This window comes from Promicromonospora sukumoe 327MFSha3.1 (assembly GCF_000385135.1).
Classification (GTDB): Bacteria; Actinomycetota; Actinomycetes; order Actinomycetales; family Cellulomonadaceae; genus Promicromonospora; species Promicromonospora sukumoe_B.
In genome coordinates, this window is sequence record NZ_ARQM01000014.1 from 57,672 (window position 1) to 115,342 (window position 57,671).

The following is a 57,671-nucleotide window of genomic DNA, read 5'->3' on the forward strand; positions in this document are numbered from 1 at the left end:
CTCGGAGTTCACGTACCGCACGCGGATGTGTGGATACAGGTTGTGGACGTAGTGCCCGATGGCGTGCAGCAGGTGGGTCTTGCCCAGTCCCGAGTCGCCGTAGATGAAGAGCGGGTTGTACGCCTTGGCCGGAGCCTCGGCCACGGCGACCGCGGCCGCGTGCGCGAACCGGTTGGACGAGCCGATGACGAACGTCTCGAAGATGTACTTCGGGTTCAGCCGGGTGGGCTCGGCGGAAGGCTTGGGCGCGGGCTGCGGCGCGATCGGCATCTGCGCCTGCTCGGGTTCCGGCGGCTCCTGCTCGAGGGAGAGCGCGGCAGGGCCGGAGATCTGCGACGGGCCGGCGAGCGTGCTGCTGCTCAGCTCGGGGTCCACGGTGATGCCGAAGCGGACGTCCCGGCCGAGCACCGAGGACATGGCGGAGACCAGGTCGTCGCGGACGGCCGTCTCCAGATAGGTACGCGTCTGCTCGTGGGGGACGGCGATGAAGACCATGTCGTCCAGCACGGCCATCGGCTTGGCGAGACGTATGAAGGCGAGCTGCCGGGGGCTCATGTCGGGCCGGGCCTCGAGCGCTGTCAGGGTCTGCGCCCAGACGTCGCCGATGTTCTCGTCCGGGTTGGCCACTGGCTTTCCTTCGTCTCGTGCGTGGGGTGGTGCGCGATGCTGGGGGTGTGTTGGAGTCTGCCATGATGGGGCACCGTCCACACAGTTGTCCACAGGTTGTGGATGGCGGGGATCATGGCTGGGTAAGTGGTACGTAGCCTGCGTGGACGGGTTGGGGACGAGGGCGTCCGGGGCGCGCGGTGTGGCGCGTCCGACACGCATGATCCTGCCGTTCTGGTTTGACCCGGAGGGTCCCGTCGGCGTAACGTCAGACAGCCGTTCCAGGTACTTCTGCGCGCCCACTCACGGATTCGTGCCACGTCCTTCGACGTCGGCCACGTCCGGTGGACCAGGCCCCGGGTCGGCTAGGCCGATCGATGTACTGAGCGGCCACCATTCACTGCATCGTCGAGGACAGACGGTGTGCCTACCCCGACGTTCTTGGAGTACCTCGTGAGCAAGCGGACCTTCCAGCCGAACACCCGCCGTCGTGCGAAGACCCACGGCTTCCGGCTGCGCATGCGCACCCGTGCCGGCCGCGCCATCCTGGCGGCCCGCCGTCGCAAGGGTCGCGCCGAGCTCTCAGCCTGAGCCATGTTGCCCGCGGCGCACCGTCTGCGCCGTTCCGTCGACTTCGAGCGGACGGTGCGCCGCGGCACGCGCGCAGGGCGATCGACCTTGGTGGTTCACCTTCTCGTTCCGGACGAAAGCGTCTCGGATCCGGGATCGGGAACTCCCCAGGTCGGTTTTGTCGTTTCCAAGGCTGTGGGTAACTCCGTGCAGCGCAACCTGGTGAAGCGCCGGCTCCGTGCCGCGGCGCTCGGCCAGCTCTCAGTGCTGCCCGAATCCGCTCGGGCCGTCGTGCGCGCTCTTCCGCCGTCGGCGGGCGCCACCTACGCGGACCTCGATCGTGACCTCGACTCGTGCTTGCGCCGTGCCGTCGCACGCGCGTCCGGAGACGGGAAGAGATGACCACCATCCCCGCACCCGAGGGTGAGGCACCGGTGCGCGAGCCATCGCTCATCGGCCGGCTCCCGGTGACGCTCCTCGTGGGGATGGTCCGGTTCTACCAGGCGTTCATCAGCCCGATGAGCCCTCCGAGCTGCAAGTACTACCCGTCCTGCTCGCAGTACACCGTGATCGCGCTCCGTCGCCATGGTGCGCTGCGCGGGCTCGGTCTCGCGCTGTGGCGCCTGCTGCGGTGCAACCCGTGGAGTCTCGGCGGCGTCGACGACGTGCCGCCGGCGCGCGGCACGCACACTCACACCGAGGGCTGACCTGCCCCGGTCCGTGCCGCCGTACACGACCCCCCTCGCACCTCCCGCAGACTTCGCGTCACCAACACTGGAGCTTCTTGACCGATGGACTTCTTCGCCTTCCTCTACCCCATCGAGTGGGTCGTGGCCTGGATCATGTACGGGTCGCACTGGCTGTTCACGACCCTCGGGATGTCCAGCGGCCCCGGTACCGCGTGGGTCCTCTCGATCGTCGCCCTCGTGATCGTCATCCGCGTGCTGCTCATCCCGCTGTTCTTCAAGCAGATCAAGGCCTCGCGCGGGATGCAGATGATCCAGCCCGAGCTGCAGGCCGTGCAGAAGAAGTACAAGGGCAAGACGGACCCGGCGTCCCGCGAGAACATGACGCGCGAGACCATGGAGCTGTACCGCAAGCACGGCACCAACCCGTTCGCCTCGTGCATGCCGATCCTGCTGCAGTCGCCGATCTTCTTCGCGCTCTTCCGGGTGCTCAACGGCCTGCAGCCGATCTCGACCGGCGCCCAGGACCCGATCGGCCCGATCACCCGTGAGGTCGCCGGCGACATCGAGTCGTCGACGCTGTTCGGTGCCCAGCTGAGCGACGTCTTCCTCCAGACCGACTCGCTGACCTCCCGCATCGTGGTGATCGCCCTGATCGTCGCGATGAGCGTCACGACCTTCACCACGCAGCGCCAGCTCACGATGAAGAACATGCCGCCGTCGGCCCTCGAGGGCCCGATGGCGCAGACGCAGAAGCTGATGCTCTACATGCTGCCGATCGTGTTCGCGATCTCCGGCGTGAACTTCCCGGTCGGTGTCCTGATCTACTGGACCGTCACCAACCTCTGGTCCATGGGCCAGCAGTACTACACGATCAAGCGGATGCCGACGCCTGGTTCTCTCGCGGAGAAGCAGATGAAGGAGCGGCAGGCTGCCAAGGCCGCGCGCAAGGCCGCCCGCAACGGCACGGTCATCGAGGACGAGGTGCCGGTGGTCGAGGAGCCGAAGAGCGGCCAGCGGGTTCAGCCGAAGCGCAAGAACCGGCAGAAGGGTGCGGCTCGTCCCGAGGGCGCGCGCCCGGCGATCGCCGCCCAGGCGGCACCGCAGGATGCGGCTGACGCACCGGCCGATGCACCGGTCGACAAGCAGCAGGTCGCGAAGTCGAAGCAGCCCGGCACGCCGAAGCAGTCCGGTTCGCCCAAGCAGTCCAGCACGCAGCCGGGATCGAAGCCCAAGCAGTCCGGTACCGCGCCGGGGGCGACCTCGTCGTCGTCGGGCAAGCGCAAGCAGAAGAAGTAGGAGGAGACTCGATGAACGCGAGCACAGGTACGGCCGCCCCCGATCCCGCGGCCACGGTCGCCGATCCGGAGGACCGCACCAAGCGCCTCGAGGAGGAGGGCGAGATCGCCGCCGACTACCTCGAGGAGTTCCTCGACATCGCCGACCTCGACGGTGACATCGACCTCGACATCAAGCACGACCGCGCCGCGGTCGAGGTGGTCGCGGACGACCCCTCGTCGCTGTCGCACCTGATCGGGCGCGAGGGCGAGGTGCTCGATGCGATGCAGGAGCTCACCCGCCTGGCCGTGCAGACCCGGACCGGTGACCGGAGCCGGCTGATGCTCGACATCGGTGGTTACCGGGCCGCGCGCCGGGTGGAGCTCACCCGTATCGCGGAGAAAGCCGTCGAGCAGGTGCAGGCCTCGGGCGAAGAGGTCGAGCTCGAGCCGCTGAACGCCTTCGAGCGCAAGGTCGTGCACGACGCAGTCGCCGCGGCCGGCCTGGTCAGCGACTCGCGTGGCGTGGAGCCGGAGCGGTACGTCGTGGTTCAGCCGGCCGAGACGTCGACTGCGGTCACCGACTGAGCAGATGGCTTCGGCCGAGGGCCGGTGCGCGTCCGAGGACGTGCACCGGCCCTCGGTGTGTTTGGCTACTTTTCGACAGCGAGTGGAGGACGGGGACGTGGAAGGATCGGACGTGGCAGGGGAGGCCGGTGCGGCCGACGCCGAGGTGTTCGACGGCGAGACGCTCGGCGCGAGCGACACGGTCAAGGCGTACCTGGGTGGTGCCTACGACGGTGTGGCTCGTTACGCGGAGCTGCTCCGGGACCAGGGCGAGCTGCGTGGGCTGATCGGGCCCCGCGAGGTCCCGCGCATCTGGGAGCGGCACATCCTGAACTCCGCGGCCGTGGTTCCGTACCTGCCCGCGAGCGGTTCGGTCGCGGACATCGGGTCGGGGGCCGGACTGCCGGGCATCGTGATCGCGGTGATGCGGCCCGAGCTCGACGTCATCCTGGTGGAGCCGATGGAACGGCGGACGATCTGGCTGGCCGAGGTGGTCGCCGAGCTCGGACTGACCAATGTCCAGGTGAAGCGGGGCCGGGCCGAGGAGTACCACGACGCCTTCGAGGCCGACGCGGTCACGTCGCGGGCGGTTGCCGCGCTGTCGAAGCTGGTCCGGATGAGCATGCCGCTGGTCCGAGTGGGCGGCGAGCTGGTGATCCTCAAGGGCCGCAACGTGGCGCAGGAGATCGAGCCTGCGCGCAAGGTGCTGCGCAAGTTCGCTGCCGCCGAGCCGGAGATTCTCGAGGGGTCCACGGTCGCGGGCGTCGAGGCGACGACGATCCTTCGGGTGCGGCGCAGCAAGTAGCGATGTTTCACGTGGAACGGGAGCGGTCGCCTGTGTGGCGACCGCTCCCGTTCTGTGTGCTGGTACCTGCTGGTCGTGCGTTGCCGGGTGGTGCGGTGGACTGCCCGAGGTCTCAGCAGCCGCCGCAGTTGTAGTAGAGGATGTCCCAGTGGTTGCCCTCGTCGGTGTACAGGTTTCCGGCGCCGGAGCGGTACTGGTAGCCCCAGCCGGAGATGTACCCGACATACGTGAAGTTGCTGGTGATGTAGTTGTCGATGCAGGTGGTCGGCCGGATGTCGAGCTTGTAGCCGTTCCAGTGGCTGTAGGTGCCGCCCGAGTGGCCGGTCTCGGTGCCACCGGTGATCGTGATGGCGCAGCCGCTGGCGGAGCGCAGCGTCTTGATCCCGTCGATGGTGGTCTGCCGTACCTGCTCGAACGAGGTGCATGTGGCGACGTTGCGGTCGCTGCACCCGCCGCTCGACGTCCAGCTGATGCCGGCGGCGCTGAGCTGACTGGTCGCTTGTGCGTGGGTGAGGAAAGTGGCCGCGCTGGCCGGGGCTGCGAAGCCGAGCACGAGTGCTGCGGTGAACGCGGTGATGAGTGCGGTGGCTCGGGTGCTGAGTCTGGACAAGACGCCTCCCTGCGTGGAGTCAGACGTACCTGGGCGCTTCGAGGATAGGTGGAGCGGTGGTTCGTCGGGGCATACCAGTTCTGCCATAGCGGCTGGCGTGGAAGGTGAAGGCCGCGGTTTCGTCCAGGCCGGGCGCTCGGGTCGCCTCTCGTCTAATGAGTTGTCGCAAGGCGCTTTGCCTCAAGGCGCGTCAGCGAGGAGGTGGCTTCCGACTGTGGTCGGCGCGAACCGAGCGGCTGTCGGGGCAGGCTTTGGAGCGACCATCCCTGGGATCCGTTTCACGTGAAACAGCGCGCGCCGTGCTGCCACTCTCAACTCCACCGCTCGGGGGCTGGTCGAGATGTCAGGTCGGTGATGTTGCCCGACCTCCATCACCCTGCTGGGGCGGGCGCGCGTTTCACGTGAAACAGGCCGATCGCGTCGGCTCGCTCGCCAGGCGCCAACGCGTTGGTGAAGATCGCTCCGCGGGTGACAACTGATCCCCTGCGCGACGGCGTTTCGGCACGCTTGAACAGGGGCGCGACCGTAGCGTTACACGGGTGTGCTTCTTCAGACGAAAGTCCAAGCGAGCGGCGGCGGCTGCGGCTGTAGCGGCGCGCGCAGCGGCAGAAGATACGTCCGAGTCGTCCGCTTCTGGACCCGTCACGCCTGAGCATGACGCCGGGCCTGCCGCGGGTGGCGGAGCAGGCGGCGTCGTCCGTGCTTCGGAGGCAGTCGGATCCGAGACGGGGTCACCGGCACTGCCGGCTTCCGCACCGGGCGTTGCCGTGCCGAGCGGCAACGAGCCGGCAGATGCTGTCTCGGGCTCGGCGACGGCGACGGCGACCGTGGACGACGGCCAGCCCGAGCGAGCTGATGCTCCAGAAGCTGGCGTGGCTGCGGAGGAGGGAAGCACCGCCGAGGCCGCAGCAGTGAGCGGAGCCGGCGAAGGCGGCGACCCGGTCGATGGGGGAGACGAGGCGGCGCCCTCGACGAGCAGCCCCGAACGCGAGCCCGATGTTAAGGCAGTCGGCACTACAGATGGACCGGTGGAGGACTCCGCCGTCCAGCCGGCCAGCGCCTCCGCGGCTGAACCCGCTGGCGACCCACTCGCCGAAGACCCTGCTGGCATCGAACCTGCAGCTCAAGAAGGAGTTCCCTCGTCGGTCGACATGGCACCTCCGGCGGCGGAGATCGTGAGCGGTGTTCCGCGGCACGATGTCTGGGGCCAGGACCGACCAGACCCTGAGGGAAAGAACGTCGCCGTACTCAACAAGCTGATCGAGTCGGTGACCCAAGCGGCGCCGACGGAAGACGACGAGAGCACCCACGTGGCAGAGGTCCTGGAGAACGACACGATGACGGAAGCAGTCCTGGAGGCGGCGGCTGGCGAACGGGCGGGGACCGCGGCGACGAACGGTGTCGCCGTCGACCCGGACCTCATGGAGGAGCTGCCCAACCAGCGGATCCCGGAGGATGCGATCAAGCGCGCAAGTGAAGCGCTCGATGCGGCGGTCAAGGCCGCCCCCGCAGTGATCGGTTCCAGCACCATGGTGCTGGACGACGAGGCGGTGGAGTTCGTGGACGCCGAATTCACACATTTCGACGGAGAAACCGCGTCTGAGTCCGAGCCAGATGTCGGGGGCAGCGATTACAGTGTCCGCGTGACGGATCCGATTCCTGTGCAGAGCCTCTCCGCTCCTGGCGTTTCACGTGAAACGTCCGGGTCCGCGCAGACGCCCAATGGCACTCAGCAGCCCACGGGCGGCCCGCACGGTGGCGATGACGAGCGGCGATCGGCCCTCATCGCAACCGTCCCGGCCGTTGACGATACGACTCCTGTCGCCGCCGAGCTCGCAATGGACGCTCGCCGACGTATCGAACTACAGGGCAGGCGCTTCCCGCGCCCGCCGAAGACCCGCATCATCACGGTGGCGAACCAGAAGGGCGGCGTCGGCAAGACGACGACCACGGTGAACATCGCCGCCGGGCTGGCGCAGTCCGGTCTGAACGTGCTCGTGATCGACAACGACCCGCAGGGCAATGCCTCGACGGCGCTCGGCATCGAGCACCGCGCGGGCACGCCCTCCGTCTACGAGATCCTGGTCGAGGGCGAGCCCTTGGCGAACACGGTGCAGCAGTGCCCGGACATCCCCAACCTCTGGGGCGTGCCTGCGACGATCGACCTGTCGGGTTCCGAGATCGAACTGATCTCGCTTGTTTCACGTGAAACACGACTCCGCAAGGCACTCGACAAGTACCTGGAGGACCGCGTCGCCGCAGGGGAGGAGCGCATCGACTATGTGCTCATCGACTGCCCGCCCAGCCTGGGTCTCCTGACCGTGAACGCCTTTGTCGCCGGCCGTGAGGTCTTCATCCCCGTGCAGTGCGAGTACTACGCGCTCGAGGGGCTGAGCCAGCTGCTCAAGACGATCGACCTCATTCGGTCTCACCTCAACCCGGAGCTTCGGGTCTCGTCGATCCTGCTGACGATGTACGACGGCCGGACCAACCTGGCTCAGCAGGTCGCGGGGGAGGTGCGGTCGCACTTCCCGGCGGAGACCTTCAAGACGACGATCCCGCGCTCGGTCCGCATCTCGGAGGCGCCGAGCTACGGCCAGACCGTGATGACCTACGACCCGACATCCACGGGTGCACTCGCGTATCTTCAGTCCTCCCGGGAGCTCGCCGAGCGCGGGCAGGGTGGGTCGAGCCCGCGCCGCATGAAGGCAGAGACGGTCGGGGCGCAGGACTGATGGTCGGCAGTGACGAACGAGGTGCCTTGCATCCCGTGATGATGGAGACGAAGCCCGTCCGCGCTCGGCGTCGGACCGGAACCGACGAGGAGATTCGATGAGTGCGAAGCGACGCGGGCTCGGGCGGGGCCTGGGCGCCCTGATTCCGACGGGTCCGGAACCCGACGAGCAGGCTTCCGGGACTGGGGAGTCGGACGGCGCGGACGGCGCCCTGGGCGGCTCGGTCGCGACCGTCGTCGAGGAGCGCCCGACTCCCACGCTTGCATCGACGGACGAGGTGCCGGTGAGCAGCGTCTCGGTCGAGACGATCACCGAGCCTGCACCCGAGCCGGCCACGGAGAAGAAGGTCGCCAAGAACACCGGGCCGCGTCCGAGCACGGTGAAGTGGGACTCCGCGATCGCCAGCGGTCGGCTGTCAGTGGCCAACGAGAGCGCGGACGGCACCGGCGCCTCGGCGCTGGACGACGCCTTCTTCAGTCGGGAGGAGAGCGCGGCCGAAGCTGTTTCACGTGAAACGCCGGACCTGGTCCCCGTGCCGGGCGCGCGCTTCGCCGAGCTGCCCGTCACTGCGATCCGGCCGAACACCTGGCAGCCGCGCACGGTCTTCGACGAGGGTGACCTCGACGAGCTGGTCGAGTCGATCAAGGAGATCGGCGTGCTCCAGCCGATCGTCGTCCGGCCGGACAAGGAGCACCCGGGCGAGTACGAGCTCATCATGGGTGAGCGGCGCTGGCGTGCGACGCAGGCCGCCGAGCTGGAGACCATCCCCGCGATCGTCCGGGACACGGACGACGGCGACATGCTCCGGGACGCGCTCCTGGAGAACCTGCATCGGTCGAACCTGAACCCGCTCGAAGAGGCCGCCGCGTACCGCCAGCTGCTCGACGACTTCGACTGCACCCACGAGGAGCTGGCGAACCGGATTGCGCGCAGCCGCCCGCAGATCTCCAACACTCTGCGCCTCCTGCGCCTTCCTCCGCTGGTTCAGCGCCGGGTCGCCGCCGGCGTGCTCTCGGCCGGCCACGCACGTGCCCTGCTCGGGCTGAGCGACGGCGCCGAGATCGAGCGGCTCGCCCAGCGCATCGTGTCGGAGGGGCTCTCGGTCCGTGCGACCGAGGAGATCGTGATGCTCACGGAGTCCGACGGCACCGGCAACAAGGCCCGCAAGGCGCCGCGGGCCGGCACGCGCTTCGAGGCCGTGGACGAGCTGGCGACCCGGCTCTCCGACCGGTTCGAGACACGCGTCAAGGTCGCCCTCGGCAAGAACAAGGGCCGCATGACCGTCGAGTTCGCCTCTGTCGAGGACCTGAACCGCATCCTCAACGTCATGGCTCCCGAGGAGCGCGGACTCCTCCGCCCGCCGTCCGACGACTGACCGTCCGAGGACTGACAGAGAGGCGCGGACAGACGCGCCACGTACGGCTCAGGGCCGGCACCCGCGAGGGATGCCGGCCCTGAGCCGTTTCACGTGAAACCGACGACGGCGAACTAGCGGACCGCGGTCAGCGCCCGGTCGACGACCGCGCGGTAGAGCGCCGGCAGGTCGTGCCCGCTGGCCGCGACCGCCTGCGGCAGCAGCGACATCTCCGTCATGCCCGGTGCGACGTTGACCTCGAGCACGTGGGCGGTGCCGTCCGCGTCCAAGATCAGGTCGGTGCGCGACAGGTGCCGCAGGTTGAGCGCGCGATGCGCGCGCACCGCGACGTCGGCCACGAGGGCCGCCTGGTCGGCGGTGAGTCGCGCGGGTGCGAAGAACTCGGTCTCGCCGGCCACGTAGCGCGCGGCGTAGTCGTACCCGCCGTCGGCCACGATCTCGACAGCGGGGAGAGCCTCCGGACCGTCCGCGCCCTCGATGACGCTCACCGCGAGCTCGATCCCGTCGACCGCGCGCTCGACGAGCGCCGTCTCGCCGTAGGCGAAGCACTCCACCATCGCGCGCGGAAGATCCTCGGCGCGGGTCACGACGGTGACGCCGAGGGCGGAGCCGCCCTCGGTGGGCTTCACGACCAGCGGCAGCCCGATGCGCCGGAGGATCGTGTCGAGCACCGGCTGCGCCCCGAGGTCGCGGAACAGGCTCTGGGGGAGCGTCACGTAGTCGGGCGTGGCGATCCCGGCCCCGAGCAGCGCGGACTTGGCGATCGGCTTGTTCCACACCACGCGACTCGCCCGCGGACCCGTGCCCACGTAGGGCAGGCCGACCATGTCGAGCACGTCGCGGACGGAGCCGTCCTCGCCCGAGGCACCGTGCAGCAGCGGCCAGACGACGTCGGGCCGGGTCTTCTCCAGGAAGGGCAGGAGGTCGGCGTCGACGTCGTGCAGCAGGACCTCCAGGCCGGTGGCGCGAAGCGCCTCGGCGACGCGACGTCCGGAGCGCAGGGAGACGTCACGTTCGTGCGAGAGGCCGCCGGCCAGGACGACCACGAGCGGTGCGCTCCGGACGCCCTCGGACCTGGACGGGGTGGAGGGCGAGCCGGCGGTGGCCGGATCGGCCGGGACGGGTGCGGGACTGGTCATCGAGGACTCACTCGGTCGGGACGGAGAGGGACGGACAGCTGCCATCGTGTCAGACGCGCAGGTCAGCGGCGTGACCGGCGGGTCTGACCGGGACGCGGTACGTCAGGCCAGGTCGGGAGCGGGGCCCTCGACGTCGTCCGTGTCGGGGTCGGGCTGCCCGGCGGTGCCGAAGAGCTGCACCAGCTCGGACTCGCCGTGCACCACCCCCGCCAGCCGGCGCACGCCCTCGCGGATGCGCTCCGGGGTGGGGAAGCAGAACGAGAGGCGCATGTGGTCCGAGCCGCTGCCGTCGTAGTAGAAGGCGGTGCCCGGCACGTACGCGACGCGCGCCGTGACGGCCCGCGGCAACATCGCCCGCGCGTCGAGGCCCTCAGGGAGTCGCACCCAGACGAAGAAGCCGCCCTGCGGCACGTTCCACGACGCGCCGGGCAGGTGTTCGCCGAGCGCGCCCACGAGCGCGTCGCGCCGCTCGCGGTACGTCTCGCGGTAAGCCTTGATCTGCGCCTTCCAGTCGCAGGTCTCCAGGTACGTCGCCACGGCGAGCTGAGACGCGTTCGAGGGTGACAGGACCGCGGACTCGCTGGCGAGGACGAGCTTGTCCCGCACCGCGTGCGGCGCGATGACGAAGCCGACCCGGTAGCCCGGCGCGAACGTCTTCGAGAACGAGCCGAGGTACAGCACGCCGTCGGTGTCGTAGGAGCGGAGCGCGGGCAGCGGCTCGGTGTCGAAGCCGAGCAGCCCGTACGGGTTGTCCTCGACAACGAGGACGCCGTGCCGGCGGCAGATCTCCAGGATCTGCGGGCGCCGCTCGACGGACAGCGAGACGCCGGCGGGGTTCTGGAAGGTCGGCACGGTGTACAGGAACTTCACGCGCCGGCCCGCGGCGGCGAGCCGGGTGAGCGTCGCGTCGAGCTCCGCGGGAACCAGGCCGTCGGCGTCGAGCGGCACCTGGACGACGTCGGCCTGGTAGGAGCGGAAGACCCCCAGCGCGCCGACGTACGACGGCGCCTCAGCGATGACGACGTCGCCCGGGTCCACGAAGATGCGGGTCACGAGGTCCAGCGCGGACTGCGATCCGGTGGTCACCACGACGTCGTCGGGATGGGCGGACACGCCCTCCAGCGCGACGACCTGCGTGATGTGCTCACGTAGCGACTCCTCGCCCTGCCCGGAGCCGTACTGCAGGGCCGTGGTGCCCTTGGTGACGATGAGGCGCTGCATCGCGTCGGCGATGACGTCGAGCGGCAGGCCTTCGAGGTACGGCATCCCGCCCGCCAGCGAGACGACCTCGGGGCGGTTCGCCACCGAGAAGAGCGCCCGGATCTCCGAGGCGCGCATGCCGTGCGCTCGCGCCGCGTACGAACCGAACCACGGGTCGAGGCGGGTACCGGCTGTCTCGGGAAGCTCGTTCACGCACGTCAGTCTCGCACGCACCGTGTGCGAGACACAGTGGTCGTTCGTAGTGAAACGGTGAGACTGCCAGGCAGACCCGCTGGGCGGGACCTGGGAGGGGGCAGCAAAAGAGCGCGTGCCCGGCACCACGTCCGGTCACGAGGACCAGGGGGCCGGGCACGCGCTCCTGACACGCGGTGAGGGGACGGTCAGCCCGCGAGGACCTCGTCGATCTCCTCGGTCAGCGCGCGCTTCGGGCGGGCGCCGATGATCGACTTCACGACCTCGCCGCCCTTGTAGACGTTGAGCGTGGGGATCGAGACGATGCCGTAGTCCATGGCGGTCTGCCGGTTCTCGTCGGTGTCGATCTTGACGATCTTGATCTTGCCCTCGTACTCGTCGGAAAGCTCCTCGAGGATCGGCGCGACCATGCGACACGGGCCGCACCAGGTGGCCCAGAAGTCGACGAAGACAGGAATGTCAGAGTCGAGGACCTCGGCCTTGAAGGTGTCGTCGGTGACCTTGATGGTGCTCATCCAGCATCCTCCTTGTAGATGGCCCCGTGCGGGGCCGAGCGGGGCGGGCCAGCGGGTGCCGGCCGGAGGCTCAGTCGTTCAGCGAGTCCAGGAAAGCCTGGGCGTCGAGCGCAGCGGAGCAGCCCGAGCCGGCGGCCGTGATCGCCTGGCGGTAGGTGTGGTCGACGGCGTCGCCGCAGGCGAAGACGCCGGGAAGGTTGGTCCGGGTGCTGCGGCCCTCGACGAGGATGTAGCCGTTCTCGTCCAGGTCGACCTGACCCTTGACCAGGTCCGTGCGGGGCTCGTGGCCGATCGCGACGAACAGGCCGGTCGCGTCCAGATCGCGCACCTCGCCGGTGACGGTGTCCCGCAGGCTGAGCCCGGAGACCTTGTCGTCACCCGTGATGCCGGCGATCTCGCTGTTCCACGCGAACTCGATCTTCGGGTCCGCGACGGCACGCTCGGCCATGATCTTCGACGCGCGCAGGTCGTCACGGCGGTGCACGACGGTCACCTTCGAGGCGAAGCGCGTGAGGAACGTGGCTTCCTCCATCGCGGAGTCGCCACCGCCGACGACGGCGATGTCCTGGTCGCGGAAGAAGAAGCCGTCACACGTGGCGCACCACGACACGCCGCGCCCGGAGAGACGCTTCTCGTCGGGCAGGCCGAGCTCGCGGTAGGCCGAGCCGGTCGACAGGATCACGGAGCGGGCACGGTACGTGTCGCCGCCGCCCGTCACGATGGTCTTGACGTCGCCGGACAGCTCGACCTGCTCCGCGTCGTCCCAGACGACCTTGGCGCCGAACTTCTCCGCCTGCTCCCGCATGGCCTCCATCAGGTCAGGGCCCTGGATGCCGGCGGGGAAGCCGGGGAAGTTCTCGACCTCGGTGGTGTTCATGAGGGCGCCGCCCGCGGTGACCGAACCCGCGATGACCACGGGCGCGAAGCCGGCACGAGCCGCATAGATGGCCGCGGTATAGCCCGCGGGGCCGGACCCGACGATGACGACGTCGAGCACAGGGGCGTCGGTGGTGCCGGCTGCCGGAGCGGTGGTCTGTTCGGTCAAGGTGTTCTCCTCGAGTTCCATTGGCACACGCAACAACACGCGGGCGGGTCCCAGTGTTCCAGCCCTGGCCACGCCTGGCTCGACCGTGGACGTGAGTCTCGACACACGGTATCGACATCCGTCGACGGATCCGGTAACAGCGCCGGTCCTGTCGCGACAGAACACCGGCGGGAACGAACCAACTGCATGAACGTGGTTCGGACCCGCCGGTGTTCCGTGTTGTTCCGTGATTGCTCTGCGCCGTCGACGACGGCACCTCGGTCAGCTCAGCACGACCTCGTTCAGCTCCAGCCGGAAGCCGTCCGAGACCTGCGGCAGCTCGGTGACCCAGATCGTGAACGAGTCGCTCACGACGGGCTCCGACAGCTCGAAGGTGGTGGTCTCCGAGAAGGTGCCCTCCGCGAGCACCTCACCGCCCTCACCACCCTTGAGGATCTGCACCTTGCCGCCGGGGGTGTTGGTGAGCAGCTCGATCTTGGTGACCGACGCCGGCTCGCGGAGCCGCAGCTCCAGGCCGAGGAAGTCCTTGAACCCGCCGAACGCGGCCCGCTGGTAGGTGGTCGTGAAGTAGAACGTGGCCGGGTCCGTGTCGAAGGCCCGCTCGACCGCCTCGGGGTGGTCGAGCGTGCTGCCCTCCCAGTCGAGCTCGCCGAGCAGCGTCCCGGAGTCGATCACCGGGCGCGCCTCGGTCTCCGTGGGGGCCGACGGCTCGGTGCTGCCCTCGCCGTTCGCCCCGGCCGAGGTGGAGACCGACGGGGAGGGAGAGGCGTCGGCGATCACGTCGGGCGTGGGGGAGAGGACCGCGTTGATGGCCCAGATGAGTCCCGCCACGACGGCGACGCCGACCAGGCCGAGCACGATCGGCGTCGGGTTCACGCCGCCGCGCTTGGGCGCGGGCTGGGTGGCGAAGCCGCCGTCCTGCTCGTAGTAGCCGCCGTTGTCGGGCGGGTAGCCGCCCGGGGCGAAGGACTGCGGCGGGTACTGCTGCGGCTGCTGCGGGGCGTACTGGGCCTGGTCGTAGCCGGGCTGGCCCTGCGCGACCGGCTGGCCGTACTGGTCGTAGCCCGCCGGCGGGTAGCCGGCCGGCGCGCCCTCGGGCGGCGGGGGAGGTACCGGGGCGTGCTGCTGCCCGTACGCCTGCGGCTCGTAGGTGTAGTCGTTCTGCGGTTCGGGATAGCCGGCGGGCGCGTTGCCCGCCCCCATCGCCATGGTCTCGTCGTTTCGTGCGATCCGGCCCGTGGCGGGACGCCGCACGGGCGGGACTCCTTCGCCTCCGAACGCCTCGGCGATGGACTGCCGCCGCGGCTCCTCCGGCTCGGGCTGCACGAATCCAGGCAGCGATGCCACTACGGAAACCTCTCCCCACGGCGCGAGGGCCGTGGTCACGTCGTCGGGGTTCTTCGGTCCGTCGGTGCCGCCGGACGCGTCGAACGTCCGGGCCACCAGGCCGTCGATCTCGGTGTCCACGTGCGGGACCAAGCTGGAAAGGGGCGCCACGGCGCCGGAGTCGTCGACCTGAGCGGGCAGGGGGATCAGGGTGTCCTTCGCGATCCACTCCGCCTCGAGGTCCTGGCCGGGCCAGCGCGCGGTCATCGCGTAGTAGAGGAGGGCCACCAGGCCCTGGGCGTCGAGCTCCGCGGGCTTCACGTTGAGCGTGTCGCCCGAGGCGAGGCCGCCGTCGAGGCCCAGGCCCGTGATCCGCACCTGGTGGCCGTCGACCCGCAGCGCCTCGGGGCGCAGCGCGGCGTGGTGCACGCCGCGGGCGTGCGCCACGGCGAGCGCGCTCGCCGCCTCGCCGATGATCGCCCGGGCCTGCTGCTCGTCCACCAGGCCGCTGGAGATGACCTGGGTCAGCGTGGTGCCCGTGTGCGGTTCCGTGACCACGTACTTGCGGCCCTCGGGGTCGGAGCCGGCGTCGAGCACCCGGACGAGGCGGGGATCCGTCACCAGCGCCGCGCGCCGCGCGGCGTCCAGGGCGTCGCCTGTATAGGGCCCGGTCACGAGGGTCACCCGGACGTCGCGGTCCAGGATCAGGTCGTGCGCTTCCCACGCGGTGGCCGCGGCAAGGTCGGTGGACGCCTGCTGGCGCAGCCGGTATCTCTCGACCAGCACGGTGCCTGGTTCGACAGTGCTCACGCGGACCTCCTCGCTCGGTCGGGGGACAGTAGCAGGTACGTGACCGCCAGGATCACGCACCGTCGCCATGCTACGCGGAACCGCTGCGGGCCCGCCGGAACGTCGTCCGTATGTACGAAAGCGCAGCCCACACGAGTGAGCTGCGCTTCCCGTACGACGGCGGCGCGCGTCAGCGCCGGAAGCGAGCCAGGACGGGGCCGAGCAGGCCGTCGAGCTCCCGGACCCGGAGCAGGCGCAGGAGCAGGACGTAGACGCCCAGCATGACCAGGCCGCAGGCCGCCGTCACCCAGAGGCCGCTGAGCATCGTGAGCACCCAGCCCTGCCCGAACGTCAGCACGCCGAACCCGCCGACCAGCTGGTAGAGGCCCCAGCCGGCGCCGCCGGCGACCGCGGCGGCAAGCACCGTCTTGGCGTGCAGCGCGAAGATGCGCCCGCCGTCGAGACGCCCGCCGAGCTTCCGCTTGAGGCCGCCCGTGCGCAGCAGCACCGTGATCCAGTTCGACAGGGCATAGGCACCACCGGCGGCGACGACCCAGAGCTCGATCGGCAGCCAGAGCTGCGCCGCGACCAGGCCGGCCACCAGGGCGACCGTCGACGGCACGGTGATCCAGAAGACCGAGCGGCCGTCCTCGTAGGCGTAGTAGACCCACTTCATGAGCGCCATGCCGCCGAGCGGGATCAGGCCGAACGAGAGGGCCACCAGGACGGGCGCGATGAGCGCGGTGTCCTTGGCTCCCGCGGTCGGGACGATGAACGCGGTGAGCGGCCCGGCCAGCACCACGAGCGCCGCGGTGGCGAACACGGTGAAGACGCCGATGGTGCGCAGCCCCAGGGACAGGTCGTCGCGCACCTTGTCGGTGTCGCCCTCCTGCGCGGCCTTGCTGATGCCGGTGAACAGCGCCGTCGCGATGGAGACGGTGACCAGCGAGTGGGGGAGCAGGTAGATCAGGAGTGCCTGCGTGTAGGACGCGTTTCCGGCGAACGACTCCGTGGCCGTGCTCGCGGCACCGGCCTCGGACGCGACCTTCGTCAGGTAAAGGACACCGGCCTGCTCCAGGACCACGGCGGCGAACGTCCACATCGCGACGGCACCCGCCGAGCGCAGGCCGATGCCCCGCAGGCCGAGGCGGAGGTTCCAGCGGAAGCCCGAGCGCAGCAGCGGGACGAGCAGCACCAGCGCCTGCGCGACGATGCCGAGCGTGGCCGTGCCGGCCAGCAGGATGGTGCGCGGCGTGTTCCACTCGGCGAGGTCGTTGAGGTCGTTGTCGGCGGCCCCGCCGAACACGGCCAGGAAGATCCCGAAACCGAGCACCGAGACCACGTTGTTGGCCACCGGGGCCCACATGAACGGACCGAACTGCTCGCGGGCGTTCAGCACCTGGCCCAGCAGCGTGTACAGGCCGTAGAAGAAGAGCTGGGGGATGCACCAGTACGCGAAGACGGTGCCCAGCGCGAGCTGCTCGGTCGACCAGCCGTCGGTGTAGAGCATGACGACCCACGCGGCGCCACCGGTCAGCACGGCGGTGATCGCGAGGATGCCGACGGCCGAGATCGTGAGCAGCTTGTCGACACGTTCCTGCGCGTTGTGGGCGCGGAACGCCTTGACGATCTGCGGTACGAGGACGGCGTTCAGCATGCCGCCCGCGAGGATCGCGAACAGCACGTTGGGCAGCTTGTTCGCGACGTCGAACGCGTCGGCGACGGTGCCCGTGGCGCCGATGGCGGCCACCAGCATCAGGTTGCGGACCAGCCCGCCGAGGCGGGAGGCGGCCGTACCGGCCGCCATCACTATCGAGTTGCGTCCCAGGCTGCTGGTCGACGACGCCGCGGCCGTCGGCGTCTCGGGCGCGCCCGGTCCGCTCGCGGCATCGGCGCTCGGGTCCGACGCTGGGTCGGTCGATGCGGTCACGGCGTTCTCCTGGGTCAAGCGACTACTCCCGTGGTCTGGGCCCCTGCCCGGCGCTGTTCGGCCGACGTGTGCGGCGGCCGAAACCTTACTCTGCCCGGACGGCCACGGAGTCCGCCGGCGCCGCCGGAGCGGAACCCGGCGCCTCGGCGGCCGTTCCCGTGGCCTCCTCTACGTCCTTGCTGGTGGCGCGGTACGGCGACCGCCCGCGGCGTACCGTGCGCCAGATCCCGGCCAGGAACAGCAGGGCGACGAGCCCCGCGGCGATCCAGGTGCCGAGCTCCTCCCAGCCCGCGCGGACGCGGACCTGGAACGACGAGTCGTCGTTGATCTTGGCGCCGTTCGGGGTGAGCACGTGAGCGTCCACCCGGACGTCGCCCGAGCCGATGGCCCGCACCGGCACCTGCACGTCCATCTCCCGGCCCGCCGGGATGACCTCGGTGATGCGGTCGTCGACGGTCAGGCGCGGGTGGTCAGGGCGCAGCACCACCGTGACCGTCGCGTCGACGTTGAGCGTGTTGCGCACGCGGACCGGGATGTTGCCCTTGTCCGTGATGAAGTTGACGTCCTGGCGCGGCACCACGCTGACGGACTGCTTCGTGAGCGCGTTCGACGCCTCCAGGGTCTGCTTGACCAGCGTCTCCCGCAGCCCGGTGTCGGCGCGGTGCGCGACGGCGAGCGGCGCGATCAGGTGCGTGACACCTGGCTCCCAGATCTCGCGGGCGCGGTCCTCGGCGACCGACGAGAACGTGACGACGGCGTCGCGCGCCCGCTCCAGGGCCCGGACGCTCGACACGCCCAGCTCGGCCTTGGCCATGCTGCGGTGCGCCAGGGCGGCTCGGGCCACGTCCGGGGCGTCCTGCTTGAAGAGCGTGTCGACGGTCGTGACATCGACCCAGCCCGCCTCGTCGAGCTCGTCCAGGATCTTGCTCGCGCCCTCGGCGTCGGGCGTCCAGGTCCGCGGCGCGACGATCAGCAGCGACGGCGGGGCGACGGGCGTCTGGCTCACGACGGCGGCGGTCTCCGCCAGCAGCCGCTGCGCACCCTCGGTCGGGGTGGCCGCGCTGGTGGCGGCCTTCGTCGAGGCGGAGCTCTCCGCGGACGCCCCGTCCTCCGCGCCCGACAGGTCGGTGGCGGAGAGGAAGGCCCGCGTGAGGGCGCTGTCGGCCACCGCGGCGCGCGCGGTGCCGCCCGGGACGCGGAGGTCCGCACGGCCCGTCACGGTACCGGCGCCCTCGTACGCGAGACCGCCGCTGCCGACGACGACCTGCCGGCGGTCCGCCGCGACGGCCAGGCTGAGGGTCGCGACGTCGGGCACGACGCCGTCGGCCGGCCAGGCCAGGTTGGTCTGCCACGCCTCCGGGACCTCCCAGTTCCCCTCGCGAGGTGCCTGGAGGAAGCTGCGCGTGCCCGTGGTGCGCACGTTCGCGTGGGCGAGCGCGGCGAGGTCGGGGTCGTGGCTGGGGAGGGCGTACGTGGTGGTGTCCGCGGCGGCCGCGGTCATGCGCTGGGACCAGTCGATCAGCGCCGGGTCGTCCGACGCCGCGGCCACGCCGATGGTGTCGGGGTCGATCGCCAGCGACACCTTCGCGTTCTCCGCGACCTGCAGGACCCCGTCGAGGCGCTGGCCGGACGCCGTCTGCTGGGCCAGCTCGATCTCGGCGGAGGTCGGGTCGGCCGGGTCGATCGCCGGGCTCGTGACGGCGGCCAGGACGCTGAGCTGCATCGGTGCGCGCTCGAGGCCGTCGGCGTCGTACACGAGGAAGGAGCGCGCGATGCCCAGGCGCCCCGAGGCGTCGCCGGCGGCGACGGCGAGCTTGCGCGCGCCGAAGCCCTCGAACGCCTGGGCACCCGGGTCGTAGGTGAACGACACGCTCTTGGACGCGCCCGGCTTGAGGTCCCCGACCGACTTCGACGCGGGCCTGCCCCGGACCGGGTCGAGCAGGCCGGCCGTGGCCCACTCCTCGATCGCCAGGCGCGAGGTGATCGCGACGTAGTCGATGGTCAGCTGGGCCACGGCGTCGGACACCGTGGCGTCGCTCGTGTTGGTCACCTCCGCGCGGATGGTCACCTTGTCCCCGGGGTGTGCGACGGGGTGCGAGATGTCGGTGACGGCGACGTCGAGCGCCCCGGCCTCGGCAGAGGTGGTCGTGGCGAGCGGCTCGGTGACCGCGGCGTCCGCGGTGGCGCGCGCCGGCGTCGGACCGGTGGCGGCCGCCGGGGGCAGGGCGGACCCGACGAGCACCGCGCCCGCCAGGAGCACGGCGCCGAACGTGCCGGTACGGCGGGCCGCCCGGCTGCGGGCGGGACTGCGGGAGGGGTCGGGCTGCTGCTTCATGGCAGGTCGGGGCGCTCCGTGGGGAAGGCGTCGGCGCGCAGCGCGTCCCGGAGGTTCCTCGAGGAGACGAGGAGATCCAGGGCGGCCGCGGCCAGTCGCTGCTCGTTCGGGTACGACAGGCGCTCGGCGAGCTCGTCCACCCTGACCCAGAGAGCGTCCTCGGCTTCGCCGTCCGGATCGTTCTCCACGGTCAGGTGACCGCCCTCCGCGCGCAAGAGGTAATGGTGCACCACCTTGTGCACCCGCCGGTCCTCACCGGTGAACCAGTAGTCGATCACGCCGAGCTCCGCCTGGATGGAGCCGCGGATGCCGGTCTCCTCGCGGATCTCGCGGATCGCGGCCTCCTGCGGGGTCTCGCGACCCTCGAGGTGACCCTTGGGCAGGCACCACTCCAGGCGGCCGGTGCGGTTGCGGCGCAGCAGCACTGCCGCGCTGAACTCCTCGGGGCGCTCGGACTCGGCCCGCAGGACGAGTCCGCCGGCCGAGGTCTCGTCCACGATGGGCAGGTGCACGGGGGCGGTCGCGGCGGCGGCACGCCGGGCAGGGTTCACCCGCAACGGGGCCCCGCCGGGCGGCGGGGGCACCTCCGGGCGACCGTCTGGACCGTCGCTCGCCGGAACAGGGGTGGACATGCCCCAACACTACCGACTGACCACCCTTGATCTGGTCAGGTGAGGGGGTGCGGGCGGTTTCGGGCACCGGGTCGCCCCGGCACGTCCGCACCACGTCCTTACCTCCGCACCACGTCCGCACGACGGCGGCGTGAGCGCACTCGCCCGCCCGCCGGGTGGACCTCGGTGAGTGGTGCCGCGCCGGGTCTGGGACAATCTTGGGCTGTGTCTACCCCTGAGCAGGATCTGCTGCGCCGCGCGCTCGGCGTGCTGACCGAGATGGCGCCCGCCGCGCTGGAGCTGGGCGAGCAGTTCCGCGCTGCCGGTCACGAGCTGTCGCTCGTCGGCGGCCCGGTCCGCGACGCCTTCCTCGGCCGCGCGAGCAACGACCTCGACTTCGCGACGTCGGCCTCGCCGGACCAGACGCAGCGGCTCCTCGCGCGCTGGGGCGACGCCCACTGGGACATCGGCAAGGAGTTCGGCACCATCGGCGCACGCCGGGGCGACGTCGTGGTCGAGGTGACGACGTACCGCACGGACAAGTACGACCCGGCGTCCCGCAAGCCGCTCGTCGAGTTCGGGGACACGCTCGACGGCGACCTCTCGCGCCGCGACTTCACCGTGAACGCCATGGCCGTGCGCGTGCCCGACCTGACCTTCGTGGACCCCTTCAGCGGGCTCACCGACCTCGCAGCCGGCGTGCTGCGCACCCCCATCGCGCCCGAGCGCTCGTTCGACGACGACCCGCTCCGCATGATGCGCGCCGCGCGGTTCGCGGCCCAGCTCTCGTTTCACGTGGAACCGGGGACGCTCGCCGCGCTGGTCGCGATGGCCGAGCGGATCGAGATCGTGTCGGCCGAGCGCGTGCAGGCGGAGATCACCAAGCTGATCCTGAGCGACAACCCGCGGGCCGGGCTCGAGGTGCTCGTGGACACCGGCCTCGCCGAGCAGGTGCTGCCGGAGCTGCCGGCGCTCCAGCTCGAGATCGACGAGCACCACCGGCACAAGGACGTCTACCAGCACTCGCTCACCGTGCTGGACCAGGCGATCGCGCAGGAGACCGGCGCCGACGGCGCGGTGCCCGCCCCCGACCTGGTGCTCCGCCTCGCCGCGCTGCTGCACGACATCGGCAAGCCCGCGACGCGCCGCTTCGAGTCCGGCGGCGGCGTCAGCTTCCACCACCACGAGGTGGTCGGCGCCAAGCTGACCGCCAAGCGGCTCCGGGCGCTCAAGTACGAGAAGCAGGTGGTCAAGGACGTGTCGCGCCTCGTCGAGCTGCACCTGCGGTTCCACGGGTACGGCGACGGCGCCTGGACCGATTCCGCCGTCCGGCGCTACGTGACCGACGCCGGCCCGCTGCTGGAGCGGCTGCACCGGCTCACCCGTGCCGACTCGACCACGCGCAACAAGCGCAAGGCCAAGCGGCTGTCCGACGCGTACACCGACCTGGAGGACCGCATCTCCGCGTTGCGCGAGCAGGAGGAGATCGACGCGATCCGGCCCGACCTCGACGGCACGCAGATCATGGCGATCCTCGGCATCTCGCCGTCGCGCGAGGTCGGCGAGGCCTACAAGTACCTGCTGGGCCTGCGCATGGAGCGCGGCCCGCTGGGCGAGGAGGCGGCCACGGAGGAGCTCAGGAAGTGGTGGGCCGAGCGGGGGTAGGCGTCGCCGCTCGACCGCTGTGCGGGGTCAGACGTGCGTCGGGTCGAAGAGGGCGCTGACCGACTCGCCGCTGTGGATGCGGCGGACCGCCTCCGCGAACGCAGGGGCCACGCTGATCACCGTCAGCTTGTCGTGGTTCAGCAGGCCGGTCGACGGCACCGTGTTGGTGGTGACGATCTCGACCACGTCGGGGTCGGCCGCGATGCGGTGCGCGGCATCGTTGGCGAAGATGCCGTGCGTGCAGGCGATCCGGACGCTGCGCGCGCCGTGCTCCCGGAGCAGGTCGAGGATCGCCAGGATCGTGGAGCCGTTGGCGATCTCGTCGTCGAGCACGATGATGTCGCGGCCGGTCACGTCCCCGATCAGGGAGGTGATCTCGACCCGGTCGCCGTCGAACCGCTCCTTCGCGGCCGCCGCCACCGGGATGCCGAGCATCTTCGCGAACGCCGACGCGCTCTTCGCGTTGCCCAGGTCGGGGGAGACCACCGTGGCCTTCGAGAGGTCGCTCGGCAGGAAGTGCGCCGCCAGCTCACGCAGCGCGTTGAGCTGGTCCGTCGGTACCCGGAAGAACGCGTGCACCTGCGGCGCGTGGAGCGTCATCGTGAGGATGCGGTTCACGCCCGCCGTCTCCAGCAGGTCCGCCACGAGACGACCGCCGACCGAGATGCGCGGGGCGTCCTTCTTGTCCGAGCGTGCGTACGCGAAGTGCGGCATGACGGCGGTGATCCGCGCGGCCGAGGCGCCCTTCGCGGCGTCGACCATCAGCAGGAGCTCCATCAGGCTCTCCTGCGCGGGACGCACCACGGGCTGCACGAGATAGACGTCGCGCTCGCGGCAGTTCTCCAGGAGCTGGACCTGCAGGCAGTCGTTCGCGAAGCGCTGGATGTTGATCGGGCTCAGCGGGACGTCGAGATCAGCACACATCTCCCGAGCGAAACGCTGGCCCCCGGTTCCGGCAAAGACCCTCACCTCGGCCATGGCTGGAGTCTACGGAACGTCGAGCCGACACGCCCGGCCGGAGCAGGCATCATGTGGATCGTGAGCCTCACCGAGTGGCAGGTCTGGGAGCCCTTCGTCGACGCGCTGCGCCGGTCGGCGCCGCCCGGGACGGGCGTCAGCGAGTTCGCCGGCACGGTCGGCGCCGGCACCTGGGACGGGACCTACCTGGACGACGGCGACGCAGCCGACCGTCGCGCGCACTACCGCGAGGCCGCGCGGGAGGCCGCCCGGACCGGCGGGCGCGGGCCCAAGGCCGAGCTCGACGACGCCCTGCGCGCGATCGCGGACCTGGCGCCCGAGGCCGGGCAGCCCGTGCGGGTCGTCGCCGCGGCGGACCCCGACGACGACGTGGTCGAGCTCGTCGCGCTGCCGCCCGCCGTCGTGTCCGGGCCGGTCACGCCGGTGCTCGAGGTGGTGCTGGAGCCCGGCGCGCTCCCGGCACGGTACCGGGAGACGATCACGCCGCCGCCTGGCGGCACCCCGGCGGCATCCGCGGACGCCGAGGCGGTGACGCGGGTGGTCGCGGAGCGGATGCCCGACGCCGTCGGAGCGGCGCCCGAGGAGATCGACGAGGCGGAGGCGGCCCTGCCCGACGGCGCGCGGCTGACCGCCGAGGTGCGGGCCCTGTACGCGGCGGCCGGGTCGGGCAACCTGCGGTTCGAGCCGCAGGAGGACCAGTTCGGCGGGTTCGAGATCGTGCCGCTGCGCGGGAGCTTTCTGCGCGAGGCGTTCCTGCCCGCGGCCCGGTTCAGCACCTGGACCGACGACGCGGACACCTCGGCGCGGGCGGATCCCGCGGGCCGGGTGCAGTCCGCGGTCGGTTCGCCGCTCTGGTTCCCCGTGGGGACGGACGGCGCCGGCAACGTCTGGGCCGCCGACCTCGCGCCGGGGCCGGAGGGGCACCTGGGGCAGATCGTGCTGCTCGACCACGAGCAGCGGGCCGGGGCGACCTACCGGGCGGAGAGCCTGGCGGCGCTGCTGGTGGGGCGGCGGGCCGAGGCGGGCGGGAGCACCTCCCGGCAGCCGGAAGACGAGCCTGCCGGTGCCGGAGCCGGCCCGCACCCGCCGTCGGACAGCGAGTTCCTCAGCCTGGACCCAGCTGCCTGGGCCGAACGGCTCGACGCGGGGACCGTGCCGACCACGCTCAAGGCCGCCGGGCTGGTGCCCGACCGGGCACACCCGCCGGCGCTGACCGACGCGATCGCCGCGGCCAACCGGCTGCTGAAGCTGCGCGGGCAGCCGATCATCGAGGTCACCCGGCTGACCAGGCCGGCCGGGGATCGTCCGAAGGGCCCAGCATCCTCCCCGGACGCGGAAGCGGCTCCGCGCAAGGGCCTGCTGGGCCGACTCTTCGGGCGCTGACCGGAACGAACCAGCTCCGGACACGACAAGGGCGGGGCCTCCCGGAGGAGGCCCCGCCCTCGTCATGCCCGCGGCGTCATGCCGACCGACTCAGTGCCCGCCGTGGAACTCGCCGTCGGTCTCGGGCCGCTTGATCAGGACCGCCAGCGCGATGGTCAGCGCCATCACGCCGGCGCCGATCGCGAACGCCAGGCTGGCGCCGGACGTCAGAGCATCGGCTGCGGACTCCCCGGCGGCGGTCAGCGTGTCCGACCGGAGCGTCATGATCGCGATGAACAGCGCGATACCCGCCGCACCCGCGACCTGCTGCACCGTGTTGATCGTGGCGGAGCCGTGCGAGTACTGGTGCGGCTTGAGCACCCCGAGCGCCGCGCTGAACAGCGGCGTGAACACCGCGGCCAGGCCCAGGCTCAGCAGGACGTGGGCGCCGAGCACGTAGAACGGCGAGATGCCCGGGTGCAGGAACGCGAGCATCCCGATGCCGAGGGTCACGAGCACCGTGCCGGGCACGAGGATCGGACGCGGTCCGACCCGGTCGTACCAGCGGCCGACGACCGGGCCCAGGAGGCCCATCGCCAGCGCGCCCGGCAGCACGATCAACCCGGACTGGAGCGGCGACAGGCCCATCGCGTCCTGCAGCACCAGCGGCAGGACGATCAGGGTGCCGAGCATCGCCAGCATCGCGACCGCCATGATGCCGATCGCCACGCGGAAGTTGGACTCGAGGAACGTGCGCAGGTCCAGCAGCGCGGAGTCGGTCCGCTGCCGCACGATCTGCCGCCAGATGAACAGGCCGAGGAACACCAGGCCCGCACCCAGCGGGATCCACGGGTTCAGCCCGCCGCCCGCGTGCGCGCCCTCACCCAGGCCCGACAGGCCCCACACCAGACCGCCGAACGCGACCAGCGTGAGCAGGAGCGACAGCGGGTCGAGCGTGTGGTGCTCCTTGTCGTTGACGTCGCGGATCCACAGCAGGCCGGCGACCAGCGCCAGCACCGAGATCGGCAGCACCACGCCGAACACGCCGCGCCAGCCGAGCGGCTCGAGGATCGCGCCCGAGAGCGTCGGGCCGAGCGCCGGAGCCGCCGCGATGACCAGGCCGACGTTGCCCATGACCCGGCCGCGCATGTGCGCCGGCACGATGGTCATGATCGTGGTCATGAGCAGCGGCATCATGATGGCCGTGCCCGTCGCCTGCACCACGCGGCCCGTCACCAGGACGCCGAAGCCCGGCGCGATCATCGCCAGCGCGGTGCCGACGGTGAACAGGGACATCGCAAGCAGGTAGGCACCGCGCGTGCCGAGCCGGTTGATGAGGAACCCGGTCGCCGGGATCACGACGGCCATCGTCAGCAGGAACGCCGTGGTGAGCCACTGGCCGACCGTCGGGGTCACGCCCAGCTCGTCCATGATCGGCGGCAGGGCCACCGACATGGTCGTCTCGTTGAGGATCACGGTGAAGGCGCTCGCCATCAGCAGAGCGATGGCCCGGAAGTGGCCGGGGGCGAGCTTGTCGGGGCGCGCCGGGGCGTCGACCACGGCGCCGCCCGACGTCGGGCGGCTGGTGCGGTCGTCCAGCGGATCAGCGGTGTCAAGGATGTCGGTCGTCATGGGGATTGCCCTCTCGGTACGGTGCGCGGGCCGAGATCGAGAGCGACATTGCACACGACCTACGTCTAACGACGCCGGACCATCGTCGAGTATTCCCGGCGATGATCGCGACCTGTTTTTGTCGACGTCTGCGGTGAGCAGAAATCATCGGTCGGGCATGGACCGGCGCGGGCTCAGTTCCCCGTCGCGCCAGCCGGCTCGGCGTCGCCGTCCGCGGGCCCGCCCGTGGGGGAGACCGGCTCCGTGACCGGCGTCGCGACGCCGAGCGTCACGCCCTGCCCGGCCATGAACGGCTCCGGGTCCACGGCCTCGCCGTTCATCCGCACCTCGTAGTGCAGGTGGCAGCCCGACGACGTCCCGGCGCCCGCCGGGTCGATGCGCGAGTCGCCGCCCATGGACGCGATCTGCTGCCCGGCCTGCACGGTCTGACCCACGCGCACGAGGTTGGTGCCGGTGAGCAGGTGCCCGTAGGTCGAGTCGAGGCCCATGCCGTGCTCGATCCGGATCGTGTTGCCGGTGCCCCAGCCGGTCGCGCCGGAGATCACCACGCGCCCCGCCGCGGCCGCGTAGACCTGCGTGCCGCACGACGCCGCGATGTCCTGGCCCAGGTGGTACGTCGACGCGCCCGCGATGCCGGTGTTGCGGGGGCCGAACCCGGAGGCCTTGGTCCCGACCGCCGGGTTGGCCCAGCCGCCGATGCCCACGGCAGCCTGCCCGATCGAGCCGCTCATGCACGGCGCGGCAGCCGAGGAACCCTGGATGGACTGCGAGAGCGCCTCGAGGTCCTGCGGGTCGGCACCGCTGACCAGCTGCATGACCTCCAGCGCCTGGTCCCAGTACTTCTGGTAGTGGTACGGGTCGGCGTTCCGCTGCGCCTTGTGGGCCGCGATGGTCGGCTCGAGCGTCTCCCAGCCGGTGACGGCGAGCAGGCGGTCGTAGAACCGGCCCGACGACTGCACCGGGTCGAGCCGCTCCTCGACGGTGCCGTACCACTTCTGCTCCTGGAACATGCCGATCGAGGAGGTCAGCGAGCCGTCCGGGTTGCGCACCCCGAACCGGTCGTCGCCGTAGTTCAGGTTGCGCATGCCGGACTCGCCCAGCGCCGTCATCACCGTGATGGCCTGCGCGCGGGCCGGCACCCCGCGCTCCTCGCCGACCTGGAGGATCACGGCCGCGTTCTGCAGCTGCTCGGCCGTGAAGCCGCCGGCGGCCTCCACCTGTCCGGCGGGCACCACCGACGCCGACATGCTGCAGCCGTTCTGCGACTGGTTCTCGCTGACCGCGCCGCCCACGAGCACGACCATCGCGATCACCGCAGCCGGCACCGCCAGGACGGCGGCGGCCAGGACGGCCAGCACGAGCACGGCACGCCGCGTCGCGTCGTCCTTCTTCCTGCCGTTGCCCGGTCGCGAGGTCCGGACCGCCTGCGACACGGCCCGCGTCGCGAGCCCGACGGTGTCCCGCCCGCTCACGACCCCTCCGGCGGCCTGATCTGCTCGGCCAGCCAGGGCGCCGCGCCGTCGACCCGGGTCAGCAGCACCGTGTAGGCGCCGATGTCCGTGGGCACGGCCACCTCGGCGAGGAGCGTGGACGTCTCGTCGGTGACCTCCGGCTCGCCGGTCACCTCGGTGACCGGCACGAGGCGCGGGTCGACGTCCTGGTAGACCGGCTGCGCCTGCGGCGTCAGGAGCGGCTTGAGGCCGTCCCACCAGGCGTCCCCAGCCTGGTCCTTCGCCGCGAACGCGGTCATGGTCGCCAGGGCGGCGTCGCGCGCGGCCTGCCGGACGGCCTGGTCCCACGTGGCCTCGACCGGCTTCGCGGGCGCGGCCTCGTCGAACTCCGGCTCGGCCGTCACCTCGACCGCCGGGTCGCCGGCCGCCGGGTCGTCGACCGCCTCGGTGGCGGCCGCGTCGTCGGCGTCCTCGGACGTGCCCGCGGGGTTGTCGAAGTCGTCCTGGCCGCCCGGCGTGACGACGTCGCCCACCTCCGCCGTCGGGTCGGCCGCCGGACCGCCCTCGCGTGGCCACCCGATCCAGGTCCCGATCGCGAGGACGATCACGGTCAGCACCACGATCACAGTTCGCTTCATGAGCGGCCCAGCCCTCGCATCTGACGTCGTCCGGGGTTGTGCACGATGGCGGACGGCTGCGGGCCGGCGCCCGGTGCCGCGCCGCCCTGCCGTGCCGCGTTCAGGGACTGGGCGAGCCGCGCCGCGCTCTGCGAGCGCTCGCCCCGCCGGCCCAGGCCGCGCACGGCGCCGAGCACCTGCTTGGCCTGCCCCGCCTTGCGGACCACCGTGAGCGCCTTGGACGCGCCGGCCGCCGCGGCGGACGTGCCACCGCTCGCGACCATGGCACCCGCCTGCAGCGCGATCGACGTCCCCGCGCGGCCGGCGCTGCCCAGCCGGTCGGTGAGCCGCTCGCCCGCGGTCGGCGGCAGGTGGGGCGACGGCTCGTTCGACACCTTCTCGCCGGCGTTCGTCGCGTCGGGCACCTGGTCCCCGGCCGTCCGTCCGCCGTCGGGCGAACCGTCCTGGACGGTCCGGGCCGCCGTGGTCCAGGCGCTTCCGCCGGACCCGTTGCCCGGGCCGCCGTCCGGTCCGCTGTCGGAGCCCGCGGCGTCGACGGGGATCGGGACGGTCCGGTTGTCGTCGGACATCGCCCGCCCCGCCGCGACACCCGCCGCCGCACCGGCGGCCGCGCCGCCGACCGTTCCGGCACCGGGAGTGCCGTCCATGGCGGACGGCCCCGCGGCCGGGGCATCGCCGCCGTCGACCTCCACGGCGTTGCTGTTCGGCTGCACGGGGGCCGGGCCCAGCCCGACGCCCGCCCAGGACTTGGCCTTGTTGTACCGGTCGCGCCACTTCGCCGTGCCGTCCCACGGCATCGCGGCGGGCTCGCCGATCTGCGAGGGCACGCCGGCGGCCGCGAGCTTGTCGGCCAGGGCCCGCAGGCCCTGCCGCACGCTCGCGCCCATGAGCACGTAGAAGACGGCGCCCGCCACGACCAGCGTGTTGAAGAGGTACAGCCGCACGAGGAACGGTAGCCCGCTCGTCGCGTCGTAGAAGCCGAGCAGCATCTTCATCCACGCGACCAGGAACATCGTGGCCATCGCGACGAGGATGCAGCCGAAGCCCACGCTCGCGAACGTGCGGAAGAGCTGGGCGCGCGTGCCGCTGGAGATGACGCCGACGGGCAGCTGCCAGAGCAGCTTGATCGCCGACCAGCCCAGCAGCAGCACCGCGAAGATGGTGCCGCCCACGATCACCACGGACAGCAGCAGGAACACGAACCCGGTGGTGAGCAGGCTCAGCGTGGAGACGACCGTGCCGGCGTCGACCGTGGACGACGCCTCCTTGTAGGCCGCGTCGCACCCGCCGATCTCGTCGACGGCGTTCTCCCGGCCCACGTTCTGCGTGTAGGTGTCCTCGCAGCCCGTGCCGTCGATCACCGACCCGTAGTTGATGATCTGGTGCGGCGCGCGCAGCAGCGTGTCCACGAGCTGGCCCTTGAGGCCGTCCCGGATCACCGTCGCGTCGCGTTGGAAGGACGCCCCCTCGGTGGCGAAGCCGGTCGCGATGTCCATGCCGGCGTCCCGCGACTGCACGATGACGCCGTCCTGCCCGCCGACCACGGCCATCGGGTCCGCGAGGAACCCGGTGGCCAGGGCGGCGATGACGCAGCCGATGATCAGCTCCATGAACCCGCCCGCGTAGCGGCCCTTGAGCAGCCACCACCCGACCACGAACGCCAGGATGATCAGCATCAGGTTCAGCAGGCCGACCTGCGCGATCATGCCCTTGACGATGACGCTGAGCCCGGCGAGCGGCGCCAGGATGTAGCCGAGCCAGTCCATCCCGAGCACCCAGTCGAGCACCCAGATCTGCACGGCCACCATGTCGCGGTACCAGACCCAGAACATGCCAGCGAGGGTTGAGAAGATCTCGGAGTCGACGTTGAGCGGGTTCCACGGCGAGCCCGTGTCCCACTGCAGCGTGAACCGGTTGTAGTCCACGCCCTGCGTGTCCTCGAGGTTCAGCCCACCCTGCGGGTCGGCGAACGCGAGGGGCGCCAGCCGGATCATGCCCCGATCACCGCACCGGAGGAGCTGGTCGGCGTCGTCTTGACCGTCTGGGCGCGCTTCTCGACGAGCGGCGCCATGACCTTCGCCCGGCCGTACCGGGCCTGGAAGTCGCGGATGAGGCACTCGCCCCGGCGCTCCTCGACCACGCCGACGGCGGAGTCCGTCACCGGGGCGGTGCCCTCGGTGACCAGCTTGACCAGGCCCTCGTCCACCGGGGCGTCGGTCGGCAGGCCGTGCAACCAGCGCAGGCCTCTGCGGGCCAGGTTGGAGTCGCGGTGGCGCAGCAGCACGCGGAACGGGATCAGACCGCGCACCACCTCGTTGCCGAAGTCCTCCTCGGCGTCGTGGCTACCGAGCAGGAGCGCGGCCTTGTGCTTACGGCCGTCACGGATGAACGTGCCGATCTCCTCGGCCGCCTCGGGCGACGACATCGTCTTGGACGCCTCGTCCGCGGCGAAGATGTCGAGCCGGGAGCGGTCCGCGAAGCAGCGGTACCGCGCCAGGGCCGCGATGAGCGCGAACGTGGCGCGGCCGAACACCTTCTCGGCCTTGAGCTCGGCGAAGAGGTGCCCGTGCTCCATGTCGGCGCGCGAGGGCAGCTGCATCTTGTGCGTGTGCAGCACGATCGCGGGGGAGGACAGGTCGAGCGGCGGCAGCGTGTCGTCGAACAGGGCGCGGCCGAAGTCGAGCTCCGAGAAGATGCGCATCTCGTCGGCCAGCATCCGGGCGCCCGGGAACTCGCACTCCTCCTCGAGGTGCCGGGCGAGCGAGCCGAGCGACGTGATCTTGTGCCGCCACATGTACTCGGTCTGCAGCACCTTGGACAGCAGCACGTTCTGCTCGGACTTGGTCTGCACGGACAGCAGCACCGTGAGGAACGCGCGGGCGACGCGGGGCGCCTGGGCGGGCGGCAGGATCCGCAGCGGGTCCATCGAGACCGTCGCGTCCTCCGAGATCTCCACGACCTGCGAGCCGGGGATCTCGGAGACGGCGATGCCCCACTCGCCCATCTCGGTGTGGTCCACCGCCATGAGCGTGGCGCCCATGTCGACGTTGTCCATGGCCACCGTCTTCATGCTCACCGACTTGCCCGAGCCCAGCTCGCCCACGAAGCCCATCGCGAGCGCCACGTCCAGCTTGTCGGTGGCGCCGGCCAGGTTCACGAACACCGGGTTCGGCCGGGCGGCCCCGTTCGAGATCTCCAGGGCGAACAGCGAGCCGGAGGTGTCGCCCAGCTCGGTCGTCGCGAACGGCACCGCCGCCGAGAAGGCGCGTGCCGTGGTGATCTGCGAGTACTCGCGCACGGCACGCGGCGTCGGCATGCCCGGCAGCGTGGCGTCGAAGAGCGTCGGCTGGATCGTCGGGTCGGTGCGCAGCGAGAACTGCATCGCGGCGAAGTACTTGGTCAGGTCGCGGGCGTCGTCGAGTGCCTGCTCCGGGGTGTGGCCCGAGACCGTGAACATGGTGGTGGCGTCGACCTCGACCTCGAGCTCGTCGGCGTCCATCACCGCCTGGTACTCGCCCAGGGCGCGCGCCGTCGTGTCCAGGGACGAGCCGGCACGCTCCTCCTCGGAGCGCTGGTCGAACTGGTCGTTGAGCGTGCGGACCGCGCGCCGGTTGCGGTTGGTCACCTCGTCGCGCGAGCGCACCGTCATGCGGATGGCCCAGTCGCACGGCACGCCGGACTCGTCGACGCGCCCGATCCACTCGCACCCGGGGTAGACGATCCCGCCCGACGGCGTGTCGCTCACCACGAGCGTCGTCTGGTACGACGCGAGCTCGGGGTTGGTCGGGTCGAGCACCTTCACGTACGGGCGCTTCAGGATCTGCAGCGGTCCGAGCTTCTTCTCGGAGTCGGTCTGCCCCGCCGGGTCGATGAGCGCGGACGGCAGCACCGAGGGACCGGACAGGTGCATCTCGGCGTCGAGCGAACCGTCCACCGGCACCGCGGTGTCGAGCCCGAGGCCACGCTGCATCGCGTGGCCGAACATCCACGCCATCTCGGCCACCGACGCCGGCTGGGGGTCGAACGCCGAGGGCATCTCCTTGCGCAGCGCCTCCGCCTGGGCGGCGCGCTCGCCGATCGCGTGCCGGCCGGGCACGGACCGCGGCATCATCAGGGTGTCCTGGAGCGTGGTCCAGCTCGCCTGCAGCGGCTCCATGAAGGCCTTGGCGCCGGGGTTGGCCAGGGGCGCGGCGATCCAGTGGACGCGGCGCCCGATCGGGATCTGCTCCAGGAAGTCGAGGGTGGCCTCGCACTCGGCGGCCCAGGCCTCGCGCTCGGTCAGGTCGACGCCCTCGATCATGGCGAGCACCACGGAGGCCGGGTCGGTGGCCGCCGTCAGCCCGAGGTGCAGGGACTCGCCGCGCAGCGCGCGGTACAGCGCGGTGTGGTGGCGCCGCGCCGCGTGCTTCTTGTCGTCCGGCTGGAACGCGTAGGGCACGGGGGACACGCGCCAGACCGCCCACACGGTCCCTGTGCGGGTCCACATGAGGCCGTCGGTCAGGGCCGAGATGTGGCTCAGCATGGGGGCTCAGTCCTCTCGCGGGGTGGTCGGCGGGGTGGTGGGTGGGTTCTTCTGCTGGCCGGCGAGCAGCTGCCCCACACCGGTGAGGTCGCTGTTCCTGCGGTCGGCCGCCGCGGTCGCGGCGGCTGCCGCCCAGTCCGCGGGCGAGCGTCTGCTCGGTGGCGCACCGGGCTGTTGCCCGGGTTGCGGGCCCGGCCTCGGATCGAGCCGGCGGCCCTCGAACGTCGCGTCCGCGGGTCCCCGGGCGGTCAGCTCGGGCAGGAGCTCGGTCGGCACGGGACGCACCACGGTCGGCGGGACGGCCTCGGCCGGCCGGACCACGGCCCGGACGGGCTGGGCCACCTGGGCCGGCTGGGCCTCCCGGGCGGCGGCGCCCGGCACCACGACCATGACGCGGTGCGTCATCAGGCGCGGCTTGGGCAGGGCGACCTGTCCGCCGGACAGTCGTCCCGGGCTGGAGGTCAGGTTCATCGCGTCCATGACGAACGCGACGGGGTTGCGCCCGGAGCTCGGGAGCTTCCCCGTGGCCCAGACGACACCCACGACCACCCCGACGGCCACCACGATGTTCATGAAACCGCCGAGCTGCGCCCACAGCGGGGCGGTCTTCCACAGGGCGAACGCCACCACGGCGCCCGCTCCCACCTGGGTGATGGTGTACGGCCCACCCCAGATGCGCCCGCCGCTGGGCAGCTTCCCCACGAGCATGGGGATGCGGCGGGCCTTCGTGTAGAACTTCGCGGTCTCGGTCACCGGACACCCTCCTCACCACACGCCGGGCGCGCGGACACGCCCGTCAGACCAAACCTGTGCCTTGCCCCCAGCGCCTTGCCCATGTGTCTGACCTGCCGGTACCGGCCGTCAGAGAACTGTCTGCGTGTTCACGATCGCCGGGGCGGAGTCGAACTCGTCCCTGGCGAGGTCGGAGGTGACGTTGATGCCACCGTTCACGAGCCACAGGACGATCCCGCCGACGATCGCGGACATCAGGATCGCCGCGATCGACATCTTGGTCTTCACCGCGGTGATGACGACCATGAGGATGACGACCACGAAGGTCACGGACTCGATTGCGCTCTTGACCTCCTCGGACTTCACGGTGATGAGGTCGAGGAAGCCGTCGGCCATAACGATCTCGCTGATCATGGTTTCTCCTTCGTTACTCCCCGGCGGTGCCGGGGTCGATCGTGCCGGATGGCGTCGTGTCGATACGGACGGCCGGCTCAACGCCGGCAACCTCCCAGCGGCCGTCCCGCGCGACGAGCGTGAGGACGTACTGGGCGGTCGTCTTGTTGCCGTCGAGCCGGGTGAGCTCGGCGGTGATGAGGGCGTGCGTGCCGTCGCCGTCGGCGGGGTCCTCCGTGACCTCGTGCGACCCCTTGATGCCCGTCACGGCCACGGCCGAGTACGGGGCGGGGGTGATCGCCGAGACGGAGGTGCCGGGCGCCAGGTAGCGCGTGATCTCGCCGTCGCCCGCGATCATCGCCGCGAGGAAGCCGGTCGCGGACTGACCCGCGGCCGACGTCGGGGAGATGGTCTCGGAGTAGTCGAGGTCCGGGGCGTCCGCCGCGGCGGCGGGTCCCGGGACGGGTGAGGGCAGCGCGAGGGCCGTGACCGCGAGGTCGGCTCCGGAGTACTTCGTGTCCGTGCGCTGCACGAGCACGGGCACCTGGAAGTAGCGGCGCACCCAGACGAGCGAGACCTCGGCCTGCTCACCCTTCGCGTCCGCGGGCGGCGGCGTCGAGCCCGGGGCGGGCTCGGCGACGTCGACGCCGACCGTCACCGACCACACGCCGTCCTCCGCCTGCTCCACCTGTGCCACCGACGAGTCGCGGATGGTCAGGCCCTCCTGGGGGAGAGTTCCGACCGGGGCGTTCGTCAGGGAGGCGATGAGCTGCTGGTCGTTGCTGTCGGCCCGCAGCCAGGTCTCCACGAGCTCGACCGCGCGCTCGGTGGCGGCGGCGGACTCCGCGGTGCTCGCCGAGCCCGCGGCCACGGCGACCGGCGCCGGCTCGGGTCGCAGCAGCGTCCACGCCAGGGCGGCGGGACCCGCGAGCAGCGCGAGCGCCAGCAGGGCGCCCCAGGCCTTGGTGGCCAGTGCGGGCCCGTTGGACCACTCGACGACCTGTGGGGGAGGGTCGCCGTCGTTCCCGCCGCCACCCGATGCCGGGGGAGCCGCGGGTCGTTCGGGTCCGCCCGCCCAGGGCGAGGCGGAACCGGGGGCGCCGTCGGTAGGGGCAGGCAGCTCGGCCGGCTTGGCGGCCTTCTTGCCCCGACGGCGCACGAGGAGCGAGCTCATCGGGTGTGCACCTCGTTCTGCAGGTCCGCGCGGATGCGCTCGCGGGCCTCGCGGGCGCTGCGCACGCGCGGGCTGTCGAGCGCCTCGGTCAGGCGGATGGTCGTGTCGTTCTCGCCGAGGGGGTCCTCGGAGAGAGATGCGATGAGGTCGCGCACGACGGGCGCCACCTCACCGCGTGCGGCATGCACCTCGGCCGTGTCGCGGAGCAGCGACCACGTGTGGTCGAAGGCCGAAGGCCCTGGGTCCGCGCTGCCGAGGTCGGTACTGCCGAGTCCGGCGCCGGGCGCCTGGTCGAGCTCGTCCTTGCTCATCTCGCCTCTCCCGTTGTTCCGTCAGTTGCGTCTGCTGAGCACAAATGGCTGGTGATGCGTTCGTGTGACATCGGTCGAGCAGCGGTTTTGCTCGACTGTGACGCAGGTCACATGGGCTCCGGACGAGCGGGCAACAGTGGCGGGCAACACCCTCCCGGTGGACTCGGGGCAGACGGAGGGGGGAACCGCCATGCCTGCACGCACACCGGCACCGGCATCAGGAACGCTGATGCGAGAGCTCGACCACGACTGGGCAGACCTGGTCCGTACGCGATCGTTCGCCACCGAGATCGATCGCTTCGTCGCACGGTTCCCCAGGCTCGCGGGACTGCGCAGGGGTGAGCCCGTGCGCCTCGCGCCCGAAGAGGCGGACGAGGTGCTGTACGCGCTCATCGTCGAGCACGCGAGCGGCAGCTTCGCCGCGGGGCGCGCGGTGCTGCAGTGCATGCTGCCCGCGGTCCGCACCATCGTGCGCAAGTCGCGCCGGCACTACCCGGACGTGCAGGACCTCGAGCAGGAGGCCGCCGCCGCGATGTGGGACGCGATCACCCACTACGACCTCGCGCGCAGCACCCGGGTCGCGATGTGGCTGCAGGGGCACACCCTGACGCGCGTCGTCGGCGACCGGGCGCCCCACGCCCGGGGCGGGCGCGCGAGCCGTGGCCCCCAGGTGGCGGAGATCCCCACCGACACGGACACGCTGACCGTCCTCGAGCGGCCGTCGACGCCCGAAGCGGGGCCCGACGCGGTCTACTCGCTCGCGAGCCTGTCGCTCGGCACCACGGGCGAGGTCCTCGACGTCATCGCCTGGGGGCTCGACAAGAGCGTCCTCACGCGGGACGAGTCAGCACTTCTGGCGCGGCTCTACGCGCCGGACCCCGATCTCCCGGAGTACGCCGAGCTCGGCTCGGGTCGCGGGAACTATCAGCGGCGGGTGGCCCACGAGCTGGGCATCTCGCACGCAGCCTTGCGCCAGCGGGCGAGTCGCGCAGTGCGACGGCTGGCGGAAGCCGTTCAGTCCGGTGGTCTGTCTGGGGGACAGCCGGGCGAACGGGACGGTGAGGGACGACGGCGGCCGACGGGCTGAGCACTGGGGGGTGCGTGATGCCCTGAAGGTCGTTCGAAGTCTCCTCATCGCGAGAGGGCCCCACCGCCAGCGGGGCCCTCTCGTTCTGTCCGGCTGCCACGTGGCACACGGGTCGTCAAGGATTTGCCGTCGATTCCCCTCGGACCGCACCGCCGCGGTGGCCCTATCTCACGGGCTGACCTGCGAAGTCAATGCCACAACTGTGGTTCTGACGTGCCAGCGAACGATTGTCTGAGGGTCACTCAATATTCAAGTCTTCTCCACAACTTTGAAGTCTCCTTGACCTAGCGAGCATCCGGAACGCTGATTAGCGTTCAACCTGCCGGGTCCGGCCGTCTGCATGAGGATTACCTGCGGTGACACACCTGTGACACCGCAGGAGGCCTTCGACAGCACGGCGGGAGCACGGTGGAGACAGGCGCAGGCATGGGATCCTCTTCGGGTTCCGCTCCGGGAAGATCCCTGGCGGACTCTGTCGACGGGCTCGGAGGAGACGGCACGGTGAGCAGTGGCACGAAGGTCGCGAACCAGGACCAGCAGGCCCGGTCTGCGACGAGACCCCAGCGACCCGCACCACCCGGGCCGCTCAAACCCACGCGCGCCCGACGCCGGCCCGCCCTCATCGCGCTCGGCCTCGCGCTCGTGGCGCTCAGCGTGCTCGCCAGCGTCTACGTGACCAGCTCACAGGGCAAGACGGTCGAGGCGCTCGCCGTCAACAAAGAGATCTCGCGCGGAACGGAGATCGCGCCATCCGATATCGCTGTCGTCGAGCTGCCCTCCGGGCTGAGCCTGATCTCGTCGATCCCAGCCGACCAGCTCGAGCAGATCAAGGGCATGGTGGCGGCGACCGATCTCAAGGAAGGGCAGCTCCTTGCGTCCGACAGCGTCGTCCCGGAGCTCGCGCCTCCGTCCGGTCAGTCCATCGTCGGCGTCGCCCTCGCGCCCAACCAGATGCCGACCAGTGCGCTGCAGGCCGGCGACGCCGTCCGCGTCGTCGAGACTCCGGCCGTGGGCGGCGAACCGCCCGCCGAAGCGCCGTTCTCGATCGCCGCGACGGTGGTAAGGGTCGACGGCGGTGGTGCACTCGGCGACCAGATCGTCGTCGACGTGCAGGTCGCCTCCAACAACGCCGCCGCGCTCGCGGCCCGCGCCGCGACCGGCCGGGTCGCGCTCGTGATCGACGCCGTCGGGGCCGGGTGATCCGGTGGCTCTCATCGCCCTCGCCAACGCGAAGGGCTCGCCGGGCACCACGACGGCGGCCCTCGTGCTGGCGCTCCAGTGGCCCCGCCCCGTGCTGCTCGTGGAGGCCGACCTCGCCGGGTCGTCGATCCTGGCCGGGTACTTCCGCGGGCAGCTGCCGCACGACCGCGGCCTGCAGCCCCTCGCCATCGCGCACTCCCACGGCGATCTCGAGGCCGCGTTCTGGGAGCAGACCATTCCCCTCGTTCGAAACGATCCGGACAAGAAGCTGCTGCCCGGCATCGTCAGCCCGCACACCGCCCCCGCCGTCGCGAACCTCTGGGGGCCGCTGGCCAACCAGCTCGTCGCGCTGGAGCGCGGCGGCATCGACGTGCTCGTCGACCTCGGCCGGCTCGGCACCGGCGGCGCCGTCCGCGAGGACCGCGAGCCGATCGTCCGCCTGGCCGACCAGGTGCTGATCACCACGGGTTCGCGCCTTCCGGACATCGCGGTGACGCGGGAGCTGGTCAAGTCCCGCACCTCCGTCGTCGACGCCGCGGCGCGCGAGCTCACCAACCTCACCGCGCTGACCGTCGGGCCGGGCCGGCCCTACGACGCGAACGAGATCGCGCGCACGCTCGGTCTCGGCACCGTGGGCTCGCTGGCCTGGGACCCGGTCAACGCCGAGGTGCTGTCGGTGGGCTCGCCCGCCGGACGGCGCTACTCGACGTCGCCGCTGGTCCGGTCCGCCGGGCCCGTGATCTCCCGCCTGCAGGACCGCACGGAGAAGCGGCGGGCCCGGTTCTCCACCGGGCCGAGCGAGGTAGGCCGGGGCACCGGTCCGCGCCGTCCGCCCGAGCAGTCGGGTGCCGGCGCCCGCTCCACGTCGTGGAGCGGGCAGGGCGCCGGACCCTGGCGGGGTGACGCGTGAGCACACCCGAGTTCCCGGACCTCTCCTCCCTGCCGATCTTCCACGAAGCGGACGACCGGGCCCCGGCCCTCCCGCGTCGTGCTCCAGACACCGATGCGGAGACCATGACGGGCCGACGCCCTGCCGCCGTGCAGAACACCTGGAACCCGCCAGCCGCGGAGCCGGGCAACGGGCAGGCCCGCACCGTCGAGCCCGACCGGGCGGCGCCCGCACGTCCCGGGGGCGGTGCGCCGCCGTCGTCGGGCGGCGGGGCCTCGCCCTGGGTCGGGGCGGTGGCCCGCGCCGGCCGGGAGTACCACGGCCAGCCCGGCAACCCGCGCCTGCGGGACTCCGAGTTCTGGCGCCAGGTGAACAGCCTGCGTGGCGAGGTGTCCTCGCGGCTCACCAACGCGCTGTCCACGCGCGAGCTGGACGAGGAGCAGCGCGAGGCCCTGGGCCAGGAGCTGATCCAGCAGGTGGTGCGTGACCACAACGACGCCCTGCTCTCGGGCGGTCAGCGCAACTGGACCACCGAGTACCAGGTCGAGGTGACGCGGGCCCTGTTCGACGCGCTGTTCCGGCTCGGCCGGCTGCAGCCGCTCATCGACACCCCCGACGTGGAGAACATCGAGATCACGGGTACCGCGCCCGTGCTCCTGCTGATGGGCGACGGCCGCCGGACGTACGCCGAGCCGATCGCCGACTCCGACGCCGAGCTCATCGACTTCCTGCAGTTCCTCGCGGCGCGTGACCCGGCGAACGAGCGGTCGTTCACGCGGGCCAACCCGTTTCTCAACCTGGACCTGCCCGGGCGCGTGCGGCTGGCCGCCGTCGGCTGGGTGGTCCCGTGGCCGCGCGTCACCATCCGCCTGCAGCGCCTGCAGTCGGTGGACCTCGAGCTGCTGCGCGAGAACGACACCGTCGACACGGTGCTGGTCGAGTTCCTGACGGCCGCGATCCGCGCGCGCAAGTCGATAGTGGTGTCCGGCCAGGGCCAGGGCAGCGGCAAGACGACGCTGCTCCGCGCGCTCTGCGCCGGGCTGGACCCCTGGGAGTCCATCGCCACGATCGAGACGGACTACGAGCTCTACCTGCACCTCGAGCCCGAGAAGCACAAGCGCGTGGTCGCGCTGCGCACCCGTGAGGGCTCGGGCGAGATGAACACGTCGGGCCGCCGGACGGGCGAGATCAACACGAACGTCAACGTCTACGAGTCCCTGCGGCACAACATCTCCCGCGTCATCGTCGGTGAGGTGCGCGGGCCCGAGATCGTGTCCATGTTCCAGGCGATGCAGATGGGCAACGGCTCGCTGTCGACGGTGCACGCCGACGGCGCGCGCGACGTCGTCGAACGTCTGGTCGGTATGGCCGTGCAGGACTCGACGCTGTCCGAGACCTACGCGTACCGGCAGGTCGCGCAGTCGATCGACCTCATCGTCTTCCTCCGGGTCGACACCGGGGGCGACGGACGGCGCGTGCGCTACGTCTCCGAGGTCATCGAGGTGACGCGCGGCGAGGCGGGCAACCCGGTGGCGATCACCGACGTGTTCGAGCCGGGGCCGGGCGGTCGCGCGGTGCCCAAGGTGACGCCGTCGTTCCTCGCCGACCTGGAGAACGAGGGCTTCGACGCCAACCTGCTGAACTACCGCGACGGCCTGTGGGGCACCGCATGACCACGCTCATCGCGGTAGCCATCGGGCTCGGGGTCGGGCTCGGCGTGTGGTTCGTCGTCGTCGGCGCGCAGAAGTACGAGCCGACGCCGAAGCCCAAGCGCACCACCCCGCCGTTCCACGGGCTGCTCCGGCTGCTCGGCCTGACCAAGGGTGGGCCGCTGTACCCGCAGCGCAAGATCCTCGGCGTCGGCGCGGTGGCGGGCCTCGTGGTCGGCATCCTGACTGGCTGGTGGTCGCTCGTGCTCATCGTGCCGGTGCTGATCGTGGGGCTGCCGTCCCTGTTCCGCACCACCACCCAGTCCAACGAGGTGGAGAAGCTGACCGACCTGACCGCCTGGGTGCGCTCGCTCATCGGCGTGCTGTCCGGCGGCGCCGTCGGGCTGGAGCAGGGCATCGCCGCGACGCTGCACAGCGCCGCGCCGTCCGTGCGGCCGTCGCTCGCGCGGCTGGTCGCGCGGCTGGAGGCGCGGCAGCCCATCAAGCCCGCGCTGTACCGCTGGGCGGAGGAGATGGACGACTACTCGGCGGACATGATCGCGTCGGCCATGATCCTGGAGTCGGACAACCGTACGGGCGCCGTGGCGCCCGCCCTGCGGCAGCTCGCGGAGTCGCTGTCGGCCCAGGCCAAGGCGCGGCGCGAGATCGAGACCGAGCGGTCGACCGGCCGCGCGACCGTGCGCTGGGTGACCATCGTGACGCTCGTGGTCCTGGTGGCCACGGCGATGTCCGGGTACCTGAGCGGCTACGACTCGCCCCTGGGGCAGGTCGTCGCCGTGGTGCTGTTCTGCGCGTACGTGGTCTGCCTGCTGTGGATGCGCCGCATCAGCCTGGGGCAGCCCATCCCGCGGTTCCTCCCCGACGAGCGGGGGGCCTGACATGTGGCCCTGGGCAGTCGCCAGCGGTCTGGTCGCGGGACTGGGCCTGTTCCTCGTGGTGCGGGAGCTGCTCCCGTCGACGCCGCGGCTCCAGTCCGCGCTCGACCGGCTGAGCGGTGACGACAAGGTCGAGCCCATCACGGTCTCCGACGGCACCGAGCTCACCGCGACCAAGCGGTACACGCAGGTGTTCGGGGCGTGGGCGCAGCGGCGCCTGCCGCTGTCCCTGCTGGGCCGGGGCGGGCCGACCCGCGCCGACCTGGACCTGATCGGCAAGACCGCCACGGACCACTACGGCGAGAAGGCGCTCGGCACGGTCATCGTGCTGGTGGCCGTGCCGTTCCTCGGGCTGTGCGTCGGGCTGCTCAACCTGGGCATGCCGGTGGGGGTCCCGTTCGGCGCGGCCCTGCTGTTCGCCGTCGGTGCCTGGTTCCTGCCGGACCTCGACGCGCGGTCCAAGGCCAAGCGGGCCCGGCAGGAGTTCACGCGGGCCGTGTCGACCTACCTGGAGCTGCTCGCGATCGAGCGGGTGTCCGGCGCGGGCGCCACGCAGGCGACCTTCGCCGCGGCGCAGGTCGCCGGGTCGTGGCCGTTCCGGCGGATCGCCGCGGCGCTCGAGCGGAGCCGGTGGGAGGGGCAGGCGCCGTGGGTGGCGCTGCGCGAGCTCGGTGAGGAGGTCGAGGTGGACGCGCTGGGCGAGGTCGCCTCGATCGTCGAGCTGGCGGGCACCCAGGGCTCGGCGATCCACGACCAGCTGCAGTCCAAGGCGGCGGCGATGCGCGACGCGCAGCTCGACGTCGAGCAGCAGATCGCGCACGACGCGACGGTCCGGATGACCGTGCCCGGCACCATGACCGTATTTGTGTACTTTTTGATGCTCATCTTCCCAATCGGGGTCACTATGTTTCAGACTGCTCCCTGAATCGGCTCGCCCCCGGTGCCGCCGAGGTGTCACACGAGCCGCGTCTTACCCATTTGTTGAAGTCGACATCACCCCAGGAGTCAACATGAACCAGCACCTGAGCCACGGCCGGACCGCGGCGGCGCGCGTCGCCGCGCGGGCGTCGCTGCGCGCGGCCGCTGCGCGCGGTCGCGTCGACGCCCTGAACGCGCGATTCGCCGATCGTTCGGCAGAGCTGCGCCGTCGGCTCGCCGACCGTGCGGGCGAGCCGGACGATGCCGGGCTGGAGTCCATCGAGGTCGTCGTGCTGTCCGTGGTGGGCCTCGGCATCGCCATCGCCCTCGGCGCCGCGATCAAGGGCCTCGTCGACCGCTACATGTCGCAGCTCTAGGGATGTAGTCCATGAATGAGCGCGGTGCCGCCTCGTTGCAGACCGTCCTTACCTACCCGATCGTGCTGATGCTGATCTTCGGGATGGTGCAGGGCGTGCTCTACTTCCACGCGCAGAACACGGCACAGTCCGTGGCCAACGGGGCCGTGCAGGCCGCGCGCGTGGAGGGCGGCAGCATCGACTCCGGCTACGCGGAGGCGGCCTCGCGGCTGGCCCGCGGGGGTGACGCGTTCGCCTCGGTACGGGTCTCGGTGACGCGCGGTGAGGAGATGGCCACCGCGACGGTGACCGGGTTGGCACCGTCGATCGTCCCGGGGTTCCGTGGGTTGCGGGTGGAGCAGTCGGCGACCGGTCCGGTGGAGCGGTTCACGGCACCGGTGGCGGGACCGTGAGCGCCGCCGACGAGCGCGGCAACGTGGCGATCAACACGGCCGTCATCTTTCCCGTGCTGCTCCTGATCGGGCTGCTGCTCATCATGGCCGGCCGGCTGGTGCTGGCCGAGGGCGTGGTGCAGTCGGCGGCGAACGAGGCCGCGCGGGCGGCGTCGATCAGCCGCACGGCGAGCATGGCCGGGATACAGGCGACGTCGACGGCGACCTCCACGCTGGTGAACTCCGGCGTGCGGTGCTCGTCGACGTCGGTGCGGCCGGCCACGGACGCGTTCGCACTGCCGCTCGGGACCGTCGGCACCATCACGGTGCGGGTCGAGTGCGTGGTGCCGCTGCGGGATCTCGGGCTGCCGGGCGCGCCCGGATCGCGGACGATCAGTGCGACGGGGACGTCGGTGCTCGACGCCTACCGGGGGCGGTCATGACCAAGGGGGCTGGGCGGATGTGGTTGCGGCGTGGGCGGACGGCGGCGACGCCGGGGGGAGCGCGAGCGGCGCGCCAGCGGGGCGAGGTGAACATCCTCGCGGCCGGCATGGTGCCGGCCCTCATCATCGCGATCGGCCTGGTGGTCGACGGCGGCGGGCGGCTGCACGCCGAGGACGAGGCCGAGTACGCCGCTGACCAGGCGGCGCGGGCCGCCGCACAGCAGATCCGGATCGACCGCGCGCAGCTGGGACTACCCCCCGAGGTGGATCCCGCGCGCGCGACACAGGCTGCCGCCGACACGCTCGGCGCGCTGGGAGTGCAGGGCGGGGTGACCGCCGTCAACGGCGCCACCGTCAGCGTGGGCACTCAGGTCACCTACAAGACGACGTTCCTGACGTTGATCGGAATCAGCTCGCTCAGCGTCTCGGCCGATGCCGAGGCACGGGCGGTCCGCGGTATAGGACAGGAGGAATCCTGATGAGCACCTCGACAGCCCAGGGTCGTGCGGTGACCGGTGAGCCCGGCGCACCGCGGCGGGGCACCGGCGCGCGCGTGGTGAGGGGGCTGGGCGCGACGCTGCTGTTGCTGGCGCTCGTCGTCGGGATCCCGGTGGGCCTGTGGCTGCTCGGCGGACCCGTCTGGACCGGTCCGGTCAGCCTCGACCGCGTGGTCTCGCTGCTCAGCAGCCCCGACGTCACCGGGTCGGTGCTGATCGGCCTGATCAAGATCATCGGCTGGATCGCGTGGCTGACGTTCGCGATCGCCGTCGTCATCGAGGTGGTCGCCGCGCTGCGCGGACGCCGCTCGCCGCACGTGCGCGGGCTCGGCGCCCAGCAGCGTGCCGCAGCGGTGCTGGTCGGCGCCGTGATCACGATGCTGGTCGCGGCCCCCTCGGTGTCGCCCGCGATGGCCGCGCCCGTGCCGGTCGAGCTGACCGAGACCGGGACCGTGGCGACCGCGCCGGTCTCGTCGGAGGCGGCCTCGCTCGGTGGTGCGTCCACCGATGCCGCCACCGGAGCGGCCGAGCGGAGGGCGGCGGCCGACGAGGCGCCGGCCCCCACGTACACCGTGCAGCCCGGCGACTCCCTGTGGCGGATCGCCGAGCAGACCCTGGGCGACGGCGCCCGGTTCAAGCAGATCGCCGACCTGAACTACGGCGTGCCGCAGGCCGACGGCAGCGCGCTCGACGCCGGCAACTGGATCGAGCCCGGCTGGGTGCTGCGCCTGCCCGCGGAGGCGGCGGACGGCGGCGTCGTCCCGACCAGCACGAACGGGACCGACGGCGACGAGCCGGTGGGCCTCGGCACCTCGAAGGGCGACGACGACCCGGGCGAGACCGTGGACGTGACCAACTCCCGGTCGGAGGCCGCCGAGGTCGTCGTGGAGTCGGGCGACACCCTGTGGGGGATCGCCGAGGAGGAGCTCGGCGACGGCACCAAGTACCCGGAGGTGTTCGAGGCGTCGCGCACCACGGAACAGCCGGGGGGCGCGCGGCTCACCGACCCCGACCTCATTCTCCCGGGCTGGACCGTGACCGTGCCGGGCGCGGAGTCGGCGCGAGGCGAGGACGCGAAGGACGAGGGCGCGAAGGACGAGGGAGCGCGGGGCGACGGCGCCGCGCAGACAACGCCGGGTGGTGCCGACGAGTCGACGTCCGAGGGTGAGTCCGCGGACGCAGGCGCGGAGCAGGACGGCGGAGCCGCGGCGGAAGCCGAGCAGCCGGGTGATGCGGAGGCGGGGGCCGAGTCCGGGGCCGGGCAGTCGGACGAGGCTGGTGGTTCTGACGCTGCCACGCCGGAGGCCGAGGGCGACGGCGCCGCGGCCGACGGGGGCGCTGCCGAGAGTGGTGCTGCGGAGGCGGCAGGGGCCGCGCGGATCGGCCAGCGCGGACCGGCCAAGGAGCCCGCACCGGAGCCGGCGGCGCCGTCGGCCGAGGTGACGCCCGAGGGCGCCGTCGAGCCCGAGGAGGTCGAGGAGCCCGGCGGGGCGGGGAACGACGTCGTCGAGGAGCAGGCGCCGACCGACGAGCAGCCCGCGGGCGAGCAGCCGGCCCGGGAGCAGCCGGCCGGGCAGGCCCCGGCCGGCGACGAGCCGAACCGTGCGGGGCAGAACGCAGCCCCGCGGGAGAACACCGACCGGGAAGGCGCTGGTCGTGACGGTGCTGGTCGCGAGGATGCGGACAAGCCGGACCCGGCCGACGCCGCGACCGGAACCGCCGGGATCGGTCGTCCGGGCGGCGGTTCAGATGCCGGCTCCGGGTCCGGCTCCGGCGACAGGGAGCCGAAGCCGGAGCAGACCGCCGAGGGAAACCTCGTCCCGGAGCCCGCGCCCGCACCGCAGGAGCCGACCGGGCCCCAGTACGACGAGGTCACGCCCGAGGACCTCCAGAACGACCCCGACCTGGAGCAGGACCAGTCGGCACCGCGGGGTTCCGCGCTCGAGGAGACGGTGCCCGGCAGCGGGCTGATCGCCGACGAGCTCATGCCGCAGGAGCGGACCGAGGGGCAGGACGACGAGAAGTCGGCTGACGAGAAGCCTGCCGGCGAGAAGCCTGCCGGCGAGAAGCCGAAGGGCGAGGAGCCGGCCGCCGAGGAGACGTCGTCCGGGAGCGGCACGACCTGGGGCAGCGATCCGGCGTCCGACGATGCCGTGACGGGCAACGGTCTGGAGGGCGTGATCGAGGAGCCCGCCCAGCTCGTCCCCGAGACCGAGGTCGAGCCGACGTCCGTGGGCGGCGCGGGTGCTGCCGGTGGCGCCGTTGGAGCCGGCGTGGACGACGTGCGGCCCGAGGAGATCGCCGGCGACGAGCCGGTCGTGGAGCAGACCGCTCCCGAGGTCGCCGTCGAGTCGTCCCCGCCCGTGGCGGCGTCCGCCGAGGCACCGTCGCCGCCCGAGGCCGGCTCAGGTGCCGGTGCCGCGGAGCGTGCCACGGCGGAGTCGGGGTCCGAGGCGATGGCGTCCGGGCCGACCGCGACGGCCACCGTGGCGGCCGGCGGCGGGTCGCTCCTGGACTCGGCGACCGACGTCGTGTCCGACCTGGCCGACGACATCGAGGAGTCCGTTGGCGTCCGCACCGCGGCCGGCGTCGGCGGGCTGCTCGCCGCGGGCCTGCTCGCGCTGGTCGCAGTCAAGCGGCGCCGGGCACGCAAGGGCCGCGAGCCGGGGGAGACCGTCGTCGTGCCCGGCCCCGAGACCCCGGCCGGTGTGCTCGAGCGCGACCTGCACGCCGTCGAGGACCCGTTCGGGCGCGACCAGGTCGACCGCGCGCTGCGCAGCCTCGCGGTGTGGCACCGCGAACGCGGCCTGCCGCTGCCGGGCGTCCGCATCGCGCGCCTGAAGAGCAACGAGTTCGTCGAGCTGTACCTCGACCGCGCCTCCGAGCTGCCCGAACCCTGGGCCAGCACCACCGACCGGTTCATCTGGCAGCTCGCGGCGGGCGACGCCGAAGCGGCCGCGCAGGTCGGGTCGGCGCGTCCCGCCGGTACCGAGGACGGCGAGGCGCCGTACCCGGCCCTCGTCACCGTCGGCCACGACGACGAGGACGCGCACCTCATGCTCGACCTCGAGAACCTCGCGTGCCTCGACATCCGTGGCACCGACGCGGCCGCCCAGGCCACGCTCGCGGCGCTCGCCGTCGAGCTGGCCACGAGCCTGTGGGCGGACGACCTGCAGGTCACCGTCGTGGGGACGCTCGGCGAGCTGCCCGGCGTGGTCGACACGGGCCGCGTTCGGCACGTCGCGGGCCTCGCGGAGATCCTGCGCGAGCTCGAGGCGCGCGCAGCCGACGTCGACCGTACGCTTGCGCAGGTCGGAGCCGCTTCCGTGGCAGAAGCGCGGGGTCGTGGGCTGGCGACCGATGCCTGGACGCCCGAGATCCTGCTGGTCGGCGAGCGGCTCGGCCTCACCGACCGTGCCCGGCTGGAGACCCTCGTCGAGCGGGTGCCCGGCGTCGGCATCGCCGCGGTGACGTCCAGCGCGGAGGTGGGGGACTGGGTGCTGGACCTGACCGGCGACCTCACCAACGGCGACACCACCCGCGGCATCCTCATGCCAGCCTACATCGCGGTGCGTCCGCAGCAGCTCGACGCCGCGACCTACGCGCAGGCCCTGGCCCTCCTGGCCGAACCCGAGACCGCACCCGGCCCCGACTGGAGCCGTTCGATCGACCGCACCGAACCGACGCTCGAGGAGATACCTGTGGAAGCTGTCCGCGCTGGTGCCGCGGATTCCGACGTGACCGTCGGCGAGGCGGCAAGCCTCGCTCCGGCGCCGAACTACGCCGTGGGCACGGTGGGCGGCACGACGACGCACGGCGCGCAGCCCGAGAGCTTCTCGCCGTGGGCGCGGGCCGCGGTCAGCGTGGCGACGCCGCCGCTGGGGACGCCCGTCGTCGGCGGGCCCGCTTCCGGGTCTGCCGAACCGGCACCGGCCGAGGAGCCCGCCGTCGTCGAGCCGCCGATCGTGCGCGTGCTGGGCGACGTGGAGCTCGCCGGGACCACGGGCGTGGAGCTGCCCTCCACGCACCAGCGGCAGGCCACGGAGCTGATCGCTTTCCTGGCGTTCAACCCGGGCTCGCGCGGTTCGGACATCTCCAAGGCGCTGTGGCCATCGCGTGAGCCGAACCTGGCGACGCGGCGCTCCGCGGTCTCGCGGGCCCGGCGCTGGCTGGGCACCGACGAGAACGGCTTCGAGTACCTGCCCCGCTACTGGTCCGCCGACGACGGCGGCCAGGCGGACCTCGAGTCGGCCGGGTACCGCCTGCGCGGTGTGGCCACCGACTGGCACAAGTTCTGCGACCTGGTCGGCTCGGACCTCACGCAGACGCCGACGTCGGACCTGCTCGCCGCGCTCGACATGGTGCGGGGCAAGCCGTTCGAGGGTGTGCCGCTGCGCAAGTACGCGTGGGCCGAGCAGCTCATGCACACGATCTCGTCGGGCGTGGTGGACGTGTCCCACGAGGTCGCGCGCCGTGCGCTTCTGGCGGGCGACGTGGCGACGGCGCGGCACGCGTCCCAGGTGGGACGGCTCGCCGACCCGGTGGACGAGCGGTCGTGGCGCAACGGGATCCGCGCGGAGATCGCCTCCGGGCGGCGTGACGCGGTCGGCCGGCTGGTGGACCGGCTGCGCGATCACCTGGAGCAGCTCGCCATGGACCCCGAGCCGGACACCGAGGAGCTGCTGGCCCAGGTGGACGAGCAGGACCGGCGCCGGGAGCGCGCCGGAGGCTGAGGCTGTCGGGGGCACGTGGCTGCGGACGGTTTCTACTGTCCGCAGCCACATGCGCTCAGTCGAACCCACCCGGTCCCGGGATGGGCGCCAGGTCGATCGCGAGGCTCTTGGCGTCCTCGCCGGTGAGCTGTGCCAGCAGGGTGCGGATGGCGGCCTCCGCGTCGTCCAGGAGCACCGCGTGCACGACGGCGCCCGGGACGCCGACCGCGCGCAGGGTCCAGCGGCGCTCGCCGCGATATGCGACCACCGTGTAGCTGTTCACGCCGGTCTCGCCGGACGCCGCGCCGCCGGGCGCTTCTGCTGAGGTGTCATGACCACAAGCCTGTAGAGGAACATGATAATCCGCTACTTGAGCACCATCTCAACTACGTTATGACGCCGTTGCGGGTCGAAAAATCGCCTATCGCACTGTATTTCGGTGCTGACTGCGGAGTTTGTCCTCAAAGTTATCCACAGGGCCCACTTTCCGGATCGTGAGCGCCCGGCTAGCGTCTTTCTCGGCCGTTGCGGATACGCAACGGCGTGGTCCAAGGGGGCGGGGTGCGGGGATGAGCGGCAGGATCATGCGCGCGATCGGACTGGTCGTGACGGCCGGCCTGGCGCTGTCGGCGTGCACGGGGTCGCCGGAGGATCCCGAGGCATCGGCGTCCTCGGTTGACGACCCGACCCCCGTGGTGTCCGCGAGCCCCTCTCCGACGGAGCCGGCCAAGCCGGAGCGGCCGGAGGCGATGAACCGCAAGGACGCGGAGGGGGCTGCTGCGGCGGCTGAGTACTTCATCGAGCTCTACCCGTATGTGATGGCTACGGGGGATGTCGAGGAATTCGAGGCGATGTCGCATAGGGCGTGCGGGTTTTGCGCGGACGCGTTGGAGCAGGCGGCGAGGATCCAAGACTCCGCTTGGGTGTACACGGGTGGCGAGTCATCGCTCTCCGTGAGCCAGACCTATTTGCGTGACGGGGTTACTGGAATCCTCCCCATTGATGTCGAGATCTCACAGCAGTCCTCCCGAATCGTGGATCGCGGCGGTGAGGAGATCTACTCGGTGGACTCCAAGGCTTTCGATCGTCGGGTTGAGATGGGCCGCAAGGGTGGCGAGTGGGTGGTTGTCACGATTGCACCTGTCCCCAAGGCGGATCAGTGATTCGGGCGACAGCCGTTGTGCTTGCAGTTGCACTGACGGCTCCGCCAAGCGGTCTCGGCGACATCGAGGGGCAAAGTAGCCAGGACACTGTTCGAGTAATAGCTGAACTGCCATCGAATCCGGCGCGCTCTGCTCCCAATGCGGGCCTACGCTCGTCTGAGCGACCAAGGATGCTGCCCGTGCGCCAATGGCGGGTTACTCCCGCCATGTGCTTCCTTCGCGATCTCGGCGGTGCGACCGTCCTTGCCGAGTCCTGCGACGAAGGTCATCAGCTTGCCTACGAAGGCATCGAGTGCGAGGACGACGAGCAGGCCGTCGGCGCCCTCTTCGAGCAGCGCAGGCAATCAGGTGGCTGGTCGAGCGCGGAACTCGTGGAGGACGAGTCCTGCCTGGCCGAACAACGCCGTCAGATTGATCTTCCTGCCGCTGCTGCTCGAGCGTTCCAGGAGATGCAGATCGCTCCGTCGGAAGTGATCGTGCAGCCGCCCGACGGCTGGACGCTCGTCAACGTCGACACCATCGCCTTTACCGATCGGGAACCACGAACAGTCAGCACCGAACTGTTCGGCATCCCGGTAGAGATCCGGGCAGTGCCGACCAGCTATTCCTGGGACTTCGGCGACGGGACATCGCCGCTCAGCACAAGCGAACCGGGTGCGCCGTATCCCGAGCACACGATCGCGCACGCATATGCGAAGCCGGGCACGGCGACCATCTCGCTCACCACCACCTGGGGCGGCCAGTTCCGGCTGGCCGGGGAGCCCACCTGGCGTGACGTGCCGGGTGAGGCGACCACGGCGTCGGCGTCGGGCAGGCTGGAGATCCTGGAGGCACGAGCCCGCCTGGTGGAGGATTTGTACGGCGAGTGAACCGGTGAGTGGGGCTCAAGTGGTCGCGTGTTTGGCGGCCGTGGCTTCGAAGCAGCTGTCGATGTGCGCGGTGAGCTCGAGCGGAAGCGGGAGCTCCGCCGCTTCCTCGGGGGACAAGTCGTCATAGAGGGCGACGGCAACGGGTCCCGCCATGTGGTCGGCCGGTGCGTCGGTGCAGAGCAGGATCCCGACACTAGGGCTGTGGGTATCCGGTAGGCGAAGGAGATCGTCCACCAGCGCGACCGTGTACCGGGTGCGACCGATCAGTGCGGGATTGAAGCGCCCGACGTGTACCTGGACCGCGATGTAGCGCAGCTGGGTCACGTGGAAGAGGAGCAGGTCGACCGTGTAGTCGCGCTCGTCCTCCATCAGGCCCATGTGCCGGTCGGCCACGCAGATGTTGCGTGCCGGCACGGCGAGCTCTTCCTCGAGATGGTCCACGACGATGCCGGTGAAGGTGCGGCGGAGGGACTCGGTGATCTCGTCGATGACGTCCTCGAACCCTTCGGGCCCGGAGGCGGTGCGCCGGAACATGTTCATCGTTCGCCGGTCCGCTGGGTGTGCGTCAGATAGGTCATGACCCAAGCCTGTAGAGGGATTTCAACATCCGCCACCCGAGTTGCGTATACGCAACGAATCGCGAGGAGCGGCCATGGAGGCCCGACAGGGCATGGCGTCCACATGGTTAAGCCTTGCCCTGTGTTGGCGAGATGTTGTGAATTATCACGGAGGCGCCTTGCCGGGAAGACGGATGTAGCGCACCCTTGGCTACGGCCGTGTTCACTGAGTTCTGCCCGAAGTTGAGGGAGTCGCCGATGGTCTCGTCCGCCATCACGCCCAAGCGCACCATCGCCGTCCTCATCGGGGTCGCAGTCATAGCGGTGGCCGCGTTCGCGGTCGTGCGGTCGGGAGTGTTCGAGCCCGAGACGGTTCAGGGCGCGATCCCTGGTCCGGGCTCATCGTCCCCCTCGGCGTCGGTATCCACGAGCCCGTCGGCCACTGCCCCGTCGGCGGAGCCGTCCCCCTCGCCGACGACGCCGGAGCAGATCAAGGCCCAGAACATCGCCGACGCGAAGGCGCGTCTGGAGAAGTACTACGAGACGACGGCCCAGGTTGCGAACAACGGCTACAAGGACTGGGACACGCAGTTGAGGCCTTTCTGGGGGCATCCGGCGCTGAGGTCCTCGCTCAGGGCTGCCTATACGGAGTCTGCCTCCTCTGGCGACTACACGACCGGCGCAGCCTCGGTTGAGTCAATGAACGTAACGCAGTACAAGGACTCGGACGTCGGCAACGAAGAGGTGCATCTCAAGGCGTGCGTTGACTTTGGTGACGTCCAGAACTTCTCGCGAGCCGGTGACGAGATTCCTCGTGCTGCCGGCGCTCCTACCAGATACCAGTTTGATTATGTGATGCGCCACCAAGGGTTGAAGAGTTATTGGACAGTTAACCAGCAGACGCCACACCCGGAGCAGGCATGCTGACCTTGCGGCTGAATCGGTGGGTCGGAAGAGCCCTGGTTGCGTCAATCGCGATGCTGGCCGCCGTGCTCGTTGGTGTGGCGCCAGCACCGATTGCAACGGCAGACGAATGCACCCCTACGACACTTCCCGACGGGGTAGTTATTCCGTGTGAAGGCGGCGGTGGTGGTGATGACGGTGGTGGCGACGATGGAGGAGACACTGGTGGCGGCGGCGGTCCACGAGTCTGCCGCGACCTGGGCGAAGTAGTCCCGTGTAGCAACGAGTACGGTGCATGGGACGGCGATTGCTATGTGCGGAATGCAAGCCCGCAGCCTCCTGCTGGGGACCCGGCATGGGAGGGCCACGAGCCTGGCGACGGAACTGTGCTTGAGTGCACCCCGCCTGCTTGTGCAGAGGCGGGCGGCAACCTTGAGAACTGCGAAGGTCACTCCTATTACTGGTCCGCCAGCCCCGCGGCTCCTGCTGGCCCCTCCGCCGAGGAACTCGCCCAACGAGCAGTAGCTGCGATGAACCTCAGCATGGGCCAGATCGGTTCCACCCCGCCGGCATCGACGGCGAACCAGAACCCCGTGGGCACCATCGGCCTGCCGATCTGGCTGTGGATCGCAAACCCGACGCGGAACACGACCGGGCCGATCGAAGTCACTCGCACCTCGCCCGATGGCGGCCTGAGCGTCACGGCCACCGGCACGCTCGACCGGGTTGAGTGGACCCTGACCGCGGCGAACGGCACCACGGTTGGCGCCATCTCGTGCGACGGAGCCAACGCACCGGGCACACCCTACGACGGTCGAAACAGCGACGAGCCGTCGCCCACCTGTGGTTTCGGGGCCGACCTCAACGGCAGCCCGGGAAACCTGACCCTCACGGGCACGGCCTACTGGGTCGTGGAGTGGCAGAGCAGCGGCGGACAGACGGGTGAGATCCCCTTCACCTCGCGGCCGAACAGCTCGCAGATCCGGATCGGCGAGCTCCAGGCGTTGCTGCGGGACTGAGCCGGCACCGGCGCACCAACAGACGACCGAGGGGCGGACCCAGAAGTGGGTGCGCCCCTCGGTCGTCTCCCGGCGGCGGCTTGACCTATAGCGCGCTATAGGTTGTGTCATGGATCGTGTGCCGCCCTCCCTGACCCCGCAGCTCGACGTCGACGTCCCCGATGAGGGGCTGTCGATCGGTGACGCCGCAGCCACTGTCGGGCTGAGCGTGCAGACCCTGCGCTACTACGAGCGCGAGGGGCTGCTGCTCGACCCGGCTCCGCGCCGGAGCAACGGTCACCGGCGCTTTCATCGCAACGACCTCGACTGGCTGGCCGGTCTGGTGATGCTGCGCGAGACCGGGATGCCGATCGCCCAGGTTCGTGACGTGGCAGCCTTGAGCCGGACTCCGGGAACGGAGCGGGAGCGCCTTGCGGCGTTCGAGGAGCATCGGGAAACCGTCGTCGCGCAGCTGAAGCGGACGCGGGAGCACCTCGCGGCACTGGACACGAAGATCGCCGCGTATCGCGCATACGTGGCCCGTGAGGAAGAGACGATCCATGACGAATGACCACGGGCGAGGGCTCGAACCGATACTGCTCGGAGACGGGCTGCGCGTACCGCCGCTCGGCCTGGGCGCGATGGGGATGAGCGCGTACTACGGCGCGAGCGACGAAGCGGAGTCGATCGCGACGCTGCGGCACGCCGTCGACGTCGGCGTGAACTTCATCGACACCGCCGAGGCTTACGGGCCCTTCGAGAACGAGAAGCTGATCGGGCGCGCGCTCGGCGCACGACGGGACGAGGTGATCCTCGCGACGAAGGCCTCCGCTGAGACCGACGACGACGGCACGATCCACGGCCGCAACGGCACGCCGGAGTACATCCGCAAGGCCGCGCACCGTTCCCTGCGGCACCTCGGCACGGACCACATCGACCTGTACTACCTGCACCGGGTGGACCCGAACGTCCCGATCGAGGAGTCCGTCGGTGCCATGGCCGAGCTGGTCACCGAGGGAAAGGTGCGGCACATCGGGCTGTCCGAGGCCTCCGCCGCGACGATCCGTCGTGCGCACGCCGTCCACCCGCTGGCCGCGGTGCAGTCGGAGTTCTCGCTCTTCGCGCGGGACGTACTGCACAACGACGAGCTGGCGACGATGCGCGAGCTCGGTATCGGGCTCGTGGCCTTCTCACCGCTCGGACGGGGAGTGCTCACCGACAGTGTGACGTCGCTCGACGACCTGGACGCCGACGACGCCCGGCGGACCCTCCCGCGCTTCCAGCCCGAGGCCTTCGCCGCGAACCGCCGACTGGTGGAGCGGGTGGCAGAGATCGCTCGCAGGCACGGGGCGACGCTCGCGCAGGTCGCGCTGGCCTGGGTCATCGCCGAGGGCGTGGTGCCGATCCCCGGCACGCGGCGGCGATCCCGGCTCGACGAGAACGTCGGGGCCGTGGGGCTGACGCTGTCGGAGGCGGATCGGGCGGAACTGGCTGAGGCGCTGCCCGCCGCGGAGGTCGTGGGAACGCGGGACTACGTGGAGGTCGCAGCAGGGATGGACCGGTAGCGCCGGCGGCTACGGCTCGGCACGAGGATCGCGCGTCATCGCGGCGGCATGCCGTTCTCGTGCGATCCTCGTCAGCCGTTGCATATCCGCAACGTCCGAGGTCGAGGGCTTGCTCTGAGCCGAGCCCCGCGCACCGGGTCGACGGATCCTCCACCGGCGAGCCCCCGGATCGTGTGCGGCCGGCGCGGGGTCCAGGATGGACCCCATGGCATCCACCAGCTCGGTCCTCCGCGGCATCGGCCAGGTAGCTCTCGGCGCCGCCCTGCTCACGGCCGGCATCGGCCACCTCACCAAGGCGCGCAAGGAGTTCCAGGCCCAGGTCCCGACCTGGTTCCCTGCCGACCCCGACACCGTCGTGGTCGGGTCCGGGATCGTCGAGATCAGCCTCGGCACCGCGCTCGTGGCCACGTGGAAGCAGCCTGCCCGACGGCGGCTGGGCGCGCTGGTCGCCGCGTTCTTCGTCGCGGTCTTCCCCGGGAACATCGCACAGCTGGTGGAGCGGCGGGACGCGTTCGGCCTGGACACGGACCGGAAGCGGGCGCTGCGCCTGCTGGGCCAGCCGGTCCTGGTCGCGTGGGCGCTCGCCTCGACGCGGGCCCGGTCCGTCCAGGACAAGGGCTGACGTCAGGCGTCCTGGAACATCCCCACGCTGCTCGCGAAGTCGACCAGCTCGAACGTCGAGCCCGTGACGAGAGTGGCCCCTGCCGCCCGGGCGACGTCCGAGACCTGCTCGACGTTCCCGTACAGCACGAACGGGACGTGGGCGTCCGCCGCGCGGACCTTCGTGAGCAGGCGGAGCCCGGCATCCGGCACGTCGACGCCGGACTCGTGCCGGCCCATGTCCGAGATCACCAGGCCGTAGCGGCGTGCGGTGAGCAGGCTCATCGCCTCGTCCGTGGTGCGCGCGGTGTCGACCTCGGCACCCTCGCGCCGCCACGACTCCGCGAGCATCGCGTTGTTCTCGGGGTGGTCGTCGACCCACAGGATCGAGTGGGGAGCCGAACCCGGCAGCGCGCCCTGCGTGTCCGGCCGACCGAAGCCGATCAGCTCGTCGGCCGGACCGGGCTCCTCGTCCTGCACGGCTTCCGGCCCGCCCCAACCGGCCTCCGGCCCGCTCCCCACGCCGCCCGCCCAGCCCCCGGCCGCGCCCACCCCGACGTCGTCCAGCCGCTTGCGCAGTGAAGCCACCTCGTGCTGCAGGTCCGTGATCATGTCGGACTGCTGGTCCGTCGCCTGCTTGAGGTTGAGCCGCTGCCCGCCGATCTCCAGCGTGACGTCGTCGGAGTTTCGCAGTTTCGACAGGAGCTGCCGTCCGAAGACCAGCAGCACGACGATCACGAGCAGGGGCCACAGCAGGCTGGCGACAGCCCCGATCAGGTCAGCAACGGGAGACACGGGATAAAACGTACAGGTCGGACGGCGGTGGGCGTCAGCCCTCCAGCAGCCCCCGGATGTCGTCGGCGCCCAGCGACCCCGCGAACGCCCCGGCGTCGTCGCTCAGCACGGCGTCGAACAGCCGGGCCTTGCGCTCCTTGAGCGCCATCACCTTGTCCTCGATCGTGTTCTCGGAGACGAGCCGGAACACCATCACGTTCGACGTCTGCCCGATGCGGTGCGTCCGGTCGATCGCCTGTGCCTCCGTCGCCGGGTTCCACCACGGGTCGAGCAGGTAGACGTAGTCGGCCTCGGTCAGGTTCAGCCCGAACCCGCCGGCCTTGAGGCTGATCAGGAACACCGGTGCCGTGCCGTCCTTGAACCGGCCGATCACCTCCGGCCGGCGCCGGGTGGAGCCGTCCAGGTACTCGTACGGGATCCCGAGCTCCCGGCACACCTCCGCCGCCTTGGCCAGGAACGACGTGAACTGCGAGAACACCAGCGCGCGGTGCCCCTCGGCGGCCACCTCGGCGAGCTGCTCGGCGAGCAGGTTCAGCTTGGCCGACGCCACGCCCTCGTACTCCGCGTCCACCAGCGAGGCGTCCAGCGCCATGCGGCGCAGCGTGGTCAGCGCGCGGAACACCGCCACGCGGTTCTCGTCGAAGCTGTCCAGCAGACCCAGCAGCCGGGACCGCTCCCGCTGCAGGTGCGTGTCGTAGATCCGGCGGTGTCGGGGGTCCAGGGTCACGCGGAGCACCTGCTCCTGCCGCTCGGGCAGCTCCGGCGCCACCTGGCTCTTGGTCCGGCGCAGCATGAGGGGCTTGATCCGGCGGCGGAGCCGGCCCAGGAGCGGGCCCGAGTCGCCCTCGCCGGCGACGGGCTTGACGTAGTCCTCGCGGAACCTGGTCGCCGACCCGTACAGCCCCGGCGCCACGATCGCGAGCATCGCCCACAGCTCCATGAGGTTGTTCTCCATGGGCGTGCCCGTGATCGCCAGCTTGAACGGCGCCCGCAGCCGGCGGGCCGACTCGTTGGCCCGCGTCTGGTGGTTCTTCGCGAACTGCGCCTCGTCGAGGATCAGCCCGCTCCACCCGACGTCGGCGAACGCGTCGAAGTCCAGCCGGAAGATCGCGTACGAGGTGACGACGACGTCCGCCCCGGCGGCCACGTCCGCCACCGACGTCCCGGCCTTGCGAGCCGTCGTCGGCAGCGTCACCACCTTCAGGTCCGGCGTGAACCGCGCGGCCTCGGCCGCCCAGTTGCTCACCACCGAGGCGGGCGCGACCACGAGGAACGGCGGCGAGCCCGGGGCCGCCTCCTGGCGGGCCTGGGCCACGAAGGCCAGGGTCTGCACGGTCTTGCCCAGCCCCATGTCGTCGGCGAGGATCCCGCCCAGCCCGTGCCGCCACAGGAAGGTCAGCCACTCGAACCCGTGCTGCTGGTACGGCCGCAGCTCCGCCTTCAGGCCCACGGGCGGGGGCAGTGTCTGCGGGCCCTCGGCACCGTCGGCGGTGAGCGCGACCAGCTCGCTCACCGAGTGTCGCCACCGGTCGGACTGCTCGACGAAGTCGGCGACGTCCTCCAGCTCGGCCCAGAGGCTCGCGTTGAAGCGGCTGACCCGGAGCTTGCCCGGCTGGTCCGAGAGCCGCTGCGCCTCCTCGATCAGGGCCCGGAGCTCCGCGAACACCGGCAGGTCCGTGCGCAGCCAGGTGCCGTCGGTGAGCATGAACCGCTTCTGGTTGCGGGCCAGCGCGTCGAACAGCGACCCGAAGGGGATCTCGCGCCCGTTGACCGCCACGGTGACGCCCAGCTCGAACCAGTCCATGTCGCCGCTGTCGGTGGCGCGCATGCTGACGACCGGCGTCGCCTCGAGCCCGCGGTACTCCGGCAGCTCGTCGCTCTCGACCCGGACGTCCGGCAGTGCCCGGAGCGCGGGCAGCGCCGTCGTGACGAGGTCCATCGCCCGCAGCCCGCGATACACCTCGGGCGCCACCCGGAAGTGGCCGAACCC

At 71.3% G+C, this 57,671-nt stretch carries 52 protein-coding genes (2 of these 52 cut by a window edge); 28 read left to right on the top strand and 24 right to left on the bottom strand.

The annotated features are described in order from the left end of the window. Positions 1-627, bottom strand: partial view of a chromosomal replication initiator protein DnaA gene (gene dnaA / locus H291_RS0122740; RefSeq protein WP_020017329.1) — the 5' portion only. Its footprint begins 810 nt before the window's first position; only the first 627 of its 1,437 coding nucleotides appear in the window; its start codon is at positions 625-627; its stop codon lies beyond the left edge, outside the window. Positions 628-1,059: 432 nt separating this feature from the next. Between dnaA and rpmH the strand changes: the two genes are divergently transcribed. The 6 genes from rpmH (at position 1,060) to rsmG (ending at position 4,511) form a co-directional block, all read left to right on the top strand. Then, complete coding sequence (gene rpmH, locus H291_RS0122745; RefSeq protein WP_026366030.1) at positions 1,060-1,197, top strand: 50S ribosomal protein L34; 138 nt, start codon at positions 1,060-1,062, stop codon at positions 1,195-1,197. Between the two features lie 3 nt (positions 1,198-1,200). Further along, complete coding sequence (rnpA, locus tag H291_RS33495) at positions 1,201-1,578, top strand: ribonuclease P protein component (protein WP_084468371.1); 378 nt, start codon at positions 1,201-1,203, stop codon at positions 1,576-1,578. Further along, entirely contained in the window at positions 1,575-1,883 is a 309-nt protein-coding gene (gene yidD / locus H291_RS0122750; protein ID WP_020017331.1) for a membrane protein insertion efficiency factor YidD, read from the top strand. The genes rnpA and yidD overlap by 4 nt, the downstream gene beginning before the upstream one ends. Before the next feature lie 84 nt (positions 1,884-1,967). Continuing rightward, positions 1,968-3,161 (top strand): membrane protein insertase YidC, encoded by a 1,194-nt coding sequence (gene yidC / locus H291_RS0122755; RefSeq protein ID WP_020017332.1) that lies wholly within the window; start codon positions 1,968-1,970, stop codon positions 3,159-3,161. 11 nt (positions 3,162-3,172) lie between these two features. After that, positions 3,173-3,727: a Jag family protein gene (locus tag H291_RS0122760; protein ID WP_020017333.1), complete on the top strand. Its 555-nt coding sequence runs from the start codon at positions 3,173-3,175 to the stop codon at positions 3,725-3,727. Positions 3,728-3,839: 112 nt separating this feature from the next. Further along, a complete protein-coding gene (gene rsmG, locus H291_RS0122765; RefSeq protein WP_020017334.1) occupies positions 3,840-4,511 on the top strand; it encodes a 16S rRNA (guanine(527)-N(7))-methyltransferase RsmG in 672 nt (223 codons plus the stop codon). A 112-nt stretch (positions 4,512-4,623) separates the two neighbouring features. Here rsmG and H291_RS0122770 read toward each other — a convergent pair whose 3' ends face one another. Further along, positions 4,624-5,121: a hypothetical protein gene (locus H291_RS0122770; protein ID WP_026366031.1), complete on the bottom strand. Its 498-nt coding sequence runs from the start codon at positions 5,119-5,121 to the stop codon at positions 4,624-4,626. 872 nt (positions 5,122-5,993) lie between these two features. Between H291_RS0122770 and H291_RS34915 the strand changes: the two genes are divergently transcribed. Both H291_RS34915 and H291_RS0122780 read left to right on the top strand, forming a co-directional pair. Then, the gene (locus tag H291_RS34915; RefSeq protein WP_420038576.1) at positions 5,994-7,856 is read left to right on the top strand and encodes a ParA family protein; all 1,863 of its coding nucleotides are present in this window, start codon (positions 5,994-5,996) and stop codon (positions 7,854-7,856) included. A 97-nt stretch (positions 7,857-7,953) separates the two neighbouring features. Beyond that, positions 7,954-9,231, top strand: a complete 1,278-nt coding sequence (locus H291_RS0122780; protein ID WP_020017337.1) for a ParB/RepB/Spo0J family partition protein — start codon at positions 7,954-7,956, stop codon at positions 9,229-9,231. A gap of 113 nt (positions 9,232-9,344) precedes the next feature. On the opposite strand, the gene H291_RS0122785 is transcribed toward H291_RS0122780, so the two are convergent. The 8 genes from H291_RS0122785 to H291_RS31305 form a co-directional block, all read right to left on the bottom strand. Continuing rightward, positions 9,345-10,370, bottom strand: a complete 1,026-nt coding sequence (locus tag H291_RS0122785; RefSeq protein WP_020017338.1) for a D-alanine--D-alanine ligase family protein — start codon at positions 10,368-10,370, stop codon at positions 9,345-9,347. A gap of 102 nt (positions 10,371-10,472) precedes the next feature. Beyond that, on the bottom strand, positions 10,473-11,783 hold the full coding sequence (locus tag H291_RS0122790; RefSeq protein WP_020017339.1) for an aminotransferase-like domain-containing protein: 1,311 nt from the start codon (positions 11,781-11,783) through the stop codon (positions 10,473-10,475). Positions 11,784-11,971: 188 nt separating this feature from the next. Then, positions 11,972-12,298: a thioredoxin gene (gene trxA, locus H291_RS0122795; RefSeq protein WP_020017340.1), complete on the bottom strand. Its 327-nt coding sequence runs from the start codon at positions 12,296-12,298 to the stop codon at positions 11,972-11,974. 70 nt (positions 12,299-12,368) lie between these two features. Further along, positions 12,369-13,364: a thioredoxin-disulfide reductase gene (trxB, locus tag H291_RS31300; RefSeq protein WP_020017341.1), complete on the bottom strand. Its 996-nt coding sequence runs from the start codon at positions 13,362-13,364 to the stop codon at positions 12,369-12,371. A 240-nt stretch (positions 13,365-13,604) separates the two neighbouring features. After that, on the bottom strand, positions 13,605-15,479 hold the full coding sequence (locus H291_RS0122805) for a hypothetical protein (RefSeq protein ID WP_026366032.1): 1,875 nt from the start codon (positions 15,477-15,479) through the stop codon (positions 13,605-13,607). Positions 15,480-15,648: 169 nt separating this feature from the next. Further along, positions 15,649-17,388, bottom strand: coding sequence for a murein biosynthesis integral membrane protein MurJ (gene murJ / locus H291_RS0122810; protein WP_020017343.1), 1,740 nt, complete (start codon positions 17,386-17,388; stop codon positions 15,649-15,651). Between the two features lie 85 nt (positions 17,389-17,473). Continuing rightward, complete coding sequence (locus H291_RS0122815; protein ID WP_020017344.1) at positions 17,474-19,723, bottom strand: DUF6049 family protein; 2,250 nt, start codon at positions 19,721-19,723, stop codon at positions 17,474-17,476. Next, positions 19,720-20,355 carry an NUDIX hydrolase gene (locus H291_RS31305; protein WP_051109607.1) on the bottom strand — a complete coding sequence of 212 codons (636 nt, stop codon included), beginning with the start codon at positions 20,353-20,355 and terminating at the stop codon, positions 19,720-19,722. Before H291_RS31305 ends, H291_RS0122815 begins: the two co-directional genes overlap by 4 nt. A 204-nt stretch (positions 20,356-20,559) precedes the next feature. Between H291_RS31305 and H291_RS0122825 the strand changes: the two genes are divergently transcribed. Continuing rightward, positions 20,560-21,999, top strand: coding sequence for a CCA tRNA nucleotidyltransferase (locus H291_RS0122825; protein WP_026366033.1), 1,440 nt, complete (start codon positions 20,560-20,562; stop codon positions 21,997-21,999). A 27-nt stretch (positions 22,000-22,026) separates the two neighbouring features. Here the strand turns inward: H291_RS0122825 and H291_RS0122830 are convergent, their stop codons facing one another. Then, positions 22,027-22,977 carry a ribose-phosphate diphosphokinase gene (locus H291_RS0122830; RefSeq protein ID WP_026366034.1) on the bottom strand — a complete coding sequence of 317 codons (951 nt, stop codon included), beginning with the start codon at positions 22,975-22,977 and terminating at the stop codon, positions 22,027-22,029. Between the two features lie 60 nt (positions 22,978-23,037). On the opposite strand from H291_RS0122830, the gene H291_RS0122835 reads away from it, so the two are divergent. Next, complete coding sequence (locus H291_RS0122835) at positions 23,038-24,360, top strand: SMI1/KNR4 family protein (protein ID WP_157237270.1); 1,323 nt, start codon at positions 23,038-23,040, stop codon at positions 24,358-24,360. A 90-nt stretch (positions 24,361-24,450) separates the two neighbouring features. On the opposite strand, the gene H291_RS0122840 is transcribed toward H291_RS0122835, so the two are convergent. The 9 genes from H291_RS0122840 to H291_RS0122880 all read right to left on the bottom strand — a co-directional run bounded on the left by H291_RS0122840 (position 24,451) and on the right by H291_RS0122880 (position 35,192). After that, on the bottom strand, positions 24,451-25,971 hold the full coding sequence (locus H291_RS0122840) for an MDR family MFS transporter (protein WP_020017349.1): 1,521 nt from the start codon (positions 25,969-25,971) through the stop codon (positions 24,451-24,453). 173 nt (positions 25,972-26,144) lie between these two features. Continuing rightward, positions 26,145-27,443: a M23 family metallopeptidase gene (locus tag H291_RS31310; protein WP_020017350.1), complete on the bottom strand. Its 1,299-nt coding sequence runs from the start codon at positions 27,441-27,443 to the stop codon at positions 26,145-26,147. Beyond that, on the bottom strand, positions 27,440-28,060 hold the full coding sequence (locus H291_RS32885) for a hypothetical protein (protein ID WP_157237271.1): 621 nt from the start codon (positions 28,058-28,060) through the stop codon (positions 27,440-27,442). Before H291_RS32885 ends, H291_RS31310 begins: the two co-directional genes overlap by 4 nt. Beyond that, a complete protein-coding gene (locus H291_RS0122855; RefSeq protein ID WP_020665187.1) occupies positions 28,057-30,054 on the bottom strand; it encodes a hypothetical protein in 1,998 nt (665 codons plus the stop codon). Before H291_RS0122855 ends, H291_RS32885 begins: the two co-directional genes overlap by 4 nt. Then, on the bottom strand, positions 30,051-32,582 hold the full coding sequence (locus H291_RS0122860) for an ATP-binding protein (RefSeq protein ID WP_020017352.1): 2,532 nt from the start codon (positions 32,580-32,582) through the stop codon (positions 30,051-30,053). Before H291_RS0122860 ends, H291_RS0122855 begins: the two co-directional genes overlap by 4 nt. Before the next feature lie 6 nt (positions 32,583-32,588). Continuing rightward, the gene (locus tag H291_RS32890; protein ID WP_020017353.1) at positions 32,589-33,335 is read right to left on the bottom strand and encodes a hypothetical protein; all 747 of its coding nucleotides are present in this window, start codon (positions 33,333-33,335) and stop codon (positions 32,589-32,591) included. A 108-nt stretch (positions 33,336-33,443) separates the two neighbouring features. After that, positions 33,444-33,728, bottom strand: coding sequence for a hypothetical protein (locus H291_RS0122870; protein ID WP_020017354.1), 285 nt, complete (start codon positions 33,726-33,728; stop codon positions 33,444-33,446). Between the two features lie 13 nt (positions 33,729-33,741). Beyond that, positions 33,742-34,881 (bottom strand): conjugal transfer protein, encoded by a 1,140-nt coding sequence (locus tag H291_RS32895; protein WP_020017355.1) that lies wholly within the window; start codon positions 34,879-34,881, stop codon positions 33,742-33,744. Next, complete coding sequence (locus H291_RS0122880; protein ID WP_020017356.1) at positions 34,878-35,192, bottom strand: hypothetical protein; 315 nt, start codon at positions 35,190-35,192, stop codon at positions 34,878-34,880. The genes H291_RS32895 and H291_RS0122880 overlap by 4 nt, the downstream gene beginning before the upstream one ends. Positions 35,193-35,421: 229 nt before the next feature. On the opposite strand from H291_RS0122880, the gene H291_RS0122885 reads away from it, so the two are divergent. The 11 genes from H291_RS0122885 to H291_RS32900 all read left to right on the top strand — a co-directional run bounded on the left by H291_RS0122885 (position 35,422) and on the right by H291_RS32900 (position 48,252). Then, positions 35,422-36,279: a sigma factor gene (locus tag H291_RS0122885; RefSeq protein ID WP_020017357.1), complete on the top strand. Its 858-nt coding sequence runs from the start codon at positions 35,422-35,424 to the stop codon at positions 36,277-36,279. A 642-nt stretch (positions 36,280-36,921) separates the two neighbouring features. Beyond that, positions 36,922-37,479, top strand: a complete 558-nt coding sequence (locus tag H291_RS31330) for an SAF domain-containing protein (protein ID WP_198012573.1) — start codon at positions 36,922-36,924, stop codon at positions 37,477-37,479. A 4-nt stretch (positions 37,480-37,483) separates the two neighbouring features. Next, on the top strand, positions 37,484-38,389 hold the full coding sequence (locus H291_RS31335; protein WP_020017359.1) for a hypothetical protein: 906 nt from the start codon (positions 37,484-37,486) through the stop codon (positions 38,387-38,389). Continuing rightward, positions 38,386-40,041, top strand: a complete 1,656-nt coding sequence (locus H291_RS31340; RefSeq protein WP_020017360.1) for a CpaF family protein — start codon at positions 38,386-38,388, stop codon at positions 40,039-40,041. The genes H291_RS31335 and H291_RS31340 overlap by 4 nt, the downstream gene beginning before the upstream one ends. Further along, on the top strand, positions 40,038-40,916 hold the full coding sequence (locus tag H291_RS0122905; protein WP_026366035.1) for a type II secretion system F family protein: 879 nt from the start codon (positions 40,038-40,040) through the stop codon (positions 40,914-40,916). The genes H291_RS31340 and H291_RS0122905 overlap by 4 nt, the downstream gene beginning before the upstream one ends. Position 40,917: 1 nt before the next feature. Continuing rightward, a complete protein-coding gene (locus H291_RS0122910) occupies positions 40,918-41,838 on the top strand; it encodes a hypothetical protein (RefSeq protein WP_020017362.1) in 921 nt (306 codons plus the stop codon). A gap of 85 nt (positions 41,839-41,923) precedes the next feature. Then, positions 41,924-42,208 (top strand): hypothetical protein, encoded by a 285-nt coding sequence (locus tag H291_RS0122915; protein WP_020017363.1) that lies wholly within the window; start codon positions 41,924-41,926, stop codon positions 42,206-42,208. A gap of 11 nt (positions 42,209-42,219) precedes the next feature. Beyond that, positions 42,220-42,600, top strand: a complete 381-nt coding sequence (locus H291_RS0122920) for a TadE family protein (protein ID WP_026366036.1) — start codon at positions 42,220-42,222, stop codon at positions 42,598-42,600. Continuing rightward, positions 42,597-43,022 (top strand): TadE/TadG family type IV pilus assembly protein, encoded by a 426-nt coding sequence (locus H291_RS0122925; RefSeq protein ID WP_020017365.1) that lies wholly within the window; start codon positions 42,597-42,599, stop codon positions 43,020-43,022. The genes H291_RS0122920 and H291_RS0122925 overlap by 4 nt, the downstream gene beginning before the upstream one ends. An 86-nt stretch (positions 43,023-43,108) precedes the next feature. After that, positions 43,109-43,501 carry a pilus assembly protein TadG-related protein gene (locus tag H291_RS0122930; protein ID WP_026366037.1) on the top strand — a complete coding sequence of 131 codons (393 nt, stop codon included), beginning with the start codon at positions 43,109-43,111 and terminating at the stop codon, positions 43,499-43,501. Next, positions 43,501-48,252: a LysM peptidoglycan-binding domain-containing protein gene (locus H291_RS32900; RefSeq protein ID WP_020017367.1), complete on the top strand. Its 4,752-nt coding sequence runs from the start codon at positions 43,501-43,503 to the stop codon at positions 48,250-48,252. The genes H291_RS0122930 and H291_RS32900 overlap by 1 nt, the downstream gene beginning before the upstream one ends. 55 nt (positions 48,253-48,307) lie before the next feature. Here the strand turns inward: H291_RS32900 and H291_RS0122940 are convergent, their stop codons facing one another. Continuing rightward, the gene (locus H291_RS0122940) at positions 48,308-48,514 is read right to left on the bottom strand and encodes a hypothetical protein (protein ID WP_020017368.1); all 207 of its coding nucleotides are present in this window, start codon (positions 48,512-48,514) and stop codon (positions 48,308-48,310) included. Positions 48,515-48,800: 286 nt separating this feature from the next. Between H291_RS0122940 and H291_RS32905 the strand changes: the two genes are divergently transcribed. Continuing rightward, a complete protein-coding gene (locus H291_RS32905) occupies positions 48,801-49,394 on the top strand; it encodes a DUF6318 family protein (protein ID WP_020017369.1) in 594 nt (197 codons plus the stop codon). Positions 49,395-49,573: 179 nt separating this feature from the next. Then, positions 49,574-50,263, top strand: coding sequence for a PKD domain-containing protein (locus H291_RS32910; protein WP_157237273.1), 690 nt, complete (start codon positions 49,574-49,576; stop codon positions 50,261-50,263). Between the two features lie 15 nt (positions 50,264-50,278). Here H291_RS32910 and H291_RS31360 read toward each other — a convergent pair whose 3' ends face one another. Next, positions 50,279-50,797: a PDDEXK nuclease domain-containing protein gene (locus H291_RS31360; RefSeq protein WP_020017371.1), complete on the bottom strand. Its 519-nt coding sequence runs from the start codon at positions 50,795-50,797 to the stop codon at positions 50,279-50,281. A gap of 242 nt (positions 50,798-51,039) precedes the next feature. Here H291_RS31360 and H291_RS0122960 point away from each other — a divergent pair, with 242 nt between their 5' ends. The 5 genes from H291_RS0122960 (at position 51,040) to H291_RS0122985 (ending at position 54,908) form a co-directional block, all read left to right on the top strand. Next, positions 51,040-51,747 carry a hypothetical protein gene (locus H291_RS0122960; RefSeq protein WP_020017372.1) on the top strand — a complete coding sequence of 236 codons (708 nt, stop codon included), beginning with the start codon at positions 51,040-51,042 and terminating at the stop codon, positions 51,745-51,747. Between the two features lie 506 nt (positions 51,748-52,253). Next, positions 52,254-52,742: a hypothetical protein gene (locus H291_RS0122970; RefSeq protein WP_020017374.1), complete on the top strand. Its 489-nt coding sequence runs from the start codon at positions 52,254-52,256 to the stop codon at positions 52,740-52,742. A gap of 109 nt (positions 52,743-52,851) precedes the next feature. After that, complete coding sequence (locus tag H291_RS31365) at positions 52,852-53,292, top strand: MerR family transcriptional regulator (protein WP_033327766.1); 441 nt, start codon at positions 52,852-52,854, stop codon at positions 53,290-53,292. After that, positions 53,282-54,286 (top strand): aldo/keto reductase, encoded by a 1,005-nt coding sequence (locus tag H291_RS31370; RefSeq protein ID WP_033327768.1) that lies wholly within the window; start codon positions 53,282-53,284, stop codon positions 54,284-54,286. The genes H291_RS31365 and H291_RS31370 overlap by 11 nt, the downstream gene beginning before the upstream one ends. 205 nt (positions 54,287-54,491) lie before the next feature. After that, on the top strand, positions 54,492-54,908 hold the full coding sequence (locus H291_RS0122985; RefSeq protein WP_020017377.1) for a DoxX family protein: 417 nt from the start codon (positions 54,492-54,494) through the stop codon (positions 54,906-54,908). A gap of 2 nt (positions 54,909-54,910) precedes the next feature. On the opposite strand, the gene H291_RS0122990 is transcribed toward H291_RS0122985, so the two are convergent. Together H291_RS0122990 and H291_RS0122995 are read right to left on the bottom strand one after the other, a co-directional pair. Continuing rightward, on the bottom strand, positions 54,911-55,681 hold the full coding sequence (locus tag H291_RS0122990) for a response regulator (protein ID WP_020017378.1): 771 nt from the start codon (positions 55,679-55,681) through the stop codon (positions 54,911-54,913). Positions 55,682-55,715: 34 nt separating this feature from the next. Further along, on the bottom strand, positions 55,716-57,671 hold the 3' portion of the coding sequence (locus H291_RS0122995; RefSeq protein ID WP_020017379.1) for a DEAD/DEAH box helicase. The gene runs 1,323 nt beyond the window's last position; only the last 1,956 of its 3,279 coding nucleotides appear in the window; the start codon falls outside the window, past its right edge; the stop codon is at positions 55,716-55,718.

Coding starts and splice junctions, on each gene's coding strand:
- rnpA (WP_084468371.1), top strand. CDS start 1,201: ATGTTGCCCGCGGCGCACCGTCTGCGCCGTTCCGTCGACTTCGAGCGG.
- yidD (WP_020017331.1), top strand. CDS start 1,575: ATGACCACCATCCCCGCACCCGAGGGTGAGGCACCGGTGCGCGAGCCA.
- yidC (WP_020017332.1), top strand. CDS start 1,968: ATGGACTTCTTCGCCTTCCTCTACCCCATCGAGTGGGTCGTGGCCTGG.
- H291_RS0122760 (WP_020017333.1), top strand. CDS start 3,173: ATGAACGCGAGCACAGGTACGGCCGCCCCCGATCCCGCGGCCACGGTC.
- H291_RS0122780 (WP_020017337.1), top strand. CDS start 7,954: ATGAGTGCGAAGCGACGCGGGCTCGGGCGGGGCCTGGGCGCCCTGATT.
- H291_RS0122785 (WP_020017338.1), bottom strand. CDS start 10,370: ATGACCAGTCCCGCACCCGTCCCGGCCGATCCGGCCACCGCCGGCTCG.
- trxA (WP_020017340.1), bottom strand. CDS start 12,298: ATGAGCACCATCAAGGTCACCGACGACACCTTCAAGGCCGAGGTCCTC.
- trxB (WP_020017341.1), bottom strand. CDS start 13,364: ATGGAACTCGAGGAGAACACCTTGACCGAACAGACCACCGCTCCGGCA.
- H291_RS0122815 (WP_020017344.1), bottom strand. CDS start 19,723: ATGAAGCAGCAGCCCGACCCCTCCCGCAGTCCCGCCCGCAGCCGGGCG.
- H291_RS31305 (WP_051109607.1), bottom strand. CDS start 20,355: ATGTCCACCCCTGTTCCGGCGAGCGACGGTCCAGACGGTCGCCCGGAG.
- H291_RS0122830 (WP_026366034.1), bottom strand. CDS start 22,977: ATGGCCGAGGTGAGGGTCTTTGCCGGAACCGGGGGCCAGCGTTTCGCT.
- H291_RS0122840 (WP_020017349.1), bottom strand. CDS start 25,971: ATGACGACCGACATCCTTGACACCGCTGATCCGCTGGACGACCGCACC.
- H291_RS32885 (WP_157237271.1), bottom strand. CDS start 28,060: ATGAAGCGAACTGTGATCGTGGTGCTGACCGTGATCGTCCTCGCGATC.
- H291_RS0122855 (WP_020665187.1), bottom strand. CDS start 30,054: ATGATCCGGCTGGCGCCCCTCGCGTTCGCCGACCCGCAGGGTGGGCTG.
- H291_RS0122860 (WP_020017352.1), bottom strand. CDS start 32,582: ATGCTGAGCCACATCTCGGCCCTGACCGACGGCCTCATGTGGACCCGC.
- H291_RS0122870 (WP_020017354.1), bottom strand. CDS start 33,728: ATGATCAGCGAGATCGTTATGGCCGACGGCTTCCTCGACCTCATCACC.
- H291_RS32895 (WP_020017355.1), bottom strand. CDS start 34,881: ATGAGCTCGCTCCTCGTGCGCCGTCGGGGCAAGAAGGCCGCCAAGCCG.
- H291_RS0122880 (WP_020017356.1), bottom strand. CDS start 35,192: ATGAGCAAGGACGAGCTCGACCAGGCGCCCGGCGCCGGACTCGGCAGT.
- H291_RS0122885 (WP_020017357.1), top strand. CDS start 35,422: ATGCGAGAGCTCGACCACGACTGGGCAGACCTGGTCCGTACGCGATCG.
- H291_RS0122905 (WP_026366035.1), top strand. CDS start 40,038: ATGACCACGCTCATCGCGGTAGCCATCGGGCTCGGGGTCGGGCTCGGC.
- H291_RS0122910 (WP_020017362.1), top strand. CDS start 40,918: ATGTGGCCCTGGGCAGTCGCCAGCGGTCTGGTCGCGGGACTGGGCCTG.
- H291_RS0122915 (WP_020017363.1), top strand. CDS start 41,924: ATGAACCAGCACCTGAGCCACGGCCGGACCGCGGCGGCGCGCGTCGCC.
- H291_RS0122920 (WP_026366036.1), top strand. CDS start 42,220: ATGAATGAGCGCGGTGCCGCCTCGTTGCAGACCGTCCTTACCTACCCG.
- H291_RS32900 (WP_020017367.1), top strand. CDS start 43,501: ATGAGCACCTCGACAGCCCAGGGTCGTGCGGTGACCGGTGAGCCCGGC.
- H291_RS32905 (WP_020017369.1), top strand. CDS start 48,801: ATGAGCGGCAGGATCATGCGCGCGATCGGACTGGTCGTGACGGCCGGC.
- H291_RS31360 (WP_020017371.1), bottom strand. CDS start 50,797: ATGTTCCGGCGCACCGCCTCCGGGCCCGAAGGGTTCGAGGACGTCATC.
- H291_RS0122970 (WP_020017374.1), top strand. CDS start 52,254: ATGAACCTCAGCATGGGCCAGATCGGTTCCACCCCGCCGGCATCGACG.
- H291_RS31365 (WP_033327766.1), top strand. CDS start 52,852: ATGGATCGTGTGCCGCCCTCCCTGACCCCGCAGCTCGACGTCGACGTC.
- H291_RS31370 (WP_033327768.1), top strand. CDS start 53,282: ATGACGAATGACCACGGGCGAGGGCTCGAACCGATACTGCTCGGAGAC.
- H291_RS0122985 (WP_020017377.1), top strand. CDS start 54,492: ATGGCATCCACCAGCTCGGTCCTCCGCGGCATCGGCCAGGTAGCTCTC.